Annotated in this window: 52 protein-coding genes (1 of these 52 running past the window's edge); 29 read left to right on the top strand and 23 right to left on the bottom strand. The window is 51.3% G+C overall.

All coding sequences use genetic code 11. The features are described 5' to 3' along the window. The first annotated feature begins 302 nt into the window (after window positions 1–302). Together FEK47_RS17700 and mdtD are read left to right on the top strand one after the other, a co-directional pair. Entirely contained in the window at window positions 303–995 is a 693-nt protein-coding gene (locus FEK47_RS17700) for a FadR/GntR family transcriptional regulator (RefSeq protein ID WP_130222537.1), read from the top strand. Between the two features lie 25 nt (window positions 996–1,020). Then, window positions 1,021–2,448 (top strand): multidrug transporter subunit MdtD, encoded by a 1,428-nt coding sequence (mdtD, locus tag FEK47_RS17695; RefSeq protein WP_135486981.1) that lies wholly within the window; start codon window positions 1,021–1,023, stop codon window positions 2,446–2,448. Here mdtD and rbsR read toward each other — a convergent pair. The 7 genes from rbsR to kup form a co-directional block, all read right to left on the bottom strand. Further along, window positions 2,414–3,406 (bottom strand): ribose operon transcriptional repressor RbsR, encoded by a 993-nt coding sequence (rbsR, locus tag FEK47_RS17690; RefSeq protein ID WP_130215068.1) that lies wholly within the window; start codon window positions 3,404–3,406, stop codon window positions 2,414–2,416. The genes mdtD and rbsR overlap by 35 nt on opposite strands. Before the next feature lie 3 nt (window positions 3,407–3,409). After that, window positions 3,410–4,339 carry a ribokinase gene (gene rbsK, locus FEK47_RS17685; RefSeq protein WP_130222550.1) on the bottom strand — a complete coding sequence of 310 codons (930 nt, stop codon included), beginning with the start codon at window positions 4,337–4,339 and terminating at the stop codon, window positions 3,410–3,412. A 125-nt stretch (window positions 4,340–4,464) separates the two neighbouring features. Then, entirely contained in the window at window positions 4,465–5,355 is an 891-nt protein-coding gene (gene rbsB, locus FEK47_RS17680; RefSeq protein WP_001056273.1) for a ribose ABC transporter substrate-binding protein RbsB, read from the bottom strand. Between the two features lie 24 nt (window positions 5,356–5,379). After that, window positions 5,380–6,345 carry a ribose ABC transporter permease gene (gene rbsC, locus FEK47_RS17675; protein WP_000211858.1) on the bottom strand — a complete coding sequence of 322 codons (966 nt, stop codon included), beginning with the start codon at window positions 6,343–6,345 and terminating at the stop codon, window positions 5,380–5,382. A gap of 4 nt (window positions 6,346–6,349) precedes the next feature. Continuing rightward, window positions 6,350–7,855, bottom strand: a complete 1,506-nt coding sequence (gene rbsA, locus FEK47_RS17670; protein WP_138183302.1) for a ribose ABC transporter ATP-binding protein RbsA — start codon at window positions 7,853–7,855, stop codon at window positions 6,350–6,352. A 7-nt stretch (window positions 7,856–7,862) separates the two neighbouring features. After that, window positions 7,863–8,282, bottom strand: a complete 420-nt coding sequence (gene rbsD, locus FEK47_RS17665) for a D-ribose pyranase (RefSeq protein ID WP_135486982.1) — start codon at window positions 8,280–8,282, stop codon at window positions 7,863–7,865. 168 nt (window positions 8,283–8,450) lie between these two features. Continuing rightward, entirely contained in the window at window positions 8,451–10,319 is a 1,869-nt protein-coding gene (gene kup, locus FEK47_RS17660; RefSeq protein WP_086218933.1) for a low affinity potassium transporter Kup, read from the bottom strand. Window positions 10,320–10,541: 222 nt separating this feature from the next. Here kup and ravA point away from each other — a divergent pair, with 222 nt between their 5' ends. Next, a complete protein-coding gene (gene ravA, locus FEK47_RS17655) occupies window positions 10,542–12,038 on the top strand; it encodes an ATPase RavA (RefSeq protein WP_135486983.1) in 1,497 nt (498 codons plus the stop codon). Beyond that, entirely contained in the window at window positions 12,032–13,483 is a 1,452-nt protein-coding gene (gene viaA, locus FEK47_RS17650) for an ATPase RavA stimulator ViaA (protein WP_130215076.1), read from the top strand. Before ravA ends, viaA begins: the two co-directional genes overlap by 7 nt. Window positions 13,484–13,487: 4 nt before the next feature. On the opposite strand, the gene asnA is transcribed toward viaA, so the two are convergent. Then, window positions 13,488–14,480 carry an aspartate--ammonia ligase gene (asnA, locus tag FEK47_RS17645; protein ID WP_046081397.1) on the bottom strand — a complete coding sequence of 331 codons (993 nt, stop codon included), beginning with the start codon at window positions 14,478–14,480 and terminating at the stop codon, window positions 13,488–13,490. A gap of 151 nt (window positions 14,481–14,631) precedes the next feature. Here asnA and asnC point away from each other — a divergent pair, with 151 nt between their 5' ends. The 20 genes from asnC to phoU all read left to right on the top strand — a co-directional run bounded on the left by asnC (window position 14,632) and on the right by phoU (window position 34,855). Continuing rightward, window positions 14,632–15,090 carry a transcriptional regulator AsnC gene (gene asnC, locus FEK47_RS17640; RefSeq protein ID WP_000432970.1) on the top strand — a complete coding sequence of 153 codons (459 nt, stop codon included), beginning with the start codon at window positions 14,632–14,634 and terminating at the stop codon, window positions 15,088–15,090. An 89-nt stretch (window positions 15,091–15,179) separates the two neighbouring features. Further along, a complete protein-coding gene (mioC, locus tag FEK47_RS17635; protein WP_130206832.1) occupies window positions 15,180–15,623 on the top strand; it encodes an FMN-binding protein MioC in 444 nt (147 codons plus the stop codon). A 378-nt stretch (window positions 15,624–16,001) separates the two neighbouring features. Continuing rightward, window positions 16,002–17,891: a tRNA uridine-5-carboxymethylaminomethyl(34) synthesis enzyme MnmG gene (mnmG, locus tag FEK47_RS17630; RefSeq protein ID WP_130206830.1), complete on the top strand. Its 1,890-nt coding sequence runs from the start codon at window positions 16,002–16,004 to the stop codon at window positions 17,889–17,891. A 63-nt stretch (window positions 17,892–17,954) separates the two neighbouring features. Continuing rightward, window positions 17,955–18,578, top strand: a complete 624-nt coding sequence (gene rsmG, locus FEK47_RS17625; protein WP_135486984.1) for a 16S rRNA (guanine(527)-N(7))-methyltransferase RsmG — start codon at window positions 17,955–17,957, stop codon at window positions 18,576–18,578. A 616-nt stretch (window positions 18,579–19,194) separates the two neighbouring features. Then, entirely contained in the window at window positions 19,195–19,575 is a 381-nt protein-coding gene (gene atpI / locus FEK47_RS17620) for a F0F1 ATP synthase subunit I (protein ID WP_130206826.1), read from the top strand. An 8-nt stretch (window positions 19,576–19,583) separates the two neighbouring features. Continuing rightward, window positions 19,584–20,399, top strand: a complete 816-nt coding sequence (gene atpB, locus FEK47_RS17615; protein WP_000135618.1) for a F0F1 ATP synthase subunit A — start codon at window positions 19,584–19,586, stop codon at window positions 20,397–20,399. 46 nt (window positions 20,400–20,445) lie between these two features. Beyond that, the gene (gene atpE, locus FEK47_RS17610; protein WP_000429386.1) at window positions 20,446–20,685 is read left to right on the top strand and encodes a F0F1 ATP synthase subunit C; all 240 of its coding nucleotides are present in this window, start codon (window positions 20,446–20,448) and stop codon (window positions 20,683–20,685) included. A gap of 61 nt (window positions 20,686–20,746) precedes the next feature. After that, window positions 20,747–21,217, top strand: a complete 471-nt coding sequence (atpF, locus tag FEK47_RS17605) for a F0F1 ATP synthase subunit B (RefSeq protein WP_001052219.1) — start codon at window positions 20,747–20,749, stop codon at window positions 21,215–21,217. 14 nt (window positions 21,218–21,231) lie between these two features. Then, window positions 21,232–21,765: a F0F1 ATP synthase subunit delta gene (gene atpH / locus FEK47_RS17600; protein WP_001288587.1), complete on the top strand. Its 534-nt coding sequence runs from the start codon at window positions 21,232–21,234 to the stop codon at window positions 21,763–21,765. Between the two features lie 12 nt (window positions 21,766–21,777). Beyond that, window positions 21,778–23,319 (top strand): F0F1 ATP synthase subunit alpha, encoded by a 1,542-nt coding sequence (atpA, locus tag FEK47_RS17595; RefSeq protein ID WP_001176745.1) that lies wholly within the window; start codon window positions 21,778–21,780, stop codon window positions 23,317–23,319. A 50-nt stretch (window positions 23,320–23,369) separates the two neighbouring features. Further along, a complete protein-coding gene (gene atpG, locus FEK47_RS17590; RefSeq protein ID WP_130215078.1) occupies window positions 23,370–24,233 on the top strand; it encodes a F0F1 ATP synthase subunit gamma in 864 nt (287 codons plus the stop codon). 26 nt (window positions 24,234–24,259) lie between these two features. After that, a complete protein-coding gene (gene atpD, locus FEK47_RS17585; protein WP_000190506.1) occupies window positions 24,260–25,642 on the top strand; it encodes a F0F1 ATP synthase subunit beta in 1,383 nt (460 codons plus the stop codon). Between the two features lie 20 nt (window positions 25,643–25,662). Then, window positions 25,663–26,082: a F0F1 ATP synthase subunit epsilon gene (locus tag FEK47_RS17580; protein ID WP_001251965.1), complete on the top strand. Its 420-nt coding sequence runs from the start codon at window positions 25,663–25,665 to the stop codon at window positions 26,080–26,082. Window positions 26,083–26,468: 386 nt separating this feature from the next. Continuing rightward, window positions 26,469–27,839: a bifunctional UDP-N-acetylglucosamine diphosphorylase/glucosamine-1-phosphate N-acetyltransferase GlmU gene (glmU, locus tag FEK47_RS17575; protein ID WP_130215080.1), complete on the top strand. Its 1,371-nt coding sequence runs from the start codon at window positions 26,469–26,471 to the stop codon at window positions 27,837–27,839. Window positions 27,840–28,001: 162 nt separating this feature from the next. Then, on the top strand, window positions 28,002–29,831 hold the full coding sequence (gene glmS, locus FEK47_RS17570) for a glutamine--fructose-6-phosphate transaminase (isomerizing) (RefSeq protein WP_130215082.1): 1,830 nt from the start codon (window positions 28,002–28,004) through the stop codon (window positions 29,829–29,831). A gap of 444 nt (window positions 29,832–30,275) precedes the next feature. After that, entirely contained in the window at window positions 30,276–31,316 is a 1,041-nt protein-coding gene (pstS, locus tag FEK47_RS17565; RefSeq protein ID WP_000867162.1) for a phosphate ABC transporter substrate-binding protein PstS, read from the top strand. Window positions 31,317–31,401: 85 nt separating this feature from the next. Continuing rightward, the gene (gene pstC, locus FEK47_RS17560; RefSeq protein WP_000741620.1) at window positions 31,402–32,361 is read left to right on the top strand and encodes a phosphate ABC transporter permease PstC; all 960 of its coding nucleotides are present in this window, start codon (window positions 31,402–31,404) and stop codon (window positions 32,359–32,361) included. After that, complete coding sequence (gene pstA / locus FEK47_RS17555) at window positions 32,361–33,251, top strand: phosphate ABC transporter permease PstA (RefSeq protein ID WP_001251991.1); 891 nt, start codon at window positions 32,361–32,363, stop codon at window positions 33,249–33,251. Before pstC ends, pstA begins: the two co-directional genes overlap by 1 nt. A 90-nt stretch (window positions 33,252–33,341) precedes the next feature. Continuing rightward, window positions 33,342–34,115: a phosphate ABC transporter ATP-binding protein PstB gene (gene pstB / locus FEK47_RS17550; RefSeq protein WP_000063126.1), complete on the top strand. Its 774-nt coding sequence runs from the start codon at window positions 33,342–33,344 to the stop codon at window positions 34,113–34,115. Between the two features lie 14 nt (window positions 34,116–34,129). Next, on the top strand, window positions 34,130–34,855 hold the full coding sequence (phoU, locus tag FEK47_RS17545) for a phosphate signaling complex protein PhoU (RefSeq protein ID WP_130206818.1): 726 nt from the start codon (window positions 34,130–34,132) through the stop codon (window positions 34,853–34,855). A gap of 59 nt (window positions 34,856–34,914) precedes the next feature. Here the strand turns inward: phoU and cbrC are convergent, their stop codons facing one another. Both cbrC and yieH read right to left on the bottom strand, forming a co-directional pair. After that, window positions 34,915–35,502 carry a PF03691 family colicin E2 tolerance protein CbrC gene (gene cbrC / locus FEK47_RS17540; RefSeq protein WP_135486985.1) on the bottom strand — a complete coding sequence of 196 codons (588 nt, stop codon included), beginning with the start codon at window positions 35,500–35,502 and terminating at the stop codon, window positions 34,915–34,917. Window positions 35,503–35,698: 196 nt separating this feature from the next. Further along, window positions 35,699–36,364: a 6-phosphogluconate phosphatase gene (gene yieH, locus FEK47_RS17535; protein WP_135403725.1), complete on the bottom strand. Its 666-nt coding sequence runs from the start codon at window positions 36,362–36,364 to the stop codon at window positions 35,699–35,701. Window positions 36,365–36,530: 166 nt separating this feature from the next. Between yieH and adeP the strand changes: the two genes are divergently transcribed. Continuing rightward, window positions 36,531–37,868, top strand: coding sequence for an adenine permease AdeP (gene adeP, locus FEK47_RS17530; protein ID WP_064525932.1), 1,338 nt, complete (start codon window positions 36,531–36,533; stop codon window positions 37,866–37,868). Between the two features lie 53 nt (window positions 37,869–37,921). Here the strand turns inward: adeP and yieF are convergent, their stop codons facing one another. The 13 genes from yieF to FEK47_RS17465 form a co-directional block, all read right to left on the bottom strand. Beyond that, a complete protein-coding gene (gene yieF / locus FEK47_RS17525; RefSeq protein ID WP_130235770.1) occupies window positions 37,922–38,488 on the bottom strand; it encodes a class I chromate reductase YieF in 567 nt (188 codons plus the stop codon). Window positions 38,489–38,509: 21 nt separating this feature from the next. Continuing rightward, window positions 38,510–39,259: a 4'-phosphopantetheinyl transferase superfamily protein gene (locus FEK47_RS17520; RefSeq protein ID WP_130258394.1), complete on the bottom strand. Its 750-nt coding sequence runs from the start codon at window positions 39,257–39,259 to the stop codon at window positions 38,510–38,512. A 155-nt stretch (window positions 39,260–39,414) separates the two neighbouring features. After that, window positions 39,415–40,374, bottom strand: a complete 960-nt coding sequence (gene yidZ / locus FEK47_RS17515; protein WP_130258393.1) for an HTH-type transcriptional regulator YidZ — start codon at window positions 40,372–40,374, stop codon at window positions 39,415–39,417. Continuing rightward, window positions 40,349–41,524: a multidrug efflux MFS transporter MdtL gene (mdtL, locus tag FEK47_RS17510; protein ID WP_135486986.1), complete on the bottom strand. Its 1,176-nt coding sequence runs from the start codon at window positions 41,522–41,524 to the stop codon at window positions 40,349–40,351. The genes yidZ and mdtL overlap by 26 nt, the downstream gene beginning before the upstream one ends. A gap of 134 nt (window positions 41,525–41,658) precedes the next feature. Further along, the gene (gene tnaB, locus FEK47_RS17505; RefSeq protein WP_130215102.1) at window positions 41,659–42,906 is read right to left on the bottom strand and encodes a low affinity tryptophan permease TnaB; all 1,248 of its coding nucleotides are present in this window, start codon (window positions 42,904–42,906) and stop codon (window positions 41,659–41,661) included. A gap of 90 nt (window positions 42,907–42,996) precedes the next feature. Beyond that, complete coding sequence (gene tnaA, locus FEK47_RS17500; RefSeq protein WP_130206804.1) at window positions 42,997–44,412, bottom strand: tryptophanase; 1,416 nt, start codon at window positions 44,410–44,412, stop codon at window positions 42,997–42,999. Between the two features lie 222 nt (window positions 44,413–44,634). Then, a complete protein-coding gene (gene tnaC / locus FEK47_RS17495; RefSeq protein WP_001364348.1) occupies window positions 44,635–44,709 on the bottom strand; it encodes a tryptophanase leader peptide in 75 nt (24 codons plus the stop codon). A gap of 242 nt (window positions 44,710–44,951) precedes the next feature. Beyond that, the gene (gene mnmE, locus FEK47_RS17490) at window positions 44,952–46,316 is read right to left on the bottom strand and encodes a tRNA uridine-5-carboxymethylaminomethyl(34) synthesis GTPase MnmE (RefSeq protein ID WP_001282361.1); all 1,365 of its coding nucleotides are present in this window, start codon (window positions 46,314–46,316) and stop codon (window positions 44,952–44,954) included. A gap of 105 nt (window positions 46,317–46,421) precedes the next feature. Beyond that, window positions 46,422–48,068: a membrane protein insertase YidC gene (gene yidC, locus FEK47_RS17485; protein WP_064525945.1), complete on the bottom strand. Its 1,647-nt coding sequence runs from the start codon at window positions 48,066–48,068 to the stop codon at window positions 46,422–46,424. Window positions 48,069–48,070: 2 nt separating this feature from the next. Continuing rightward, on the bottom strand, window positions 48,071–48,328 hold the full coding sequence (gene yidD, locus FEK47_RS17480; protein WP_001307474.1) for a membrane protein insertion efficiency factor YidD: 258 nt from the start codon (window positions 48,326–48,328) through the stop codon (window positions 48,071–48,073). Further along, complete coding sequence (rnpA, locus tag FEK47_RS17475; protein ID WP_000239730.1) at window positions 48,292–48,651, bottom strand: ribonuclease P protein component; 360 nt, start codon at window positions 48,649–48,651, stop codon at window positions 48,292–48,294. Before rnpA ends, yidD begins: the two co-directional genes overlap by 37 nt. Before the next feature lie 16 nt (window positions 48,652–48,667). Then, the gene (gene rpmH / locus FEK47_RS17470) at window positions 48,668–48,808 is read right to left on the bottom strand and encodes a 50S ribosomal protein L34 (protein ID WP_000831330.1); all 141 of its coding nucleotides are present in this window, start codon (window positions 48,806–48,808) and stop codon (window positions 48,668–48,670) included. Between the two features lie 238 nt (window positions 48,809–49,046). Further along, a complete protein-coding gene (locus FEK47_RS17465) occupies window positions 49,047–49,118 on the bottom strand; it encodes a hypothetical protein (protein ID WP_123057980.1) in 72 nt (23 codons plus the stop codon). A gap of 296 nt (window positions 49,119–49,414) precedes the next feature. Between FEK47_RS17465 and dnaA the strand changes: the two genes are divergently transcribed. The 4 genes in view from dnaA to gyrB are tightly spaced (at most 28 nt apart) and all read left to right on the top strand, a layout consistent with a single transcriptional unit that may run on beyond the window. Further along, on the top strand, window positions 49,415–50,815 hold the full coding sequence (dnaA, locus tag FEK47_RS17460) for a chromosomal replication initiator protein DnaA (RefSeq protein WP_000059100.1): 1,401 nt from the start codon (window positions 49,415–49,417) through the stop codon (window positions 50,813–50,815). Between the two features lie 4 nt (window positions 50,816–50,819). Then, window positions 50,820–51,920 carry a DNA polymerase III subunit beta gene (dnaN, locus tag FEK47_RS17455; RefSeq protein WP_000673464.1) on the top strand — a complete coding sequence of 367 codons (1,101 nt, stop codon included), beginning with the start codon at window positions 50,820–50,822 and terminating at the stop codon, window positions 51,918–51,920. Beyond that, window positions 51,920–52,993, top strand: coding sequence for a DNA replication/repair protein RecF (recF, locus tag FEK47_RS17450; protein ID WP_000060112.1), 1,074 nt, complete (start codon window positions 51,920–51,922; stop codon window positions 52,991–52,993). Before dnaN ends, recF begins: the two co-directional genes overlap by 1 nt. 28 nt (window positions 52,994–53,021) lie before the next feature. Further along, window positions 53,022–54,435, top strand: the 5' portion of a protein-coding gene (gyrB, locus tag FEK47_RS17445) for a DNA topoisomerase (ATP-hydrolyzing) subunit B (protein WP_130206798.1). Its footprint extends 1,001 nt past the window's final position; the window shows 1,414 of its 2,415 coding nt (coding positions 1–1,414); it begins with the start codon at window positions 53,022–53,024; its stop codon lies beyond the right edge, outside the window.

Below are 54,435 nucleotides of genomic sequence, written 5' to 3'. Positions count from 1 at the left end.
GTGCATAATACGCTTTCCCGCCACAGAGTCAAGCATTTTTTTGCTTTTCTCTGCCGGAATTCTCAGGAGAATCCCGCTGACCCGGCGGCGTGTTTGCCGTTGTTCCGTGTCAGTGGTGGCGCATTATAGGGAGTTATTCTGAGCTGACAAGAGGAAATTTAAAATAATTTTCCGAATGCGCGTTTTTTCAGCAAAACACCTGTAAGCGTGCCATAAAACAAGCAATTTGCCGTTTTTGCAACCGCAATCACACTTCCAGGTGGCATACTAAAGAGGAATAAAAAGAAAAAGGAAGATAAGTAATGCCTTTAAGCGCACAACAGTTAGCTGCACAGAAAAACCTTTCATATGTTCTGGCTGAGAAGCTGGCACAACGAATCTTAAAAGGTGAATACGCACCTGGCACCATTTTGCCGGGTGAAATTGAACTGGGTGAGCAATTTGGTGTGAGTCGTACTGCGGTACGCGAAGCGGTCAAGACGTTAACGGCAAAGGGGATGGTTTTACCGCGTCCACGAATTGGTACTCGGGTCATGCCACAATCCAACTGGAACTTTCTTGATCAGGAATTACTCACCTGGTGGATGACAGAAGAGAACTTTCATCAGGTCATTGATCACTTTTTGGTTATGCGTATCTGTCTGGAGCCGCAAGCCTGTTTACTGGCTGCAACGGTAGGAACAGCAGAACAGAAGGCGCATCTCAACACGCTAATGGCCGAAATGGTCGCATTAAAAGATAACTTTCGCCGAGAACGTTGGGTTGAGGTCGATATGGCCTGGCATGAGCACATCTATGAAATGAGCGCCAATCCGTTTTTGACCTCTTTCGCCTCGCTATTCCATTCGGTTTATCACACTTACTTCACGTCAATAACCAGTGACACCGTGATAAAGCTGGATCTGCACCAGGCGATCGTCGATGCGATTATCCAAAGCGATGGCAACGCGGCATTTAAAGCTTGTCAGGCGCTACTACACACTCCGGATAAGTGATAATAACCAGACAAAGGGACATTGAATGAGCGAGAAAAAGAAGCGCAGTATGGCGGGTTTGCCATGGATTGCGGCGATGGCTTTCTTCATGCAGGCACTTGATGCCACCATCCTGAATACAGCCCTACCCGATATCGCTCATAGTCTTAATCGCTCCCCCCTCGCTATGCAATCGGCCATCATCAGTTACACGCTGACGGTGGCGATGCTTATTCCGGTCAGCGGATGGCTGGCCGATCGCTTCGGCACACGCCGCGTTTTTACCATTGCCGTTAGCTTGTTCACGTTGGGTTCTCTGGCCTGCGCACTCTCAAACTCGCTGCCACAACTGGTTATCTTCCGTGTTATTCAGGGGATAGGCGGCGCAATGATGATGCCGGTCGCTCGCCTGGCGTTACTGCGCGCATACCCACGCAATGAACTCCTACCGGTACTGAATTTTGTCGCCATGCCGGGTCTGGTAGGGCCGATTTTAGGGCCCGTTCTTGGGGGCATGTTAGTCACGTGGGCGACATGGCACTGGATCTTTTTAATCAATATTCCCATTGGTATTGCGGGCCTTCTTTACGCTCGCAAACATATGCCCAACTTCACCACAGCACGTCGAAAATTTGATATCACTGGTTTCTTACTGTTTGGTCTTAGCCTTGTGCTCTTCTCAAGTGGAATAGAGCTGTTTGGTGAGAAAATTGTTGAAACCTGGATTGCCTTGACGGTCATTGTGGCCAGCATAGTGTTACTGCTTCTCTATATTCTCCATGCGCGACGAACGCCAAACCCATTAATTTCATTAAATTTATTTAAAACCCGCACTTTCTCGATCGGTATCGTAGGCAATATTGCAACCCGTCTGGGGACCGGCTGTGTACCGTTCCTTATGCCATTGATGTTACAGGTAGGATTTGGTTATCAGGCGTTTATTGCCGGCTGCATGATGGCACCGATAGCGTTAGGCTCCATTATTGCGAAATCGATGGTTACGCAGGTTTTACGGCGTCTGGGCTATCGCCATACGTTAGTGGGAATTACGGTGATTATTGGTTTGATGATCGCCCAGTTCTCATTGCAATCACCGGCAATGGCGATCTGGATGCTAATTTTGCCGTTGTTTATTTTAGGGATGGCGATGTCAACGCAATTTACCGCGATGAATACCATAACACTTGCCGATCTGACCGATGACAACGCCAGCAGTGGTAACAGCGTCCTGGCGGTCACGCAACAGTTGTCGATCAGTTTAGGTGTAGCCGTAAGCGCAGCCGTTCTTCGCGTTTACGAAGGGATGGAAGGTACGACGATTGTTGAACAATTCCACTATACGTTTATTACGATGGGGATTATTACGGTTGCTTCAGCAGCGATGTTCATGCTCCTGAAGGCAACTGATGGTAATAATTTGATTAAACGCCAGCAAAAATCTAAGCCGAGCCACGCGCCATCAGAATCGGAGTAAGTTGTAATCGTTGTTGCTGTAAGGTTGGCTGCGCCATTCGATGGATGAGTACATCAATCGCCAGCTCTCCCAATTCATCTTTCGGTTGATGGATAGTGGTGAGCGGTGGCGTCATATAACGTGCCAGTTCAATATCGTCATAACCAATCACCGCGATATCCTGCGGGACATGCAATCCAGCCTGGTACAACGCCTGGTAAACACCCACTGCCATTGCGTCATTTCCGGTAAAGACCGCCTGAGGACGCAGCGAATGTGATAACAGCTGTCGCATAGCGTCAAACCCGCCGTTAAATTCAAAATCGCCAGTCACTTCATAGCCATCAGGAATGTCGAGGCCAGCACGTTTCATCGCTGCCCGATAACCTTCCAGTCGCAAACGTGCAGGCGTTTTATCCAGAGGTCCGGTAATACAGGCGATACGAGTATGACCTTTGTCAATCAGATATTGCGTCGCTAAATCTCCGCCCAGCAACGAGTTATCCTGAATGAGATCGCTGTCGCCATCGAACGGCGCCCAGTCCATCATCACGGTTGGCACTGTCGGATAACGTTGCATGATTTCACGCGAAGGCTGATGCGTTTCGGTGCACAGTAACAGCAAGCCATCAACGCGTTTTTGCATCAGCGTTTCCAGATTACGATTCATTCGCTGCTCATCGCCTTCGGTATTACAAAGGACAAGACTATAGCCACGTTCGAAGCAACTGCGTTCAACACCACGCACCAGTTCAGAATAGAAAGGATTAGTACTGGCGGTGATCAACATGCCAATGGTATGTGTTTGATTAAGCTTGAGACTACGCGCCAGAGCTGATGGCGCGTAATTGAGTTCTTTAATCGCCGCTTCAACTTTGGCGGTAATCGCTTCACTGACGAAGCGATCTTTATTGATGACGTGAGAAACTGTTGAGGTAGAAACGCCCGCCAGGCGGGCAACATCTTTCATTGTAGCCAAGCGTCACCTCTGCCTGTCTAAAAATGCGTCGATCTCTTCACGCCACGGTACGGAAGGTTGTGCGCCTTTACGTGTTACGGCAATCGCAGCTGCGGCATGGGCAAAACGAATCGCCTCTGGCAATGGTTTTTCTTCCAGCAACGCCGTGATTAACGCGCCGTTAAAGGTATCTCCGGCAGCAATGGTATCGACAGCCTGCACCCGGAATCCAGGAACGCGCTGACCTTCACCATTCACGCTTGCCCATACACCACGACTTCCTAAAGTAATCAGTACAGTTCGGATACCTTTTTCATGCAGTACCTGCGCCGCCTTCGCTGCATCTTCATCACTTTCAACACGAATACCGGTGAGCTTTTCTGCTTCCGTTTCGTTTGGCGTAATAATGTCCACCAGCGCCAACAGTTCGTCAGGAAGTTCGCGAGCCGGAGCCGGGTTAAGCGCAACGATAGTCTTATTTTGATGGGCGATTTTCGCCGCTGCCATCACACTTTCGAGTGGTGATTCCAGCTGCATTAATAATGCTGAGGCATTCGCAATACGCTCGCGTTGTGCTTCTACCAGCACAGGGGAAAGGGCGGCGTTAGCGCCGGAATGAATACCGATGACGTTCTCGCCTTCACTATTAACAAAAATCAGCGCCACACCTGTTGATTCGCCTTTGATCACGCTGACCGGAGAAATATCAATGTTATCAGTAGCGAGCTGCTGACGTACGCTCTCGCCAATACTGTCATCGCCCGTGCAGGCTATAAACGAGATATTCGCACCGCTACGCCCTGCTGCCACCGCCTGATTCGCACCTTTGCCGCCAAATGCGACTTGATAGTGGTTACCGGTTACGGTTTCGCCTGGAGTAGGAAAAGATTGAAGATTAAGGATATGGTCAGCATTAATGCTGCCAAGAACAACGAGGCTGCCTGCGTTTTGCATATTCGGGATGTCCATAAAATGCGCCACCGGGTTAGGGTGGCGCGTGCCCTGCTTTTCTTTATATTACACGTTCATCTGTCGATGACGTATTGATGCCACTATCAGGTTATAAAACCTGACCAAGACTACTGCTTAACAACCAGTTTCAGATCAACCGGATATTTCGCCTGAACTTTTTCGCCTTTCAGAACTTTATCCGCGGTTTCGACACCTTTCGCGCCAATCTGATCGGGTAACTGAGCGATAGTCGCTGCCAGTTTGCCATCATTTACTGCTTTTTCGCCATCAGGTGTACCGTCAAATCCGACGACCATCACATCCGATTTACCAGCAGTTTGCAGCGCACGCAGTGCGCCCAGCGCCATTTCATCGTTCTGCGCAAACACTGCCTGCACATCCGGATGAGCGGTCAACAGGTTCTGCATTACGTTCAAACCTTTGGTACGGTCGAAGTCTGCCGGCTGGCTGGCAAGGACGTTAAATTTGTGAGCAGCAACAGCCTGCTGGAAGCCTTCGCCACGTTCACGGGCTGCGGATGTACCGGCAATGCCTTGCAGCTCGATAACTTTGGCACCTTCGCCCGCTTTCTTCGCGATGTAATCACCGGCGATTTTGCCGCCCAGTACGTTATCAGAAGCAATGTGGCTCACCACTTCGCCTTTCGTGGCCTGACGGTCAAGGGTGATAACCGGAATGTTCGCCTGGTTTGCCATCTTCACGGCGTTACCCACCGCGTCGGAGTCAGTCGGGTTAATCAGCAGAATTTTGGTGCCGCGAACGGTTAAGTCCTGCACGTTCGCCAGCTCTTTCGCCGGGTTGTTCTGGGAGTCCAGCACCACCAGGTTATAGCCGAGTTTATCCGCCTCTTTCTGCGCGCCATCTTTCAGCGATACAAAGAACGGGTTATTGAGTGTGGAAACCACCAGCGCAATGGTGTCTTTTGCCATTGCATTCGCACTAACGGTGGCGCTTAGCGCAACAGCAGAAACCAGGGTAGCCAGTTTTTTCATGTTCATATTCAAGATGTCCTGTAGTCGTTATTACTGCTTTTTGTTGTCTACCAGCACCGCCAGCAAAATCACCACAGCTTTGACGATCATCTGGTAATAGGAGGAAACACCTAACAAATTCAATCCATTATTAAGGAAGCCAAGAATTAATGCGCCGATCAACGTCCCAACAATGCGACCTTTTCCGCCCGCCAGGCTCGTACCGCCCAGAACCACTGCCGCAATAGCATCCAGCTCATAGCCAGTCCCCGCCGTGGGTTGTGCGGAGGAGAGACGCGCCACTTCAATGATCCCGGCCAGTGATGCCAGCAGACCACAAAGAGAATAGACGATGATTTTGATTTTATTGACGTTGATACCAGAAAGACGCGTTGCCGCTTCGTTGCCGCCCAGCGCGTAGATGTAACGCCCCAGACGCGTGTGATGTAGCATGTACCAGGCCGCGAGGAAGACAATTCCCATGATCCAGACTGGCGTCGGTACGCCCAGCGGACGACCAATACCAAACCAGCCAAACAGATCGGCGTTCTCAGTAAAGCCGGTATTCACTGGGCTACCGTTGGTATAAACCATGGTCACACCGCGCAGTAAAAGCATCATAACCAGCGTAGCGATAAACGCCTGGACGCGGCCTTTCGCCACAATCACCCCGGTTACCGCACCAATTGCGGCACCTAATGCCAGTGCGGCAGCGACAGCCACCAGCGCATTGACTTCAATGCCGACGATAGACGCAGCAACTGCGCCAGTCAGCGCCAACAGAGAACCGACGGACAGGTCGATGCCCGACGTCAGGATCACCAGCGTCATCCCGACCGCCATAATGGCGTTCACCGAGGTTTGCTGGAGAATATTGAATAAGTTATTGATGGTGAAAAAGTTCGGGCTTAACGTCGAGACAATCGCGATCAGCACCAGCAGAGCGATAAGCGATTTCTGCTCCATCAGCCACGCTTTCGTGAAATAACGGCGACCAGAGACAGTCTGGGTTGTCATTTTTTTACTCCTGATTCACGCGATTAAGCTTGCCCACAGCGGCAGCCATTAACACTTCCTGGGTGGCTTGCTCACGAGTAAATTCCCCGCTGAGATGCCCTTCATGCATGACGATGATGCGATCGCTCATGCCTAATACTTCTGGCATCTCTGATGACACCAGAATGATGCTCAAGCCATCGGCTTTGAACTGGTTAATCAGTTGATAGATCTCTTTTTTCGCGCCGACATCTACGCCACGGGTAGGCTCATCGAGGATCAACACTTTGGGGCGCGTCATCAGACCGCGAGCAATCGCCACTTTTTGCTGATTGCCACCGGAAAGCAGACCAATTGCCTGTTCCATCGACGGCGTTTTCACATTAAACAGACGAATGAAATCACTTACTGCCTGCTGTTCATCGGCATGCTTCAAACTGCCGCCAGCGCGGCTGAAGTAGCGCAGCGCAGTCAGTGACATATTTTCTTTTACTGACATGCCCAGTACTAAACCGTCGCGTTTACGGTCTTCAGAGATATACACAATGCCGTTTGCCAGGCCATCCTGCGGTGAACGAGTAATAACTTCATGCCCATCCAGCGTGACATAACCGCTGGTGCGCGGCAGTGCGCCATAGAGCACTTTCATCAATTCGGTACGCCCCGCGCCCATCAAACCAGAGACGCCAAGGATTTCGCCATTGCGTAGGGTAAAAGAGACGTTGTTAACACCAGGTCCGCAGAGATTATCGACTTTCAGGCGGATATCTCCCGGCGCTTTGTCCAGGTGCGGATACTGCTCTTCCAGCTTGCGGCCCACCATCATCTCAATCAGCGAATCTTCGGTCAGTGATGCCACTTCACGCTCGGCAATAAATTGCCCGTCACGAAAAATGGTAACGTCATCGCAAATCTCGAAGATTTCTTTCATGCGGTGGGAAATATAGACAATGCCGCGCCCTTGCGATTTCAGCTCGCGGATGACGCGGAACAGGGATTCGGTTTCGGTATCAGTCAGCGCATCAGTCGGTTCATCCATAATGATGACTTTCGACTCAAAGCTCAGCACTTTGGCGATTTCAACCATTTGCTGGTCACCGATGGAAAGATCGCCCACCAGCTTGTCGCTTTTAAAGCGCAGGTTAAGTTTAGCCAGCAATTTATCCGCTTCGGCATACATGGTTTTCCAGTCAATTTTGCCAAAGCGATTAACAAACTCACGACCGAGGAAAATGTTTTCGGCAATGGTCAACTGCGGGATCAGGTTCAGCTCCTGGTGGATAATCCCAATCCCGGCTTCCTGGGAAGATTTCGGCCCGGTAAATGTCGTTTCTTTCCCCAGCCATAAAAGCGTACCGGCATCGCGAGTATAGATACCGGTAAGCACTTTCATCATGGTGGATTTACCCGCGCCGTTTTCGCCTACCAGCGCCATCACGCGGCCCGGGTAGACATTTAACGCGGCGCCCGAGAGGGCTTTTACGCCCGGAAAGGCTTTATCAATGCCTTTAAGCTGTAGTAATGCTTCCATGACGACCTCAGAACGTCACGCCAGCACAGAGAATGATATTCGCATACGGAGAACATTCTCCGCTGCGAATTACCGCCTGACTTTCTGCGGTTAGTTGTTTGAATTGTTCATGCGTGGTGTAACGAATTTCAATGGTGTTTCCCTGGTGTTGTTGCAGCTGCTCAAGGTGAGTGAGCAACGTTTCGTGGAGTTGCGGATTATGTTGTTTGATCTCTTCCGCGATAATGGCTGCCTCAACCTGCATTTCACTCGTAACAACTCCCAGTACCTGCATAAAAGAAGGTACGCCCTGGGTTAATGCCACATCGATACGCGTTGTACTTTTTGGGATGGGTAAACCAGCATCACACACCACCAGCGTATCGGTATGCCCCAGACGGGAGATCACCGACGAAATATCAGAATTAAGAACGGCGCCTTTTTTCATTTTTTTCTCCATCAGCGAAACGTTTCGCTGACCAGCAGTTTAATCCTGACTGAACAGAGAAAACCATCGCAACGTTACTGAAATGTGATCAACATCGAAACGTTTTACATCGTGATTAAGCATGAAAAACAAAAACGCCCCCTTTATGGAGAAAGGAGGCGTCTGGCGTTAGATTTCGACCTGAGTACCTAGTTCAATAACCCTGTTTGGTGGGATTTCAAACTGATCTGGTGCACGCAGTGCATTACGCTGCAACAGCAAGTACAGTTTGCCACGCAAACGTAAGTACCACGGGCGTTTGCCGAGGATCAACGACTCATGGGACATAAAGAAGGAGGTTTCCATCATCCGGCAACTTAACCCTTCCAGGCCACAGCGGTGGAACACTTCTTCCACGTTTGGCGTTTCCCGCCAGCCGTAACTTGCCACCACGCGCCAGAAAGTGGGCGACAGTTGTTCAATCTGTACCCGACGGACGTTATGGACATATGGCGCGTCTTCGGTACGCAGAGTTAACAGAATCACCCGCTCATGCAATACCTTGTTATGTTTCAGGTTATGCATCAGCGCAAAGGGAATGACGTTGATTGCACGCGACATGTACACCGCGGTTCCGGGAACGCGAACGGGCGGTGATTTCTCCAGCGAAGCAATCATCGCTTCCAGAGAATTACCATGTTCATGCATCCGTCGCAGCAGGCGGAAACGCTCGCTCTTCCAGGTGGTCATCACGATAAACATCACCGTACCGAGGCTCAATGGCAACCAGCCGCCGGAGAGCAGTTTATCGAGGTTAGCGGTGAACAATGGAATATCGACACAAAGGAAGGCTATCAGGATCAGCGCAACAAAATACTTATTCCAGTGCCAGTTCTGACGCGCCACGGTAGTCGAGAGAATAGACGTCAGCACCATGGTTCCGGTTACCGCAATCCCATACGCCGCCGCCAGATTACTGGAGTGCTCAAAGCTGACAATCACAATCACGACCGCGACATAGAGCATCCAGTTCACAAACGGAATATAGATTTGCCCTGACTCCATTTCGGAGGTGTGAATGATACGCATCGGCGACAAATATCCCAGACGTACCGCCTGACGCGTCAATGAGAAAACGCCAGAGATAACTGCCTGCGAGGCAATCACCGTTGCCAGTGCAGCGATGATCAGCAGCGGGATCAGCGCCCAATCCGGTGCTAACAGGAAGAACGGGTTCTTAATCGCTTCCGGATTCTTTAACAACAGCGCTCCCTGGCCGAAGTAATTAAGAGTTAAGGAAGGCAAGACGACAGTGAACCACGCCAGGCGAATCGGGAACTTACCAAAATGCCCCATATCGGCATACAGCGCCTCGACTCCGGTAATCGACAGCACCACCGCCCCTAATGCAATAAAAGAAACCGTTTTGTATTCAAGGAAGAAATGCACCGCCCACACCGGATTTAGCGCATGCAGCACTTCCGGGTTAGCAATAATGCTACGTAACCCCAGCCCTGCCAGAATCAAAAACCAGGTCAGCATGATCGGCGCAAACAGCTTACCGACCATAGCAGTGCCATGTTTTTGAATCATAAACAGTAAAGTAAGAACGATGATTGAGAGGGGAACTATCCAGGTATCCAGTTGCGGGGCGACGATTTCCAGACCTTCAATGGCAGACATCACCGAAATAGCGGGAGTAATGACGACTTCACCATAGAAAAAGCTGCCACCGATTAGCCCCATAATCACTAACATTGAGGTCGTTCGAGCCGACGTATTACGCCCGGCAAGCGACATCAACGTCAGAATTCCCCCTTCTCCGGCGTTATCCGCGCGCATCACGAAGGTAAGATATTTGATGGAAACCACAAAGATTAGCAGCCAGAAGATCAGCGATAAAAAGCCAAACACGGCATCGCGTTCAACGCCAAAACCAAACTGGCCAGACAAACATTCACGAAGTGTATATAGCGGGCTGGTACCAATATCGCCGTAAACAACTCCAATCGCCGCGAGGGTTATCGCGGGCAACGATTGCTTATTATCAGTGCTCATAGACTAGTCTTTCGTTGAAATATGAAATGTGTGCGTAGTCCCTTGGCCCACAAAAAAGCGCTCAGTATGCACGATTAACGGCAAAATCGTACTCCTAAATGCGGCCACATTAACCTGGCTCAAAGAAAAATATCCCTTCTTTGAGACTATTTTTGCCACCAGCAAGAAACGTCTATACTCGCAATTTACGCAGAACTTTTGACGAAAGGACGCCACTTCATTATGGCTCACCCTCATTTATTAGCGGAAAGAATTTCCCGCCTGAGCAGCGCGCTGGAAAAGGGGCTTTATGAACGTAGCCACGCCATCCGCCTGTGTTTGTTAGCGGCATTAAGTGGTGAAAGCGTGTTCCTGCTTGGCCCCCCAGGTATTGCTAAAAGTCTGATCGCCCGTCGCTTAAAATTCGCCTTCCAGAATGCGCGCGATTTTGAATATCTGATGACCCGCTTCTCCACCCCGGAAGAAGTTTTTGGCCCCCTTTCCATTCAGGCGTTAAAAGATGAGGGACGCTATGAACGCTTAACCAGCGGTTACCTGCCGGAAGCAGAAATCGTCTTTCTGGATGAAATCTGGAAAGCTGGCCCGGCGATTCTTAATACCCTGCTCACCGCCATTAACGAACGTCAATTCCGTAACGGTGCTCATGTCGAAAAAATCCCGATGCGCTTGCTCGTGGCGGCCTCCAACGAGCTGCCGGAAGCAGACAGCAGTCTGGAAGCGTTATATGACCGCATGCTGATTCGTCTGTGGTTAGATAAAGTGCAGGATAAAGCGAATTTCCGCTCCATGCTGACCAGCCAACAAGATGAAAATAACAATCCGGTTCCTGCCGCCTTGCAGGTCACTAATGAAGAATATGAACGCTGGCAGAAAGAGATTAGTGAAATTACGCTGCCCGATCATGTATTTGAGCTGATTTTTATGCTGCGCCAGCAACTGGATAAATTACCGGATGCGCCTTACGTCTCCGATCGCCGCTGGAAAAAAGCGATCCGCTTATTGCAGGCCAGCGCTTTTTTTAGTGGTCGCAGTGCTGTTGCCCCGGTTGATCTTATCTTGCTGAAAGATTGCCTGTGGTATGACGCGCAAAGCCTGAATTTGATTCAACAACAAATTGATTTATTGATGACCGGTCACGCCTGGCAACAGCAAGGGATGTTGACCCGCCTGGGCGCGATTGTGCAACGTCGTCTGCAACTCCAGCAGCAACAAAGCGATAAAACAGCCTTAACGGTAATTCGTCTGGGCGGCATTTTCAGCCGTCGTCAGCAGTATCAGCTTCCTGTCAACGTTACTGATTCCAATCTGACTCTGCTGCTGCAAAAACCGTTAAAACTGCATGATATGGAAGTAGTTCATATCTCCTTTGAGCGTAGCGCGCTGGAACAGTGGCTGAGCAAAGGTGGTGAAATTCGTGGCAAACTGAACGGTATCGGCTTTGCCCAGAAACTGAATCTGGAAGTTGATAGCGCCCAACATCTGGTTGTACGCGATGTAAGTTTACAAGGCAGTATGCTGGCGCTCCCCGGTTCATCGGCTGAAGGTCTGCCAGGTGAAATAAAACAACAACTGGAAGAGCTTGAAAGCGACTGGCGTAAGCAACATGTTTTATTCAGCGAACAGCAAAAATGTCTGTTTATCCCTGGCGACTGGTTAGGTCGCATTGAAGCCAGCCTACAGGATGTCGGCGCCCAGATTCTCCAGGCGCAACAATGCTAACACTGGATACGCTCAATGTGATGCTGGCCGTCAGCGAAGAGGGATTGATCGAAGAGATGATCATCGCGCTGCTGGCCTCACCGCAGCTGGCGGTATTCTTTGAAAAATTCCCGCGCCTCAAGGCGGCAATCACCGATGATATTCCCCGCTGGCGTGAGGTGCTGCATAGCCGTCTGAAAGATGCGCGTGTCCCGCCGGAACTCACTGAAGAGGTCATGTGCTATCAGCAAAGCCAGCTTCTCTCCACGCCGCAGTTTATTGTGCAGCTACCCCAGATTCTGGACTTACTGCATCGTCTGAATTCCCCGTGGGCCGAACAAGCCCGACAGCTGGTTGATGCTAACAGCACTATCACTCCGTCATTGCATACGCTTTTTCTCCAGCGTTGGCGCTTAAGCCTGATTGTGCAAGCGACGACCCTGAATCAGCAGTTATTAGAAGAAGAACGCGAACAACTGTTGAGCGAAGTTCAGGAACGCATGACATTAAGCGGGCAGCTCGAACCTGTTCTGGCAGATAACAACACCGCAGCCGGTCGTCTGTGGGATATGAGCGCCGGTCAGCTTAAACGCGGCGACTATCAGTTGATTGTGAAATACGGGGAATTTCTTAACGAACAGCCGGAACTGAAACGTCTGGCGGAACAGCTGGGACGTTCGCGGGAGGCTAAATCAATACCCCGCAACGATGCGCAGATGGAAACCTTCCGCACCATGGTGCGCGAACCAGCAACCGTTCCTGAGCAGGTTGATGGCCTGCAACAAAGCGATGATATTTTACGCCTTCTGCCGCCGGAACTGGCGACACTGGGCATCACTGAACTGGAATATGAATTTTATCGTCGGCTGGTGGAAAAACAGTTGCTCACCTATCGTCTGCACGGTGAATCATGGCGTGAAAAAGTAATCGAACGCCCGGTGGTACATAAAGATTACGACGAACAACCGCGTGGACCGTTTATTGTCTGCGTAGATACTTCCGGCTCAATGGGCGGTTTTAATGAGCAGTGTGCGAAAGCGTTCTGCCTGGCCTTGATGCGCATAGCCCTCGCTGAAAATCGACGCTGCTATATTATGTTATTTTCCACCGAGATCGTCCGTTACGAGCTTTCAGGCCCACAAGGTCTTGAACAAGCGATCCGCTTTTTAAGTCAGCAGTTTCGTGGCGGCACCGATCTGGCCAGTTGCTTTCGCGCCATTATGGAACGCTTACAAAGTCGGGAATGGTTTGACGCTGATGCGGTGGTGATTTCTGATTTTATCGCCCAGCGGTTGCCTGACGATGTGACGAGTAAAGTGAAAGAGTTGCAGCGGGTACATCAGCATCGCTTTCATGCCGTGGCGATGTCGGCACACGGCAAACCCGGCATCATGCGCATTTTCGATCATATCTGGCGCTTTGATACCGGGATGCGAAGCCGCCTGCTCAGACGCTGGCGGCGATAAACGATTACAGCAGAGAAGGGACGCTCTCGCGAACAGCTGCCGGCCATACACCACACTGAACCTGGCCGATATGCGGCAGTTGCAGCAGCAGCATAGTCAAACGAGACTGGCCGATACCGCCGCCGATGGTCTGCGGCATTTCACCACGCAGCAGCGCCTGATGCCATTCCAGCTGCAGACGATCTTCATCACCGGTCAGCGCCAGTTGATGCTTCAGCGTGTCGGCATCCACGCGGATCCCCATGGAAGAAAGCTCAAACGCATCTTCCAGTACCGGGTTCCATACCAGAATATCGCCGTTCAGACCCGCATGGCCCAGCTCTGATGGGGTGCTCCAGTCATCATAATCCGGTGCGCGCACGTCGTGGCGATGACCATCACTCAGCTTGCCACCAATCCCGACAAGGAATACCGCGCCAAGATCTTTCGCAATCGCCCGCTCACGCCCTTTGGCATCGAGATCCGGATAACGAGCCAGTAACTCCTGGCTGTGTACGAAGTGGATCTGATCCGGCAGGAACGGTGCCAGACCAAACTCTTCGCTAACAGCAGCTTCGGTTGCTTTAATTCCCGCCCAGATCGCCTCTACTGTGCTTTTCAGAGTGGAGAATTGACGCTCACCGTCGCCCATTACTCGTTCCCAGTCCCACTGGTCAACATAGACCGAGTGCAGCGGGGAAAGACGGTCTTCATCGGGGCGAAGGGCTTTCATGTGCGTGTACAGCCCTTCGCCCACGCTGAAGTCGTGTTGCCCTAATGTCTGACGTTTCCACTTCGCCAGTGAATGAACCACTTCGAACTGGGCATCAGGCAGAGCTTTCACTTTTACCTGTACCGCTTTTTCACAGCCCGACAAGTTATCCTGCGTGCCATCCCCCACACGGCTAAGAATCGGCGCCTGGACTTCAATCAGCCCTAAGCGTTCTTCCAGTTGACGAGAAAAGTGAGATTTCACGAAGCTAATTTGACGTTGTTTGGCAATGTAAGCGGTTTTCATTTTTTATACTCCTGCGTCCTGTTGCTTATGATTAAGCAACAAAAACCGACACACATGCAATAATCATTCAATAAAAAGCCTAACTCACTTTTGATTCGTTAAAAAAGAAGGCTAAAATAGAATAAATCATCAATACACATAAGAAAATCCTATGGAAAATTATCTGATCGACAATCTGGACCGCGGCATCCTGGAAGCATTAATGGGCAATGCACGCACCGCTTACGCCGAACTGGCGAAACAATTTGGCGTAAGCCCGGGGACGATTCACGTTCGTGTAGAGAAAATGAAGCAGGCGGGGATCATTACCGGCGCCCGTATCGACGTCAGCCCAAAACAGCTCGGTTATGACGTAGGCTGTTTTATCGGCATTATCCTGAAGAGCGCAAAAGACTATCCTTCCGCGCTGGCAAAGCTGGAAAGTCTCGACGAAGTCACCGAAGCCTATTACACCACCGGCCACTACAGCATCTTTATAAAAGTAATGTGCCGCTCGATCGACGCCCTCCAGCATGTACTTATCAACAAGATCCAAACAATTGATGAAATTCAGTCCACCGAGACATTGATCGTCCTGCAGAACCCGATCATGCGTACCATTAAGCCCTGATCAGCTTTTTTAATCCCATACTTTTCCACAGGTAGATCCCAGCGCGTTCACAGCGTACAATACGCCACTCTTAATAAAGGTGGCGGTTTATGGCAGATATCACTCTTATCAGCGGCAGCACCCTGGGCGGTGCCGAATATGTAGCAGAACACCTGGCTGAAAAGCTGGAAGAGGCGGGTTTTACCACCGAAACGCTGCACGGTCCGCTGTTAGAAGATTTATCTGCCTCTGGGATCTGGCTGGTTATCAGCTCAACCCACGGTGCCGGAGACATTCCGGACAACCTTTCTCCTTTCTATGAAGCATTGCAGGAACAAAAGCCCGATCTTTCTGCGGTGCGCTTTGGCGCAATCGGTATTGGCAGTCGTGAATACGACACTTTTTGTGGGGCCATCGATAAACTCGAGGCAGAACTCAAAAATTCCGGTGCAAAACAGATTGGTGAAACACTGAAGATCAACATCCTTGATCACGACATTCCGGAAGATCCGGCAGAAGAATGGCTGGGATCGTGGATTAATTTACTCAAATAAGTATACAGATCGTGCGATCTACTGTGGATAACTCTGTCAGGAAGCTTGGATCAACCGGTAGTTATCCAAAGAACAACTGTTGTTCAGTTTTTGAGTTGTGTATAACCCCTCATTCTGATCCCAGCTTATACGGTCCAGGATCACCGATCATTCACAGTTAATGATCCTTTCCAGGTTGTTGATCTTAAAAGCCGGATCCTTGTTATCCACAGGGCAGTGCGATCCTAATAAGAGATCACAATAGAACAGATCTCTAAATAAATAGATCTTCTTTTTAATACCCAGGATCCCGGGTCTTTCTCAAGCCGACAAAGTTGAGTAGAATCCACGGCCCGGGCTTCAATCCATTTTCATACCGCGTTATGCGAGGCAATCACCATGTTTTATCCGGATCCTTTTGACGTCATCATCATTGGCGGGGGTCATGCAGGCACCGAGGCTGCGATGGCCGCGGCGCGTATGGGTCAACAGACTCTGCTTTTGACACACAATATCGACACTCTGGGGCAGATGAGCTGCAACCCGGCGATCGGCGGTATTGGGAAGGGACATCTGGTAAAAGAAGTGGATGCACTCGGCGGTCTGATGGCGAAAGCGATCGATCAGGCAGGTATCCAGTTTAGGATACTAAACGCCAGCAAAGGGCCGGCGGTTCGCGCTACTCGCGCTCAGGCGGATCGTGTGCTCTATCGTCAGGCGGTACGCACGGCGCTGGAGAACCAACCCAATCTGATGATCTTCCAGCAGGCAGTTGAGGATCTTATTGTCGAAAACGATCGCGTGGTTGGTGCTGTCACCCAAATGGGACTGAAGTTCCGTGCCAAAGCCGTCGTGCTCACCGTTGGGACGTTCCTCGACGGTAAAATTCATATCGGTCTGGATAATTACAGCGGTGGCCGTGCTGGTGATCCGCCATCCATTCCGCTTTCTCGCCGTTTGCGTGAATTGCCGCTGCGCGTTGGTCGTCTGAAAACCGGGACGCCGCCGCGTATCGATGCGCGCACTATCGACTTCAGCGTGCTGGCGCAACAGCATGGCGATAACCCAATGCCGGTATTCTCGTTCATGGGCAATGCGGCCCAGCATCCCCAGCAGGTGCCGTGTTATATCACCCATACCAACGAGAAAACCCATGATGTGATCCGCAGTAACCTCGATCGTAGCCCAATGTACGCAGGGGTGATCGAAGGTGTCGGTCCACGCTACTGCCCGTCGATCGAAGACAAAGTCATGCGCTTTGCCGACAGAAATCAGCATCAGATCTTCCTTGAACCGGAAGGGCTGACGTCTAACGAAATTTATCCGAACGGTATCTCCACCAGCCTGCCGTTCGATGTGCAGATGCAAATCGTCCGCTCCATGCAGGGGATGGAAAATGCGAAGATCGTGCGTCCTGGTTATGCCATCGAATATGACTTCTTCGATCCGCGTGACCTGAAACCAACGCTGGAGAGTAAGTTTATCCAGGGGCTGTTCTTTGCTGGTCAGATTAACGGCACTACCGGTTATGAAGAAGCCGCTGCGCAAGGTTTGCTGGCCGGTCTTAACGCTGCCCGTCTGTCCGCAGACAAAGAAGGTTGGGCGCCTGCGCGTTCTCAGGCTTATCTTGGTGTGCTGGTGGACGACCTCTGCACGCTGGGTACCAAAGAACCGTACCGTATGTTTACCTCCCGCGCAGAATATCGTCTGATGCTGCGCGAAGATAACGCGGATCTGCGTTTGACTGAAATCGGTCGTGAACTGGGTCTGGTAGATGACGAACGCTGGGCGCGCTTTAACGAGAAGCTTGAGAACATCGAGCGTGAGCGTCAGCGTCTGAAATCGACCTGGGTAACCCCGTCGGCGGAAGCGGCAGCCGAAGTGAATGCTCACCTGACTGCGCCGCTTTCCCGTGAAGCCAGCGGTGAAGATCTGCTGCGTCGTCCGGAAATGACTTATGAAAAATTAACCACGCTGACGCCGTTTTCCCCTGCGTTGACAGACGAACAGGCGGCGGAACAGGTTGAGATTCAGGTTAAATACGAAGGTTATATTGCGCGCCAGCAAGATGAGATCGAAAAGCAACAGCGTAACGAGAACACGCTGCTGCCTGCGACGCTGGATTACCGCCAGGTATCCGGTCTGTCTAACGAAGTGATCGCCAAACTTAACGATCACAAACCGGCCTCTATCGGTCAGGCTTCGCGTATTTCTGGCGTCACGCCTGCGGCCATCTCCATTCTGCTGGTGTGGCTGAAAAAACAGGGTATGCTGCGTCGTAGCGCATAACGCATTAAAAATGCCAGGTAAGCACCCGCTTACCTGGCAACGCATCAAGAACAGGTAATCACCGTGCTCAACAAACTCTCTTCACTGCTGAAAGACGCAGGAATTTCGCTTACCGATCACCAGAAAAATCAGCTTATTGCCTACGTAAATATGCTGCATAAATGGAATAAGGCGTACAACCTGACCTCGGTCCGCGATCCTAACGAGATGCTGGTACGCCATATTCTCGACAGCATTGTCGTTGCTCCATATTTGCAAGGTGAGCGTTTTATCGATGTGGGAACCGGACCGGGGTTGCCTGGCATACCGCTTTCCATCGTGCGTCCTGAAGCCAATTTCACACTGCTGGATAGCCTTGGTAAACGCGTGCGTTTCCTCCGTCAGGTGCAACATGAACTGAAACTGGAAAACATTGAACCAGTACAGAGCAGGGTAGAAGAGTTTCCGTCAGAGCCGCCGTTTGATGGCGTAATTAGCCGCGCTTTTGCGTCTTTGAACGATATGGTGAGCTGGTGCCATCATCTTCCTGGTGAGCAAGGCCGTTTTTATGCGTTGAAAGGTCAAATGCCGGAAGATGAAATCGCTTTGTTGCCTGAAGAATATCAGGTCGAATCAGTGGTTAAACTTCAGGTTCCAGCCCTGGATGGCGAACGTCATTTGGTGGTGATTAAAGCAAATAAAATTTAATTTTTATCAAAAAAATAATAAAAAATTGACCGGTTAGACTGTTAACAACAACCAGGTTTTCTACTGATATAACTGGTTACATTTAACACCACGTTCACTATTTTGCATCATCAAAGTAACGTGGCTTTTTTTGGTAAGCAGAAAATAAGTCATTAGTGAAAATATCAGGCTGCTAAAAATTGGCGCTAAGAACCATAATTGTCTGTTAAAGTTTTATTAAGAATGTCAATGGGTGGTTTTTGTTGTGTAAATGCTATTTGTGAAAAGAGTATCTGTTTTTAGACTGAAATATCAGAAGCTTGCAAAGGCATCATTTGCCAAGTAAATAAATATGCTACGGGTGAACATGCTCGATATGTGATCTTAAGCACGCTTTACCACTAGTGTTTACGCGTTATTTACAGTTTTTCATGATCCACCACGGTTAGCAGAAAAGTCGCAATTGTATGCACTGGAAAAATATTTAAACATTTATTCACCTTTTGGCTACTTATTGTTTGAAATCACGGGGGCGCACCGTATAATTTGACCGCTTTTTGATGCTTGACTCTAAGCCTTAAAGAAAGTTTTATACGACACGCGGCATACCTCGAAGGGAGCAGGAGTGAAAAACGTGATGTCTGTGTCGCTCTTGAGTCGAAACGTTGCTCGGAAGCTTCTGCTCGTTCAGTTACTGGTGGTGATAGCAAGTGGATTGCTGTTCAGCCTCAAAGACCCCTTCTGGGGCGTCTCTGCGTTAAGTGGAGGCCTGGCAGTCTTTCTGCCTAACGTTTTTTTTATGATATTTGCCTGGCGTCACCAGGCGCATACACCAGCGAAAGGCCGGGTGGCCTGGACGTTCGCATTTGGCGAAGCTTTCAAAGTTCTGGCGATGTTGGTGTTACTGGTGGTGGCGTTGGCTGTTTTAAAGGCGGTATTCTTGCCGCTGATCGTTACGTGGGTTTTGGTGCTGGTGGTTCAGATACTGGCACCGGCTGTAATTAACAACAAAGGGTAAAAGGCATCATGGCTTCAGAAAATATGACGCCGCAGGATTACATAGGACACCACCTGAATAACCTTCAGCTGGACCTGCGTACATTCTCGCTGGTGGATCCGCATAACCCCCCAGCCACCTTCTGGACAATTAATATTGACTCCATGTTCTTCTCGGTGGTGCTGGGTCTGTTGTTCCTGGTTTTATTCCGTAGCGTAGCCAAAAAGGCGACCAGCGGTGTGCCAGGTAAGTTTCAGACCGCGATTGAGCTGGTGATCGGCTTTGTTAATGGTAGCGTGAAAGACATGTACCATGGCAAAAGCAAGCTGATTGCTCCGCTGGCCCTGACGATCTTCGTCTGGGTATTCCTGATGAACCTGATGGATTTACTGCCTATCGACCTGCTGCCGTACATTGCTGAACATGTACTGGGTCTGCCTGCACTGCGTGTGGTTCCGTCTGCGGACGTGAACGTAACGCTGTCTATGGCACTGGGCGTATTTATCCTGATTCTGTTCTACAGCATCAAAATGAAAGGCATCGGCGGCTTCACGAAAGAGTTGACGCTGCAGCCGTTCAATCACTGGGCGTTCATTCCTGTCAACTTAATCCTTGAAGGGGTAAGCCTGCTGTCCAAACCAGTTTCACTCGGTTTGCGACTGTTCGGTAACATGTATGCCGGTGAGCTGATTTTCATTCTGATTGCTGGTCTGTTGCCGTGGTGGTCACAGTGGATCCTGAATGTGCCGTGGGCCATTTTCCACATCCTGATCATTACGCTGCAAGCCTTCATCTTCATGGTTCTGACGATCGTCTATCTGTCGATGGCGTCTGAAGAACATTAATTTACCAACACTACTACGTTTTAACTGAAACAAACTGGAGACTGTCATGGAAAACCTGAATATGGATCTGCTGTACATGGCTGCCGCTGTGATGATGGGTCTGGCGGCAATCGGTGCTGCGATCGGTATCGGCATCCTCGGGGGTAAATTCCTGGAAGGCGCAGCGCGTCAACCTGATCTGATTCCTCTGCTGCGTACTCAGTTCTTTATCGTTATGGGTCTGGTGGATGCTATCCCGATGATCGCTGTAGGTCTGGGTCTGTACGTGATGTTCGCTGTCGCGTAGTAAGCGTTGCTTTTATTTAAAGAGCAATATCAGAACGTTAACTAAATAGAGGCATTGTGCTGTGAATCTTAACGCAACAATCCTCGGCCAGGCCATCGCGTTTGTCCTGTTCGTTCTGTTCTGCATGAAGTACGTATGGCCGCCATTAATGGCAGCCATCGAAAAACGTCAAAAAGAAATTGCTGACGGCCTTGCTTCTGCAGAACGAGCACATAAGGACCTTGACCTTGCAAAGGCCAGCGCGACCGACCAGCTGAAAAAAGCGAAAGCGGAAGCCCAGGTAATCATCGAGCAGGCGAACAAACGCCGCTCGCAGATTCTGGACGAAGCGAAAGCTGAGGCAGAACAGGAACGTACTAAAATCGTGGCCCAGGCGCAGGCGGAAATTGAAGCCGAGCGTAAACGTGCCCGTGAAGAGCTGCGTAAGCAAGTTGCTATCCTGGCTGTTGCTGGCGCCGAGAAGATCATCGAACGTTCCGTGGATGAAGCTGCTAACAGCGACATCGTGGATAAACTTGTCGCTGAACTGTAAGGAGGGAGGGGCTGATGTCTGAATTTATTACGGTAGCTCGCCCCTACGCCAAAGCAGCTTTTGACTTTGCCGTCGAACACCAAAGTGTAGAACGCTGGCAGGACATGCTGGCGTTTGCCGCCGAGGTAACCAAAAACGAACAGATGGCAGAGCTTCTCTCTGGTGCACTGGCGCCAGAAACGCTCGCCGAGTCGTTTATCGCAGTTTGTGGTGAGCAACTGGACGAAAACGGTCAGAACCTGATTCGGGTTATGGCTGAAAATGGTCGTCTTAACGCGCTCCCGGATGTTCTGGAGCAGTTTATTCACCTGCGTGCCGTGAGTGAGGCTACCGCTGAGGTAGACGTCATTTCCGCTGCTGCATTGAGTGAACAACAGCTCGCGAAAATTTCTGCTGCGATGGAAAAACGTCTGTCACGCAAAGTTAAGCTGAATTGCAAAATCGATAAGTCTGTAATGGCAGGCGTTATCATCCGAGCGGGTGATATGGTCATTGATGGCAGCGTACGCGGTCGTCTTGAGCGCCTTGCAGACGTCTTGCAGTCTTAAGGGGACTGGAGCATGCAACTGAATTCCACCGAAATCAGCGAACTGATCAAGCAGCGCATTGCTCAGTTCAATGTTGTGAGTGAAGCTCACAACGAAGGTACTATTGTTTCTGTAAGTGACGGTGTTATCCGCATTCACGGCCTGGCCGATTGTATGCAGGGTGAAATGATCTCCCTGCCGGGTAACCGTTACGCTATCGCACTGAACCTCGAGCGCGACTCTGTAGGTGCGGTTGTTATGGGTCCGTACGCTGACCTTGCCGAAGGCATGAAAGTTAAGTGTACTGGCCGTATCCTGGAAGTTCCGGTTGGCCGTGGCCTGCTGGGCCGTGTGGTTAACACTCTGGGTGCACCAATCGACGGTAAAGGTCCGCTGGATCACGACGGCTTCTCTGCTGTAGAAGCAATCGCTCCAGGCGTTATCGAACGTCAGTCCGTAGATCAGCCGGTACAGACCGGTTATAAAGCCGTTGACTCCATGATCCCAATCGGTCGTGGTCAGCGTGAATTGATCATCGGTGACCGTCAGACCGGTAAAACCGCACTGGCTATCGATGCCATCATCAACCAGCGCGATTCCGGTATCAAATGTATCTATGTCGCTATCGGCCAGAAAGCGTCCACCATTTCTAACGTGGTACGTAAACTGGAAGAGCACGGCGCACTGGCTAACACCATCGTTGTGGTAGCAACCGCGTCTGAATCCGCTGCACTGCAATACCTGGCGCCATATGCCGGTTGCGCAATGGGCGAATACTTCCGTGACCGCGGTGAAGATGCGCTGATCATTTACGATGACCTGTCTAAACAGGCTGTTGCTTACCGTCAGATCTCCCTGCTGCTCCGTCGTCCGCCAGGACGTGAAGCATTCCCGGGCGACGTATTCTACCTCCACTCTCGTCTGCTGGAGCGTGCTGCGCGTGTTAACGCCGAATACGTTGAAGCCTTCACCAAAGGTGAAGTGAAAGGGAAAACCGGTTCTCTGACCGCACTGCCGATTATCGAAACTCAGGCGGGTGACGTTTCTGCGTTCGTTCCGACCAACGTAATCTCCATTACCGATGGTCAGATCTTCCTGGAAACCAACCTGTTCAACGCCGGTATTCGTCCTGCGGTTAACCCGGGTATCTCCGTATCCCGTGTTGGTGGTGCAGCACAGACCAAGATCATGAAAAAACTGTCCGGTGGTATCCGTACCGCTCTGGCACAGTATCGTGAACTGGCAGCGTTCTCTCAGTTTGCATCCGACCTTGACGATGCAACTCGTAAGCAGCTTGACCACGGTCAGAAAGTGACCGAACTGCTGAAACAGAAACAGTATGCGCCGATGTCTGTTGCGCAACAGTCTCTGGTTCTGTTTGCAGCAGAACGTGGTTACCTGGCGGATGTTGAACTGTCGAAAATCGGCAGCTTCGAAGCCGCTCTGCTGGCTTACGTCGACCGTGATCACGCTCCGTTGATGCAAGAGATCAACCAGACCGGTGGCTACAACGACGAAATCGAAGGCAAGCTGAAAGGCATCCTCGATTCCTTCAAAGCAACCCAATCCTGGTAACGTCTGGCGGCTTGCCTTAGGGCAGGCCGCAAGGCATTGAGGAGAAGCTCATGGCCGGCGCAAAAGAGATACGTAGTAAGATCGCAAGCGTCCAGAACACGCAAAAGATCACTAAAGCGATGGAGATGGTCGCCGCTTCCAAAATGCGTAAATCGCAGGATCGCATGGCGGCCAGCCGTCCTTATGCAGAAACCATGCGCAAAGTGATTGGTCACCTTGCGCACGGTAATCTGGAATATAAGCACCCATACCTGGAAGAACGCGACGTTAAACGTGTGGGCTACCTGGTGGTGTCGACCGACCGTGGTTTGTGCGGTGGTTTGAACATTAACCTGTTCAAAAAACTGCTGGCGGAAATGAAGACCTGGACCGACAAAGGCGTTCAATGCGACCTCGCAATGATCGGCTCGAAAGGTGTGTCGTTCTTCAGCTCCGTGGGCGGCAATGTTGTTGCCCAGGTTACAGGCATGGGGGATAACCCTTCCCTGTCCGAACTGATCGGTCCGGTAAAAGTGATGTTGCAGGCCTACGACGAAGGCCGTCTGGACAAGCTTTACATTGTCAGCAACAAATTTATTAACACCATGTCTCAGGTTCCGACCATCAGCCAGCTGCTGCCGTTACCGGCATCAGATGATGATGATCTGAAACATAAATCCTGGGATTACCTGTACGAACCCGATCCGAAGGCGTTGCTGGATACCCTGCTGCGTCGTTATGTCGAATCTCAGGTTTATCAGGGCGTGGTAGAAAACCTGGCCAGCGAGCAGGCCGCCCGTATGGTGGCGATGAAAGCCGCGACCGACAATGGCGGCAGCCTGATTAAAGAGCTGCAGTTGGTATACAACAAAGCTCGTCAGGCCAGCATTACTCAGGAACTCACCGAGATCGTCTCGGGGGCCGCCGCGGTTTAAACAGGTTATTTCGTAGAGGATTTAAGATGGCTACTGGAAAGATTGTCCAGGTAATCGGCGCCGTAGTTGACGTCGAATTCCCTCAGGATGCCGTACCGCGCGTGTACGATGCTCTTGAGGTGCAAAATGGTAATGAGCGTCTGGTGCTGGAAGTTCAGCAGCAGCTCGGCGGCGGTATCGTGCGTACCATCGCAATGGGTTCCTCCGACGGTCTGCGTCGCGGTCTGGATGTAAAAGACCTCGAACACCCGATCGAAGTCCCGGTAGGTAAAGCGACTCTGGGCCGTATCATGAACGTACTGGGCGAACCGGTCGACATGAAAGGCGAGATCGGTGAAGAAGAGCGTTGGGCGATTCACCGCGCAGCACCTTCCTACGAAGAGCTGTCAAACTCTCAGGAACTGCTGGAAACCGGTATCAAAGTTATCGACCTGATGTGTCCGTTCGCTAAGGGCGGTAAAGTTGGTCTGTTCGGTGGTGCGGGTGTAGGTAAAACCGTAAACATGATGGAGCTTATTCGTAACATCGCGATCGAGCACTCCGGTTACTCTGTGTTTGCGGGCGTAGGTGAACGTACTCGTGAGGGTAACGACTTCTACCACGAAATGACCGACTCCAACGTTATCGACAAAGTATCCCTGGTGTATGGCCAGATGAACGAGCCGCCGGGAAACCGTCTGCGCGTTGCTCTGACCGGTCTGACCATGGCTGAGAAATTCCGTGACGAAGGTCGTGACGTTCTGCTGTTCGTTGACAACATCTATCGTTACACCCTGGCTGGTACGGAAGTATCCGCACTGCTGGGCCGTATGCCTTCAGCGGTAGGTTATCAGCCGACCCTGGCGGAAGAGATGGGCGTTCTGCAGGAACGTATCACCTCCACCAAAACCGGTTCTATCACCTCCGTACAGGCAGTATACGTACCTGCGGATGACTTGACTGACCCGTCTCCGGCAACCACCTTTGCGCACCTTGACGCAACCGTGGTACTGAGCCGTCAGATCGCGTCTCTGGGTATCTACCCGGCCGTTGACCCGCTGGACTCCACCAGCCGTCAGCTGGATCCGCTGGTGGTTGGTCAGGAACACTACGACACCGCGCGTGGCGTTCAGTCCATCCTGCAACGTTATCAGGAACTGAAAGACATTATCGCCATCCTGGGTATGGATGAACTGTCTGAAGAAGACAAACTGGTGGTAGCGCGTGCTCGTAAGATCCAGCGCTTCCTGTCCCAGCCGTTCTTCGTGGCAGAAGTATTCACCGGTTCTCCGGGTAAATACGTCTCCCTGAAAGACACCATCCGTGGCTTTAAAGGCATCATGGAAGGCGAATACGATCACCTGCCGGAGCAGGCGTTCTACATGGTCGGTTCCATCGAAGAAGCTGTGGAAAAAGCCAAAAAACTTTAACGCCTTAATCGGAGGGTGATATGGCAATGACTTACCACCTGGACGTCGTCAGCGCAGAGCAACAAATGTTCTCTGGTCTGGTCGAGAAAATCCAGGTAACGGGTAGCGAAGGTGAACTGGGAATTTACCCGGGCCACGCACCGCTGCTCACCGCCATTAAGCCTGGTATGATTCGCATCGTGAAACAGCACGGTCACGAAGAGTTTATCTATCTGTCTGGCGGCATTCTTGAAGTGCAGCCTGGCAACGTGACCGTTCTGGCCGACACCGCAATTCGCGGACAGGATCTCGACGAAGCGCGAGCCATGGAAGCGAAACGTAAGGCTGAAGAGCACATTAGCAGCTCTCACGGCGACGTAGATTACGCTCAGGCGTCTGCGGAACTGGCCAAAGCGATCGCGCAGCTGCGCGTTATCGAGTTGACCAAAAAAGCGATGTAACACCGGCTTGAAAAGCACAAAGCCAGTCTGGAAACAGGCTGGCTTTTTTTTCGCGCGCTGCAGCGAGATTGGTTCTGCTATATCCTGCGCATTTTTATATCCCGCAATTAAACTCATTTTTATAATTACGCGAAATCCTTCGCTGATTTTCCTGTTTATTCATTGATCGAAATAAGAGCAAAAACATCAGCCTGACGCTTAAATGAAGGTGGTGTCTTACTTTTATGAAGACAAAAGGCGTGACGATGGTCGAAAATAGCTCTTTCGCCAGTGGGGATAATCCGTTATTGAGCAATTTATCCCCTGTCCATTTCACGATGAAAAAAATGTAGTTTTTTCAATGTGAAGCGGTTTAAATTCGTTCTCAAATTACAGTCAGGACGCGTATGTTGAATAATGCTATGAGCGTAGTGATCCTTGCAGCAGGCAAAGGCACTCGCATGTATTCCGATCTTCCGAAAGTGCTGCATACCCTTGCCGGGAAAGCGATGGTTCAGCATGTCATTGATGCTGCGAATGAATTAGGCGCAGCGCACGTTCACCTGGTTTACGGCCACGGCGGCGATCTGCTTAAACAGGCACTGAAAGACGACAACCTGAACTGGGTGCTTCAGGCAGAGCAACTGGGTACTGGTCATGCCATGCAGCAGGCTGCACCTTTCTTTGCCGATGACGAAGACATTTTAATGCTCTACGGCGACGTGCCGTTGATCTCTGTTGAAACACTCCAGCGCCTGCGTGATGCTAAACCGCAGGGCGGCATTGGCCTGCTGACAGTGAAACTGGATGATCCGACCGGTTATGGTCGTATTACCCGCGAAAACGGCAAAGTTACTGGTATTGTTGAGCATAAAGATGCCACTGACGAGCAGCGTCAGATTCAGGAAATCAACACCGGCATTCTGATCGCCAACGGCGCAGATATGAAACGCTGGCTGGCGAAGCTGACCAACAATAACGCTCAGGGTGAATACTACATCACCGATATTATTGCGCTGGCGTATCAGGAAGGACGTGAAATCGTTGCCGTTCACCCGCAACGTTTAAGCGAAGTTGAAGGCGTGAATAACCGTCTGCAACTCTCTCGTCTGGAGCGCGTTTACCAGTCCGAACAGGCTGAAAAACTGCTGTTAGCAGGCGTTATGTTGCGCGATCCGGCCCGTTTTGATCTGCGCGGTACGCTTACTCACGGGCGCGATGTTGAAATTGATACTAACGTTATCATCGAGGGTAACGTTACTCTCGGTAATCGCGTGAAAATCGGCACTGGTTGCGTGATTAAAAACAGCGTGATTGGTGATGATTGCGAAATTAGCCCGTATACCGTAGTGGAAGATGCTAATCTGGCAGCGGCCTGTACCATTGGCCCGTTTGCCCGTCTGCGCCCCGGTGCTGAGTTGCTGGAAGGTGCACACGTCGGTAACTTCGTTGAGATGAAAAAAGCGCGTCTGGGTAAAGGCTCGAAAGCTGGTCATCTGACTTACCTGGGCGATGCGGAGATCGGCGATAACGTTAACATCGGTGCGGGAACCATTACCTGCAACTATGATGGAGCGAATAAATTCAAAACCATTATCGGCGATGATGTATTTGTCGGTTCCGACACCCAGCTGGTGGCTCCTGTAACGGTGGGTAAAGGCGCGACGATTGCTGCCGGTACAACTGTGACGCGTAATGTTGGCGAAAACGCATTAGCTATCAGCCGCGTGCCGCAGTCGCAAAAAGAAGGCTGGCGTCGTCCGGCAAAGAAAAAGTAATTCTGGCTGGGTAAATCCGGCCTCCTGGGATGAGGAGATAACATAATCTCCCTCCTACAAGCAGTAACTATAAAAATAACCCCACTCTCTACAAGGCTCGGGGCGCCCGAAAAAACGGGCATACAGGTTGACCGACAACGATATAAACCGGAATCAAAAACTATGTGTGGAATTGTTGGCGCGATCGCGCAACGTGATGTAGCAGAAATCCTTCTTGAAGGTTTACGTCGTCTGGAATACCGCGGTTATGACTCTGCTGGTCTGGCCGTTGTTGACGCAGAAGGTCATATGACCCGTCTACGTCGTCTCGGTAAAGTCCAGATGCTGGCTCAGGCAGCGGAAGAACATCCTCTGCATGGCGGTACGGGTATTGCTCATACTCGCTGGGCGACGCACGGCGAACCTTCAGAAGTGAATGCGCATCCGCATGTTTCTGAACACATTGTGGTGGTGCATAACGGCATCATCGAAAACCATGAACCGCTGCGTGAAGAGTTAAAAGCGCGTGGCTATACCTTCGTTTCTGAAACCGACACCGAAGTGATTGCTCACCTGGTGAACTGGGAACTGAAACAGGGTGGCACTCTGCGTGAAGCTGTTCTGCGTGCTATTCCACAGCTGCGTGGCGCTTATGGCACGGTAATTATGGATACCCGTCACCCGGATACCCTGCTGGCGGCACGTTCTGGTAGTCCGTTGGTGATTGGCCTCGGTATGGGCGAAAACTTTATCGCTTCTGACCAGTTGGCTCTGCTGCCAGTGACTCGTCGCTTTATCTTCCTTGAAGAGGGCGATATTGCCGAAGTGACTCGCCGCTCGGTAACTATCTTCGATAAATCAGGCGCGGAAGTGAAACGTCAGGATATTGAATCCAATCTGCAATATGACGCGGGCGATAAAGGTATTTACCGTCACTACATGCAGAAAGAGATCTACGAACAGCCGAACGCGATCAAAAACACCCTTACCGGGCGTATCAGCCACGGCCAGGTGGATTTAAGCGAGCTGGGGCCGAACGCCGACGAACTGCTGTCGAAGGTTGAGCATATTCAGATCCTCGCCTGCGGTACTTCTTATAACTCCGGTATGGTTTCCCGCTACTGGTTTGAATCGCTGGCAGGTATTCCGTGCGACGTTGAAATCGCCTCTGAATTCCGCTATCGCAAATCTGCAGTACGCCGCAATAGCCTGATGATCACCCTGTCGCAGTCTGGCGAAACCGCAGATACCCTGGCTGGCCTGCGTCTGTCGAAAGAGCTGGGATATTTGGGCTCGCTGGCAATCTGTAACGTTCCGGGTTCTTCTCTGGTACGTGAATCCGATCTGGCGCTGATGACTAATGCGGGTACTGAAATTGGCGTGGCGTCCACCAAAGCATTCACCACTCAGTTAACCGTGCTGTTGATGCTGGTGGCGAAACTGTCTCGCCTGAAAGGTCTGGATGCCTCCATTGAGCATGATATCGTGCATGGTCTGCAGGCGCTGCCGAACCGTATTGAGCAGATGCTGTCTCAGGACAAACGAATTGAAGCCCTGGCGGAAGATTTCTCTGACAAACACCACGCGCTGTTCCTGGGCCGTGGCGATCAGTACCCGATCGCGCTGGAAGGCGCATTGAAGCTGAAAGAGATCTCTTACATTCACGCTGAAGCCTATGCTGCAGGCGAACTGAAACACGGTCCGCTGGCGCTGATTGACGCGGATATGCCGGTTATCGTCGTTGCACCGAACAACGAACTGTTGGAAAAACTGAAATCCAACATTGAAGAAGTTCGTGCGCGTGGCGGTCAGTTGTACGTCTTCGCCGATCAGGATGCAGGTTTTGTCGGTAGCGATAACATGCACATCATCGAGATGCCGCATGTGGAAGAGGTGATTGCACCGATCTTCTACACCGTTCCGCTGCAGCTACTGGCTTACCATGTCGCGCTGATCAAAGGCACCGACGTTGACCAGCCGCGTAACCTGGCAAAATCGGTTACGGTTGAGTAATGAATGGATGCCCTGCGTAAGCAGGGCATGTGACTGCTGACAAACGCAAAACTGCCTGATGCGCTACGCTTATCAGGCCTACGTGGTTACTGCAATATTTTGAATTTGCACGATTTTGTAGGCCGAATAAGGCGTTCACGCCGCATCCGTCATGAACAACGCGCACTTTGTCAATAATCTGATGCCCTGCTTTCGCAGGGCATTTTTCGATCCCCTCTCTCATCGTCTCATCTTCAGCTATTTTTAAACTGTCACAGAAAGAAAATTATTCTGCCAGGCTAATGTCACTTTCACTTCTAACTTATTGATTTTTCACCAGGCGAAAAGAGTTTTCTTTCGTGTCATAAAACTGTCATAAACCTTACATATAACTGTCACCTGTTTGTCCTATTTTGCTTCTCGTAGCCAACAAACAATGCTTTATGAATCCTCCCAGGAGACATTATGAAAGTTATGCGTACCACCGTCGCAACTGTTGTCGCCGCGACCTTATCGATGAGCGCTTTCTCTGTGTTTGCAGAAGCAAGCCTGACAGGTGCAGGTGCAACCTTTCCTGCGCCGGTGTATGCCAAATGGGCTGACACTTACCAAAAAGAAACCGGTAATAAAGTTAACTACCAGGGTATCGGTTCTTCCGGCGGCGTAAAACAGATTATCGCTAACACCGTTGATTTCGGTGCTTCTGACGCGCCGCTGTCTGACGAAAAACTGGCTCAGGAAGGTCTGTTCCAGTTCCCGACCGTGATTGGCGGCGTGGTGCTGGCGGTTAACTTACCGGGCCTGAAATCTGGCGAACTGGTGCTGGATGGTAAAACCCTCGGCGATATCTACCTGGGCAAAATTAAAAAGTGGGATGATGAAGCCATCGCCAAATTGAATCCGGGTCTGAAACTGCCTTCACAGAATATCGCTGTAGTGCGCCGTGCAGATGGCTCCGGGACTTCCTTCGTCTTCACCAGCTACCTGGCGAAAGTGAACGAAGAGTGGAAAAACAACGTTGGTACTGGCTCTACCGTAAAATGGCCGATTGGTCTGGGTGGTAAAGGTAACGACGGTATCGCCGCGTTCGTTCAGCGTCTGCCGGGTGCAATTGGTTACGTTGAATATGCTTACGCGAAGCAGAACAACCTGGCGTACACCAAACTGATCTCCGCTGATGGCAAACCGGTTAGTCCGACCGAAGAAAACTTCGCTAATGCAGCAAAAGGCGCAGACTGGAGCAAAACCTTCGCTCAGGATCTGACCAACCAGAAAGGCGAAGATGCGTGGCCTATTACCTCTACCACGTTCATTCTGATCCACAAAGATCAGAAGAAACCAGAACAAGGCACAGAAGTGCTGAAGTTCTTCGACTGGGCGTACAAAACCGGGGCTAAACAGGCGAACGACCTGGATTATGCCAGCCTGCCGGATAGCGTAGTTGAACAGGTTCGCGCAGCGTGGAAGACCAATATTAAAGACAGTAGCGGTAAGCCGCTGTACTAATAAAACTCCAGGCCGGATGCGGCGTTAACGCCGCATCCGGCATTACAAAATGACTTTGTAAACGCGTTTAACTGAAGAGTAACTTATGGCTGCAACCAAGCCTGCTTTTAACCCACCGGGTAAAAAGGGCGACATAATTTTCAGCGTGCTGGTAAAACTGGCGGCGCTGATTGTGCTATTGATGTTGGGTGGCATTATTGTCTCTCTGATCATCTCCTCCTGGCCGAGCATTCAGAAATTTGGTCTGGCTTTCCTGTGGACCAAAGAGTGGGATGCACCGAACGATATCTACGGGGCGCTGGTACCGATCTACGGTACGTTGGTGACTTCGTTTATCGCGCTGCTGATCGCCGTCCCGGTGAGTTTCGGTATCGCCCTGTTCCTGACCGAGCTTGCGCCTGGCTGGCTGAAGCGCCCGCTGGGTATCGCCATTGAGTTGCTGGCAGCCATTCCAAGTATCGTTTACGGCATGTGGGGCCTGTTTATCTTCGCGCCGCTGTTCGCCGTTTACTTTCAGGAGCCGGTCGGCAATATCATGTCGAATATCCCGATTGTCGGCGCGCTGTTCTCCGGTCCGGCATTTGGTATCGGTATCCTCGCGGCAGGCGTGATCCTCGCCATCATGATTATTCCGTACATTGCGGCGGTAATGCGCGATGTGTTCGAACAAACCCCGGTGATGATGAAAGAGTCGGCCTACGGTATTGGCTGCACCACCTGGGAAGTTATCTGGCGTATTGTTCTTCCGTTCACCAAAAATGGGGTAATCGGTGGCATTATGCTGGGTCTGGGGCGCGCGCTCGGTGAAACCATGGCGGTGACCTTTATCATCGGTAACACCTACCAGCTCGACAGCGCCTCGCTGTACATGCCGGGCAACAGTATCACCTCTGCTCTGGCCAACGAATTTGCCGAAGCGGAATCCGGTCTGCACGTTGCCGCACTGATGGAACTGGGCCTGATCCTGTTTGTGATTACCTTCATCGTCCTCGCCGCATCGAAGTTTATGATTATGCGCCTGGCTAAGAATGAGGGGGCACGCTAATGGCTATGGTTGAAATGCAAACCACTGCGGCGCTGGCGGAATCCCGCCGCAAAATGCAGGCGCGTCGCCGCCTCAAAAACCGTATTGCACTGACGCTCTCGATGGCGACGATGGCCTTCGGTCTGTTCTGGCTGATCTGGATTTTAATGTCCACCATCACTCGCGGTATCGATGGTATGTCGCTGGCGCTGTTCACTGAAATGACGCCGCCGCCCAATACGGAAGGTGGTGGTCTGGCGAACGCCCTGGCGGGTAGCGGGCTGTTAATTTTGTGGGCCACGGTATTCGGTACGCCGCTGGGCATTATGGCGGGGATTTATCTGGCGGAATATGGTCGTAAATCCTGGCTGGCAGAGGTGATTCGCTTCATTAACGACATTCTGCTCTCTGCGCCGTCGATTGTGGTTGGTCTGTTTGTTTACACCATTGTGGTGGCGCAGATGGAGCACTTCTCTGGCTGGGCGGGCGTAATTGCGCTGGCGCTGTTGCAGGTGCCGATTGTTATCCGCACCACCGAGAACATGCTGAAACTGGTGCCGGACAGCCTGCGTGAAGCGGCTTATGCGCTGGGTACACCGAAGTGGAAGATGATCTCCGCGATTACGCTGAAAGCGTCGGTGTCCGGGATCATGACCGGTATCCTGCTGGCGATTGCCCGTATTGCCGGTGAAACCGCGCCGCTGCTGTTTACCGCGCTCTCCAACCAGTTCTGGAGCACGGACATGATGCAGCCGATCGCCAACCTGCCGGTGACGATCTTTAAGTTTGCGATGAGCCCGTTTGCGGAATGGCAGCAACTGGCCTGGGCCGGGGTATTGATCATTACCCTGTGCGTACTGCTGCTGAACATTCTGGCGCGCGTTGTATTTGCGAAGAATAAACACGGTTAACACTTTGCCGGATGCGGCGTGAACGCTTTATCCGGCCTACGGTAAGCCTGATTCGCGAAATGCATCAGGCACGATGAGGAAAAGATTGCAATGAGTATGGTTGAAACTGCCCCGAGTAAAATTCAGGTTCGTAATTTGAACTTCTACTACGGCAAATTCCATGCCCTGAAAAACATCAACCTGGATATCGCTAAAAACCAGGTTACGGCGTTTATCGGGCCGTCCGGCTGCGGTAAATCGACGCTGCTGCGTACCTTCAACAAAATGTTTGAACTGTATCCAGAGCAGCGCGCGGAAGGTGAAATTCTGCTCGATGGCGACAACATTCTGACCAACACTCAGGATATCGCTCTGCTGCGTGCGAAAGTGGGCATGGTGTTTCAGAAACCGACGCCGTTCCCGATGTCCATTTACGACAACATCGCTTTTGGCGTGCGTCTGTTTGAGAAGCTCTCCCGTGCTGACATGGACGAGCGAGTGCAGTGGGCATTGACCAAAGCCGCATTGTGGAACGAAACCAAAGATAAATTGCACCAGAGCGGTTACTCTCTCTCTGGCGGTCAGCAACAGCGTCTGTGTATTGCGCGTGGTATCGCCATTCGCCCGGAAGTGCTGCTGCTCGACGAACCGTGTTCGGCGCTCGACCCCATCTCTACCGGGCGTATTGAAGAGCTGATCACCGAACTGAAGCAGGATTACACCGTGGTGATCGTCACCCACAACATGCAGCAGGCTGCGCGTTGTTCCGACCACACGGCGTTTATGTATCTGGGCGAATTGATTGAGTTCAGCAACACGGACGATCTGTTCACCAAGCCAGCGAAGAAACAAACAGAAGACTACATCACCGGTCGTTACGGTTGATTCAGGAGTGCGTTATGGACAGTCTCAATCTTAATAAACATATTTCCGGCCAGTTCAACGCCGAACTGGAAAGCATCCGCACGCAGGTGATGACCATGGGCGGCATGGTGGAGCAGCAGCTTTCTGATGCGATCACCGCGATGCACAACCAGGACAGCGATCTGGCAAAACGCGTGATCGAAGGCGACAAGAACGTCAACATGATGGAAGTGGCAATCGATGAAGCCTGCGTGCGCATTATTGCCAAACGTCAGCCGACGGCGAGCGACCTGCGTCTGGTGATGGTGATCAGTAAAACCATTTCCGAGCTGGAGCGTATTGGCGACGTGGCGGACAAAATCTGTCGCACTGCACTGGAGAAATTCTCCCAGCAGCATCAGCCGTTGCTGGTAAGTCTGGAGTCGCTGGGCCGTCATACCATCCAGATGCTGCACGACGTGCTGGACGCGTTCGCGCGGATGGACATTGACGAAGCGGTACGTATTTATCGTGAAGATAAAAAAGTCGATCAGGAGTACGAAGGGATTGTTCGTCAACTGATGACCTACATGATGGAAGATTCGCGTACCATTCCGAGCGTACTTACCGCGCTGTTCTGTGCGCGTTCAATCGAACGTATCGGTGACCGCTGCCAGAATATCTGCGAATACATCTTCTACTACGTGAAAGGTCAGGATTTCCGTCACGTCGGCGGCGATGAGCTGGATAAATTGCTGGCAGAGAAAGATTCGAAAGCGTAACGCTAAGCGTGCGCTGCACCAGGCACTCTGCCCGGTAAAATTTACCGGGCAGAGTAGCATTACGAAAAATCGCCCCACAGTCTCAGCTTGCCGCAGTGGAGACAGCGGAACAGATAACCCTGACAATCACCGCCGTTTTGCAAACATTTAGCTAGATCAGAATTTTTAATACCGAAATTTTCACAATCTTCTTCAAGATTGGCAAATTCATCTAGGCGATCTTTTATCTCATTCCAGCCCACATAGCCGATAAAAGCACAGAAATCGCCACAATGTGCGAGCCAGAATTCCTGCTGCCATCCATGATAACCTGGCGTGCGTTCAACCAACTCTTTCAGCATATCGTCAGGATATGTGTTCTTAACACCAGCAAATTCGTCCTCTTCATCATACTCAAATTCAACGCCTTCGATGTTTGTATCATCCTGAAAACTACCTGCAAACTTTTCTGCCGCAGAACCGTCCGCAATGCACCACGGACAGAGATATTCAACTTCATCAACGCAATAAAAAGGACCAGAGTAATAAACCGACGTCGGTTGTTCACAGCAATCGCACTCTACGGTTTTATCCTGCTTAAATGCACTTGTTTCCAGTGGTTGCGGATGATATTTGAATAGGGGTAACGGCCTGATATTTTGAGTCATAGAAACATCCTGTCTGCTTTTGAGTAGCCCAAAGATAAAGCATCCCGCTTAGCTTAAAGAGTTTGTTTTCGGACATTAAATACCGAATCCTGGTAGACGCGTGATGTATTACCCGACGTTGAACAGACATATCAAACTCCCGTTACTTATCCATTTTTGCCAGATTAAGCGGGGTAAGTGAAGGGAGTTTGAATCGTTATGCCGTAATATTCCAGCCTCGTGCCTTCCAGAGTGCAGGTAACTGCGCCAACTCGGTAAAGGTGGTGACTTTCGGATGAACGATCGGCTTATTGTGCGGGTCAGCGCAGAAGTAAAACACTTCCATACCAGCATCGATTCCTGACTGCGCACCGGCGCTGGAGTCATCGACCAGAATGCAGTTTTCAACGTTCACATTCATCGCTTTTGCCGCATGGAACATTAACGCCGGGTCGGGCTTCCAACGCTGAATGTCGTAACCGCTGAACAGTTTTTCCGGGAAATAGTGCAGCATGTTGAGCTTACCAAGCGAATGCTGCATCTTGCTGACCGGGCCGTTAGAGACGACGCACATCGGCACTTTCACACTAGCCAGCAATTCGTTCGCTCCTGCAATCACCTCAAGCTCGCTATCAAACAGGCGCGCCACTTCCGCACGGTAAACGTGTTCGGCATCGGCACGGACCATTTCTACGCCCTGTTCTTTGCTAATGATGTCGATGATTTCGTAGAGTTTTACGCCTTTAAAGCGGGTAAAAATTTCTTCAAGGTCAACGTTAATGCCAAATTCCCTGAACATCGTGACATAGGCACGGGAGCAAATGACCTCGCTGTCGACCAGCGTACCGTCGCAGTCGAAAAATACCGCTTCTATCTGGGACATGTCTTTCCTTTATCGTTAGTTTAACGTTTTCGTCAGGCATATTCGCATGACGCAATCGTTGCCGTATAAGCAAATACAATGAAAAAAAGTTATCTTCAGCCGTCCATATTGTCTCATTTTGGTATACGATAGCGACGTATTTTCCCTCCTTGTTCGGAAATAGATAATGAGTCAACAACACACAACCCAGGCTTCTGGCCAGGGGATGCTGGAACGCGTGTTTAAACTGCGCGAACATGGCACGACGGCACGGACCGAAGTGATCGCCGGTTTTACCACCTTCCTGACGATGGTTTACATCGTTTTTGTTAACCCGCAAATTCTCGGCGTTGCTGGCATGGACACCAGCGCCGTCTTCGTCACCACCTGTCTGATTGCTGCGTTCGGCAGTATTCTGATGGGGCTGTTTGCTAACCTGCCAGTCGCGCTGGCACCCGCCATGGGGCTGAACGCATTCTTCGCCTTTGTCGTTGTGCAGGCGATGGGCTTACCGTGGCAGGTCGGGATGGGCGCAATCTTCTGGGGCGCTATTGGTCTGCTGTTACTGACAATCTTCCGCGTTCGCTACTGGATGATTGCCAACATTCCGGTGAGTCTGCGTGTGGGGATCACCAGCGGTATCGGCCTGTTCATCGGCATGATGGGGCTGAAAAACGCAGGTGTGATTGTCGCTAATCCGGAAACGCTGGTGAGTATCGGTAATCTGACTTCTCACAGCGTGCTGCTGGGTATCCTCGGCTTCTTCATCATCGCCATTCTGGCTTCACGTAACATTCACGCAGCGGTGCTGGTTTCTATCGTGGTGACAACGCTACTAGGCTGGATGCTGGGTGATGTGCACTACAACGGCATTGTCTCCGCGCCGCCGAGCGTGATGACCGTGGTGGGGCATGTGGATTTAGCTGGTTCATTCAACCTCGGACTGGCTGGCGTGATTTTCTCTTTCATGCTGGTTAACCTGTTTGACTCCTCCGGTACGCTGATTGGCGTGACTGATAAAGCAGGTCTGGCGGATGAGAAAGGTAAATTCCCGCGCATGAAGCAGGCGCTGTATGTCGACAGTATCTCTTCCGTGACCGGTTCGTTTATCGGTACTTCTTCTGTTACGGCGTATATTGAGTCCTCCTCCGGTGTTTCCGTTGGTGGGCGTACTGGTCTGACGGCAGTGGTTGTTGGTTTGCTGTTCCTGCTGGTTATCTTCCTGTCGCCGCTGGCGGGGATGGTGCCTGGCTACGCCGCGGCTGGCGCGCTCATTTACGTTGGCGTACTGATGACCTCAAGTCTTGCGCGTGTGAAATGGCAGGATCTCACCGAATCCGTTCCGGCGTTTATTACTGCCGTGATGATGCCGTTTAGCTTCTCGATTACCGAAGGTATTGCGCTGGGCTTTATCTCCTACTGCGTGATGAAAATCGGTACAGGCCGTCTGCGCGACCTTAGCCCGTGCGTGATTATCGTGGCGCTGCTGTTTGTGCTGAAAATTGTCTTTATCGACGCCCACTAAAATCGATAGCGCCTTAAAAACCCGCCATGCATGATTGCTGGCGGGTTTTTTATTTAGATCTTAACCCGTTGAATAAACTCGCCAAATGCGGTCAACTGCCCGGTCAGGTGGTCCAGCGTTCCCTGATCAATCACTTCTCCAGTCTGTGGATCGACTTTGTTCTGAATCACGCCGCCCATAAACTCTGGTTTGTTCATTACCATTGCATCCAGGAAGACCAGAATCTGGCGCAGATGATACTGACAGCGTGCGCCGCCAATTACGCCCATTGAACTGGTCTGAATCAACACCGGTTTACCGGCCAATGGCTGATCGGGCAGGCGGGAAAGCCAGTCGATGGCATTTTTCAGTCCACCCGGCACCGAGTAGTTATATTCCGGCGTCACGATCACCACACCATCCGCCTGACGAATCTGTTCCGCCAGAGCTTCAACCGTTGCTGGAAAACCGTCTTCCTGCTGTACGTCTGCGTCATATAAGGGAATGTCAGCAATAGATGGCAACGCGTTAACCTCCATACCCGCTGGGGCAATTTTTGGCAGCGTACGTGCAACCATGCCATTAAATGAACCTTTGCGCAGGCTTCCCAATAACGTAACCACCTTCAATTTTTCAGACATGATGACTCCTGTGGTTGTCTATCAATTTGGCAAAAATGACTTCACGGTAGAGAGCTGGGCAAAACGCATCATCCGGCTGGTAGGATTATTGGCGCGGCTGTGAATATCCGGCAGGCTTTTCCAGCCTTGCTTGCCATCAAACTCCCAGACATTGAGCTTTTCAATCGCTGGGCTGACCGCCACGGACCATACCAGCACTTCCTCTGCGTCGCATATCGCTTCTACATGATTTACATGGGCACATTTCAGGCGTCCCGCAATGGGCATCAACTGCAGATTTCGCGGGTCGTCATTCAAAACATCACCGGTAAGTTTTAGCACGCTTCGGCGCAGCGTGATGAGCTGCGCTCGCGCTTCGTTAGGATCGTTTTGCTTACTGATCCATAGTGATTCATTGCTGGAAAAAGCATGGTTATCGGGCGCGTGAGGGCTATGAAACCCACGAGTCGCGCGCTGTAGTTCCATATCGAGGCCACATTCACCTTCAGTTGTTAACGCCACTCCGACCATGTTTCCGGCATAGGCTATTGAAAATGAGGGTAAATTTCTATCGTGGAAAACCGGCTTTCCTTTTGCCTGGGTGACGATTTCCGGCAATTCACTAATGCCGTACAGCAAGAACATCAGTTCTGCGAGTAAACCTCTGGACGCCAGGAAACGACTTTGACGATGAGGGGGAAGATTTAGGGCTTCTTGATGACACTGGGAGGGTAGACGAACAGATATCAGGTGTCCTTCCGTTAAAATCCCTCGGGCAAAGTGAGTCGCCATTTTTCGCTCCATGCTTAATGGTCCATTATGAATACAGAGTAATCATTTACTGAAATTATGGACAGACTAAAGCGGCGAAAAGTTCGATTCAGACAAATTTATTACATGTTTTTTACATTTTATCGCGAAATATGGTCGCGTTTTATACGATTTAATTATGTCATCGAGGCGTAAAGATTTTTAATTGTTTCCCGTAACCAGACGATCTTCGGGTTATGGCTGTTCCGTTTGTGCCACAGCAGAGTAAACGGCACTTCCAGCTTTTTTTGCTGGATTTCGTCAAACGGGAGAGGGAGTGCAACCAGTGGAAGCTGGTGGAGTTGGTTGTAGTACTGACAGTAGCGCGGTGCGGTCGCCAGTAGCAGATTGTCGGGCTGCGCCGCCATAAACAGTGACTGCTCGAATTCCGGCAGACTCATGGCAATCGTGCGTTCGCGTCCTGATTCCTGCAACACATTGTCCAGCGCCCAGGTATCGCTCTGTTCCCAGCAAATGCTGATATGTGGATAACGTAAAAAAGTATCCAGATCCCATTCTTCACGCAGCGCCGGATGATCTTTGCGCAACCAGACGCACGGTAAGTCCGTAAATAATACGTCATAATCAATAGACAACGGCAGAAGGCTAAGCTGTTCTCGCGAGCGAGGGTGGCTTTCTCGTCCGGTAAAACCGATATCCACTTCGCCACGAATAATTGCATCCAACGAGTCATAATCCCAGTTGCGCAGTTTAATCGTCGCCTGTGGGTAACGCTGGTAAATATGTTTCGACAGCGCATTAAACATAATCATCATCAGCGGCGATTCTGCTGCCAGCTCAAACTTCAGACCACGTGGCGTTTGGTGGTGCGGTTTATCCAGCAGCAGATTGCTCATTTGCATCCACTCCGCCAGATTTTGTTCCATGCTGACCATCAGCGGCGTTGGCGTCAGGCCCAGCGGTGAGTTCACAAAGAGCAGGTCATCAAACCATATCCGAAGCTTTGCCAGAGATTTGCTCACCGCCGAAGGCGTCACGTTCATCCGCTTCGCCGCTTTGGTCACGCTGCGCTCCTGCATCAGCAGTTGCAGGCAGAGCAGCAAATTCAGATCAAGTGTGGTGATGGATTTCTTCATGAGCGGTAACGGGGCGTCCAGGCGCGACGAGCATAATCAGCAACAGGCTCACTATGCTACAGGCAATCAGAATCCCGATCAGCATATTCCATGCGCCTACGCCGACTACCGCCGCTAGCCAAATCCACAGTGATGAACCGCAAACCTGTGCAATGCCTAATGTCGAACTGGCTACGCCCGCGCGTAATGAAAACGGCCCTAACGCCTGACTCATTGCCACGCCGAATCCCACCGAAAAACCAGCGCAAATCAACGTGATGCCAAACAGCGAAACTGCATGGGAAGGCGAAACCGCTAGGATGATTCCCGCCGCCAGAAATAACACCTGTGAGGTGATCATCAACGTACGTGGCTTAAAAATCCCCAACGCAAATGGCGTGGAGAATGATACGGTCATGCTAACACCTGCGGTCAACGCCATAATGGTGGCGTATTCTCCGCGCGCAAAGCCCATGATTTCCATCATCAATACTGGCGACGTATTCACGAAGGTAAGTATGACTGAGACGCTGAGGGTGGTGATAAGCACTCGGCTGAGGAAAAAGCGGTTAAGCAAAGACTCGTTATTTTCTCGTGTTTTGCCCGAAACGGCAGGTGCCGCAGGGCGGGTTTCTTTTAAAATAAACAATGACAACACGAGTACCGCGACACCCATCAGCGCCATTACCCAGAACAGGCTCTGCCACGGGAACTTAAGCATAATCAGGTGGCCAAGCACTGGCGCTAACACCGGAATGATGCAGGTAATGCCGTTGAGTAATGACAGCACTTTTGCCCGACGTCGATCGTCCAGCGTGTCGCGTAAAATCGCGAATGCCACCACGTAGCAACAGCCCGCGCCGAGTCCCTGCAGAAAGCGTCCTGCAAGAAATAACGCGCTGGTTTCAGCCAGTGAACAGAGCACAGAGGCGATAATAAATAACGCCGCGCCGGGGATGGCGACAGGTTTTCTCCCTGAACGGTCGGCCACTTTCCCGGCAAATAACATTGCTGCTGCCATCCCCGCAAGGTAAACGGAGAACGCAATATGCAACTGCGCTTCGCTGGCATTGAGATCGGCGGCGATGCGCGGTAAGCCGACCAGGTACATATCAATACCTGCGGGATAGAGTAAAACCAGAGCAAAACTACAAATTAAAAAGCGGGACATGGGATAAAGCGTCCTGACGGGAAGGTGACGCAAAGCATACGTGGTGAAGGAGAATCAGGCGAGTTGCCATTTGGACAAACGAGATTTCCTTTCAGGCAAGAAGCCAGCGAATGACCGCTGGCTTCTTTAAGGGCTTAGCCAAATTTAGGTAACACGTTAAATACGTTGCCGAACCAGCACAAAATCACGGTGATACCAAAGAGAATGACAATCGCCGGAATAAGATTGCCGCCCCAGACCGTGAATATCTGATTGGGAAACTTCTTGCGTGCTTTGATTGCCAGCACCGCGGGGATAATGACCGCCCAGATGGTGGCGCACAGTCCTGCACCGCCAATCCCGTAAATAAAGCCATTCGGGAAGACGAGATACAACAAAGCGGGTGGCAGGAAGGTTAACAGCACGGTTTTGAAACGTCCGCCGTGGGAGTTATCAATCTTAAACAGATCCGCCAGGTAATCGAACAGCCCAAGCGTGACGCCAAAGAACGAACTGGCGACAGCTAAGTTGGAGAACACCAGCAGGCAAAATTCGATAATGCCATGCTGTTTGGTGCCGAGGAACGTTTTTACCAGTGAATCAACGTTGCCGCCCGAGGAGATAATCGCTTTAAAACTTTCTCGCGAGATATTCCCCATCGTGCAATAAAGCCAGAAGAGATAAATCACCAGTGCCAGCAGCGAGCCGAAAACTACGCTTTTGATTAGTTTATCTTTCTTTTTGCCATAGCAAATAATGAGACTGGGAATATTGCCGTGGAAACCAAATGACGCCAGACACACCGGCAAAGCCATAAAGATATACGGGAAGTAAGACGTCCCCGCAGTCGTGCTGGTGGAATCGCGCAGAATGGAATAATCGACCTGGAAGAAGAAAGAACCAAACACGATCACAAAGGAGATAATCTTCAGCCCGAGGAACAACGAGGTAATACGACTGGCGGCTAAAGAGCTTATCCACAATACGCTGGCAACGAAAATGGCCGTACAGATCCCGACAATGCGTGGATTAGCGTGATAGCCCAAATTCATCGATATCGTTTCGCTAATGATTGCGCCGTTAGCAGAGATATAAGCATAAGTGAGAATATAGAGAACGAAGGCAACGGTAATACCGCTAATAATGTTCCAGGTGTTGCCAATTAAATCTTTGGTGATGGTGTTAAAACTGGAGCCGACGGGGTAATTTAAGTTTGCTTCTAATAATAATAGGCCTGAATGTAACATTGAAAACCAGGCGATAATAAGAATAAAAGCGCCCCAAAAAAACCAGGCACCGGCAAGGTCAACAGGTAAAGCAAACATCCCACCGCCAATTACTGTACCGGCTATAACCATAACACCCCAAAATGCAGAGTGCTTTTTTTCTGATTGATCAGTCATGATGCCACCTTTAGAGGAAGGCTATTTTTGTTATGAGGATGTAGGGGAAATAGAGTGGCTAACATCCTTATAGCCACTCTGTAGTGTTAATTAAACTTCTTTCAGTTTTGCGGTGAAGTGACGCAATACTTTTGGTTCGTAGGTAAAGGTTAATCCTTTAATATTTGTCGCGTTCTCTTTCACATGTTTGAAGGCTTCAATAATGAAGTCCATATGTGTTTGGGTATATGTTGCGCGTGGAATGGTTAAACGCAGCAGTTCTGCCGGGCAAGGCAGTTGTTTACCGGTTTTCGGATCGCGACCTAACAGGAAGGAACCAATTTCTACCGCACGGATACCGGCGACTTTATACAATTCGCACGCCAGTGCCTGTGCCGGGAATTGATCTGCCGGGATATGTGGCAACAGTTTACCGGCATCAACGAACGCCGCATGACCGCCCGCCTGCTGGCATACTACGCCAATCTCTTCCAGACCATCGACCAGATACTGCACCTGCGCAATACGATAAGCCAGCCAGTCATGGTTCATGCCGTCATACAGACCCACCGCCAGACGCTCCATCGCACCGCCTTCCAGACCACCATAAGTCGGGAAGCCTTCCTGCACTACGCACAGCGTTCTGCATTCGGTGTAGACATCGAAGAAGCTGTCGTCTTTCACGCACAGCAGGCCGCCCATCGGCACCATCGCATCTTTCTTGGCGGACATCGCCAGCATATCTGCATATTTATAGGTTTCGCGAGTGATCTGCTCGATAGTCCAGTCTTTATATTCCGCTTCACGCTGTTTGATGAAATAGGCGTTTTCGGCAAAGCGGGCGGAGTCCATCACTACCGGAATATCGTATTTCTTCGCAATGCTGTACATCGCTTTCATATTTGCCAGTGAAACCGGCTGGCCGCCTGCGGAGTTGCTGGTAATGGTCGCAACGATATACGGCACGTTATTCGGGCCAACTTCTTCAATACCGCGTTCTAATCCTTCGAGGTCAAAGTTGCCTTTAAAGTCGTAACGTACGCCAGTATCGAAGGCTTCTTTGATATAGACGTTACGCACGGTACAGCCGTTAATCTGGCTATGGCCCTGAGTGGTATCGAAGAAATAGTTAGAGAACGCCACCATTTTGCTGCGATCCAGACCTTTTTCCTGCTCGCGTTTTTTAATCAGTACTGGAATATAGATTTGCTCTGCGCCACGGCCCTGGTGAGTCGGAATAGTGTATTGATAACCAAAGATATTTTTTACTGACTCGGCTAACGCATAGTAGCTGCGGCTGCCACTGTAGGCTTCGTCGCCGCGCATCATCGCTGCCTGCATACTTTGGGTTACCGCCCCGGTGCCGCTGTCGGTCAGTAAATCGATAAACACATCTTCGCTATCCAGCAGGAACGGGTTCATACCAGATTTAATAATCGCTTCTTCACGGTAAGCGCGAGTCGTACGTTTTACTGGCTCAATAACACGAATGCGGAACGGTTCAGGGAGATGTTTAAAGTTTTCCATTGCATAATCCTTCATTTATTTTAATTACAGTGATCCCTGTGAATATTGCGTCTGCAATAACCATTAATTCACCATATTTATGTATGTGAGTACATTTATTTAGACGAGCAAATAGATAAAGCAATAATGGCTTGTCTAAAAGGTAAAATTAAGGCATGGCAAACTAATAGATCACATTGAATCTAATTGGTTTGACTCTGGTGATAGCTACAGAAGGGCAAATTAAGGGCGGTGATCGACAATCTTGTTGTCAATATTGAACCACTTTGAGGTCACACATATATGTAAGATATTCATAATGCACTTATCCTCGAAAGACATGTTGCTACACTATTACATTAAGATTTTTATATCTATTCCTAAGTTTATTAAATGTGAATCGAATCACAATCGTTCGAGATGCATTATTAAATGTTTTTTTCAGAAAAATACGCTGCATTAAAATTTTAATCTTTATAAGATGAATTGATTAATAAAAAGAATGCAAACAGGAAAACAAAGCCGCATCCTGACTACCAGATGCGGCTTCGTAAGTGCGGTTACTTACCGATACAGAAGCTGGAGAAAATCCGCCCCAGTAGGTCGTCAGAGGTAAACTCCCCGGTAATCTCGCTCAAGTTCTGCTGCGCCAGGCGCAGCTCTTCCGCCAGCAATTCGCCAGCCCATGCGCCCAACAGCTGTGCTTTACCTTGCTGCAAATGCTCCGCCGCCTGTTCCAGCGCCTGTAGGTGACGACGGCGCGCCAGGAAGCCGCCTTCCATGTTGGTGTCAAAGCCCATGCTCTGTTTGAGATGGTTACGCAGCACGTCCACACCTTCACCAGTTCTTGCCGAGAGACGAATCAACGCGTGACCGTTCACTTCGCTCATTCCCAGCGTTTCGCCGGTGATATCGGCTTTATTGCGCACCACGGTGATCGGTAGTTTCGCAGGCAGACGGGCGATAAATTCCGGCCAGATCTCTGCCGGATCAACAGCGTCTGTCGTGGTGCCATCGACCATAAACAGTACGCGGTCGGCCTGTTCAATTTCCTGCCACGCACGCTCGATACCAATACGTTCCACTTCGTCACTGGCTTCACGTAACCCGGCGGTATCGATGATATGCAGCGGCATTCCGTCAATGTGGATATGCTCACGCAGCACGTCACGCGTGGTTCCGGCGATATCAGTTACGATCGCCGCTTCACGGCCAGCCAGCGCGTTTAGCAGGCTGGATTTACCGGCGTTAGGACGTCCGGCAATCACCACCTTCATCCCTTCGCGCAACAGGCTGCCCTGACGAGCTTCGGCGCGTACCGCGTCGAGATCGGCAATTACGTCATTGAGCTGGGCTTCAATTTTGCCGTCGGAGAGGAAATCGATCTCTTCATCGGGGAAATCAATCGCCGCTTCGACGTAAATGCGCAAGTGGGTGAGGGCTTCCACCAGATGGTTGACCCGTGCGGAGAATGCGCCTTGCAGCGAATTAAGCGCCGAACGGGCTGCCTGTTCCGAGCTGGCATCGATCAGATCGGCAATCGCTTCTGCCTGGGCTAAGTCGAGTTTATCGTTAAGAAACGCGCGTTCGGAAAACTCACCCGGTCGGGCAATCCGCAGGCCGGGAATGGTCAGAATACGTTTTAACAGCAGGTCGAGGATCACCGGACCGCCATGACCCTGCAGTTCCAGCACATCTTCGCCGGTGAACGAGTTCGGGCCAGGGAACCATAGCGCAATCCCCTGATCGAGCACGCTGCCGTCGGCGTCTTTAAACGGAAGATAATCGGCGTAGCGCGGCTTAGGCAGTTTACCCAGCACGGTTTCGGCAACTTCACGGGCTTTGAGGCCGGAGATGCGCAGGATGCCAACGCCGCCACGTCCCGGAGGCGTGGCCTGGGCTACGATAGTGTCATTATCGCTCATGATGTTCCTGTTGCTTTGTGTGGCGGATGCGCGGTGCTTATCCGCCCTACGAAAAGAAAAAAGGCGGTCAACTGACCGCCCTTATTTTAGCGAAAACTCACCGAATCAGGATTTTTTCTTCTCGCGGCTATGCAGGCCACGTTTTTCCAGACCACGGTAAATCAGCTGCTGCTGAATAATGGTAACCAGGTTGCTGACGATATAGTACAGCACCAGACCTGACGGGAACCACAGGAAGAACACGGTGAAGATGACCGGCATAAAGGTCATGATCTTCTGCTGCATCGGGTCGGTCACAGTGGTCGGCGACATCTTCTGAATGAAGAACATCGTTACGCCCATCAGGATCGGCAGGATGTAGTACGGGTCCTGTGCAGACAGGTCGTGGATCCACAGTGCAAACGGCGCCTGACGCAGTTCAACGGAACCCATCAGCATGTAGTACAACGCCAGGAAGATTGGCATCTGGATAATCAGCGGGAAGCAGCCGCCCAGCGGGTTAACCTTCTCAGCTTTGTACAGCGCCATCATTTCCTGGCTGATACGCTGTTTGTCATCGCCCAGACGCTCACGCATAGCCTGAATCTTCGGCTGCAGCATACGCATCTTCGCCATGGAGGTGTACTGCGCTTTGGTCAGCGGGTACATGATGCCACGAACGATAAAGGTGATGATGATAATGGAGAAGCCCCAGTTACCCACAAAGCTATGGATCCATTTCAGCAGTTTGAACAGCGGCTGAGAGATGAACCACAACCAACCGTAATCAACGGTCAGATCCAGGTGCGGAGCAACAGCTGCCATTTTGTCCTGGATTTCCGGGCCAACCCACAGGGTGCTGTTCATCGCGCCAGTCTGACCTGGCTGAACCAGTACCGGCTGAGATTTATAGCCGATAGCGGCGATGCCGTTACCCAGATTAGCGGTGTAGAAGTTGTTGGTGCCGTCGTTATGCGGGATCCACGCAGTCGCGAAATACTGTTGCAGCATCGCCACCCAACCACCTTTCGAAGAGATGTTCAGGTTTTCGTTATCGGCAATGGTATCGAACTTGTATTTCTCGTACTTCTCGTCAGGCGTGGAGTACGCTGCGCCACGGAAGGTATGCAGTGCGAAGTTGCTGCTTCCAGTGTCGAGATGCGGTGGCAGATTGATGGATTGCTTCAACTGGCCAAAGGTGGAGATCTCCAGCGGTTTTTCGCCAGCGTTCTGCACGTTGTAGTTGACGTTGACAGCGTAATCACCACGTTTCAGGACAAACGTTTTGGTAAACGTGTTGCCTGCCGCGTCGGTATACGTCATCGGCACCTGCAGTTCGTTTTGACCTTCAGCCAACACATAAGCGTCTTTTTCAACGTTATACAGCGGACGCGGGCCGTTAGCCGGGTTATCCGGGCCATCACGACCGGTCAGACCGCTCTGTGCCTGATAAATAAACTGCGGTGAAGTTTCCAGCAGCTGGAACGGCTGGGTAGAGTTCAGCTCTTTCGGGTAAGCCGGGAGCAGAGCCTGTTCAACATCACCACCACGGGTGTTGATGGTCAGATCAAGCACGTCGGTCTTAACCGAAATCAGTTTCCCCTGGCCACTGGCCGGTACGCCCTGGTCGGCGGCGCTACCCGCTGCGGTGGTCGTTGTCTGCGTGGTCTGTTGGGCCTGAGGTTGCGGGTTTTTATCCTGCTCCCAGGCTTGCCAGATCATGAAAGACACGAACAGCAAAGCGATGACTAAAAGATTGCGTTGCGAATCCATCGTTAGTGTTCTCTGGTATCAAATGGTCCGGGCGGGACGGGATCGTCACCACCAGGGTGTAAAGGGTGGCATTTTAATACGCGTTTCACCGTCAACCAACTGCCTTTTATCACTCCAAACCTGCGCAATGCCTCAATTCCGTAGCTTGAACAGGTTGGAGTGAAACGACAATGCGGCCCGAGTAGCGGACTAATCAGGCGTTGATAGACCCGAATGAGGGCTATCAGGACCCGCGAGCCAGGCGACAGTGGCGGCGCCATAATTTTTCCAACGCTTCCGAGAGAGCACGGTTATCGAGGTCGGCAACCCCTTTTTTCGCCACCACCACGAAATCCATAGCCGGGAGTTCATGTTGGCGCAGACGGAAGCTTTCACGCGTCAGACGTTTAATCCGATTGCGTTCATGCGCGCGTCGAACGTTTTTCTTGGCGACAGTAAGACCGATACGGGGATGCCCCAGCGAATTCAGGCGGCCGAGAATGGTAATTTGCGGCGTGCCAGCCCGTTGTGGCTGCTGGAAGACGAATGTGAATTGACTGGGAGTTAACAAACGTAACTCCCTGGGAAATGCGAGCTTAACCACGCAGGGGTTAGCTATATTACTTAGAAACGGTCAGACGAGCGCGGCCTTTAGCACGACGACGTGCCAGAACCTGACGACCATTTTTAGTAGCCATACGAGCACGGAAGCCGTGAGAACGGTTGCGCTTCAGTACAGACGGTTGAAAAGTGCGTTTCATGGCGATTTCTACCTAAACTTGAATAAATTCAATGGCTTTATTGGATATCCGCCGAAAAATGAAACGATGGACACCGAAGCCATGGGTGATTAAAGAGGCCGGATTGTAATAATTGTACACTCCGGAGTCAATTCTCTTTCCTTATTTACCGCGCTTTTCCGCACCTTTTCGCTGAGAAAATGTACGGTCTCACACCAGTGAAAACCAGCATGGCGCGCCGGGGCGAGGATTATACGGGCTACCGGGTAAAGCGCAAGGATCGTCCAGGATCTTTATTAGATCGATTAAGCCTAATTTTGTCTAAGGTCATTAAATTTTCCAATATGCGGCGTAAATCGTGCCCGCCTTGCGGCAGGATCGTTTACACTTAGCGAGTTCTGGAAAGCCCTGTGGATAAATCGGGAAAATCTGTGAGAAACAGAAGATCTCTTGCGCAGTTTAGGCTATGATCCGCGGTCCCGATCGTTTTGCAGGATCTTGATCGGGCATATAACCGCAGACAGCGGTTCGTGCGTCACCCTCATGCAGGGTCTTTTCGACGTGCGTCAACAATCATGAATGTTTCAGCCTTAGTCATAATCGACTTTTGTTCGAGTGGAGTCCGCCGTGTCACTTTCGCTTTGGCAGCAGTGTCTTGCCCGATTGCAGGATGAGTTACCAGCCACAGAATTCAGTATGTGGATACGCCCATTGCAGGCGGAACTGAGCGATAACACGCTGGCCTTGTACGCGCCAAACCGTTTTGTCCTCGATTGGGTAAGGGACAAGTACCTCAATAATATCAATGGACTGCTAACCAGTTTCTGTGGAGCGGATGCCCCACAGCTGCGTTTTGAAGTGGGCACAAAGCCCGTGACACAAACGCTGAAAGTCCCTGCCAGCAATACAGTTGCACCCGCTCAGGCAGCGCAGGTGCAGCCGCAACGTGCTGCGCCTTCTACGCGCTCAGGCTGGGATAACGTTCCGGCTCCGGCAGAACCGACCTATCGTTCCAACGTCAACGTTAAACATACGTTTGATAACTTCGTCGAAGGTAAATCTAACCAACTGGCGCGCGCGGCGGCTCGCCAGGTGGCAGACAACCCGGGCGGCGCCTATAACCCGCTGTTCCTTTATGGCGGCACGGGGCTGGGTAAAACTCACCTGCTGCATGCGGTGGGTAATGGCATTATGGCGCGCAAGCCGAATGCCAAAGTGGTTTATATGCACTCCGAACGCTTTGTTCAGGACATGGTAAAAGCCCTGCAAAACAATGCGATCGAAGAGTTTAAACGCTACTACCGTTCCGTTGATGCGCTGCTGATCGACGATATTCAGTTTTTCGCCAATAAAGAACGATCCCAGGAAGAGTTTTTCCATACCTTTAACGCCCTGCTGGAAGGTAATCAGCAGATCATCCTCACGTCGGATCGCTATCCGAAAGAGATCAACGGTGTTGAGGATCGTTTGAAATCTCGCTTCGGCTGGGGGCTGACTGTGGCGATCGAACCGCCAGAGCTGGAAACCCGCGTGGCGATCCTGATGAAAAAGGCCGACGAAAACGACATTCGTTTGCCGGGCGAAGTGGCGTTCTTTATCGCCAAGCGTCTACGATCTAACGTACGTGAGTTGGAAGGGGCGCTGAACCGCGTCATTGCTAACGCCAACTTTACCGGACGGGCGATCACGATTGACTTCGTACGTGAGGCGCTGCGCGACTTACTGGCTTTGCAGGAAAAACTGGTCACTATCGACAATATTCAGAAGACGGTGGCAGAGTACTACAAGATCAAAGTTGCGGATCTCCTTTCCAAACGTCGATCCCGCTCGGTAGCGCGTCCACGTCAGATGGCGATGGCGCTGGCGAAAGAACTGACTAACCACAGTCTGCCGGAGATTGGCGATGCGTTTGGTGGTCGTGACCACACGACGGTGCTTCATGCCTGCCGTAAGATCGAGCAATTGCGTGAAGAGAGCCACGATATCAAAGAAGATTTCTCTAATTTAATCAGAACATTGTCATCGTAAACCTATGAAATTTACCGTAGAACGTGAGCATTTATTAAAACCGCTACAACAGGTGAGCGGTCCGTTAGGTGGTCGTCCTACGCTACCGATTCTCGGTAATCTGCTGTTACAGGTTGCTGACGGTACGTTGTCGCTGACCGGTACTGATCTCGAGATGGAAATGGTGGCACGCGTTGCGCTGGTTCAGCCGCACGAACCAGGGGCGACGACCGTTCCGGCGCGCAAATTCTTTGATATCTGCCGTGGTCTGCCTGAAGGCGCGGAAATTGCCGTGCAGCTGGAAGGTGAGCGGATGCTGGTGCGCTCCGGGCGTAGCCGTTTTTCGCTGTCTACCCTGCCAGCGGCGGATTTCCCGAACCTCGATGACTGGCAGAGCGAAGTCGAATTTACCCTGCCACAGGCGACGATGAAGCGTCTGATTGAAGCGACCCAGTTTTCGATGGCGCATCAGGACGTTCGTTATTACTTAAACGGTATGCTGTTTGAAACCGAAGGTGAAGAACTGCGCACTGTGGCGACCGACGGCCACCGTCTGGCAGTCTGTTCAATGCCAATTGGTCAATCTTTGCCAAGCCATTCGGTGATCGTGCCGCGTAAAGGCGTGATTGAACTGATGCGTATGCTCGACGGCGGCGACAATCCGCTGCGCGTGCAGATTGGCAGCAACAACATTCGCGCTCACGTTGGCGACTTTATCTTCACCTCGAAACTGGTGGATGGTCGCTTCCCGGATTACCGCCGCGTTCTGCCGAAGAACCCGGACAAACATCTGGAAGCTGGCTGCGATCTGCTCAAGCAGGCGTTTGCTCGTGCGGCAATTCTCTCTAACGAGAAATTCCGCGGTGTGCGTCTGTATGTCAGCGAAAACCAGCTGAAAATCACCGCCAACAACCCAGAACAGGAAGAAGCGGAAGAGATCCTCGACGTTACCTATAGCGGTGCGGAGATGGAAATCGGCTTCAACGTGAGCTATGTGCTGGATGTCCTGAACGCGCTGAAATGCGAAAACGTGCGCATGATGCTGACCGATTCGGTTTCCAGCGTGCAGATTGAAGATGCCGCATCACAGTCGGCTGCCTATGTTGTCATGCCAATGAGACTGTAATGTCCCTCACCCGCTTGTTGATCCGCGATTTCCGCAATATCGAAACCGCGGATCTCGCTTTATCTCCCGGCTTTAACTTTCTGGTAGGTGCCAACGGCAGTGGCAAAACCAGCGTGCTGGAAGCCATCTATACGCTCGGCCATGGTCGGGCGTTTCGCAGTTTGCAGATTGGTCGCGTTATTCGCCATGAGCAGGAAGCGTTTGTGCTCCACGGGCGTTTGCAGGGCGAAGAGCGCGAGACAGCAATTGGCTTAACCAAAGACAAACAGGGCGACAGCAAAGTCCGCATCGACGGTACTGACGGGCATAAAGTCGCGGAGCTGGCGCATCTGATGCCGATGCAACTGATAACGCCAGAAGGGTTTACTTTACTCAACGGCGGCCCCAAATACAGAAGAGCATTCCTCGACTGGGGATGCTTTCACAACGAACCTGGATTTTTCACCGCCTGGAGCAATCTCAAGCGGTTGCTCAAGCAGCGTAATGCGGCGCTGCGCCAGGTGACTCGTTACGAACAGCTACGCCCGTGGGATAAAGAATTGATCCCGCTGGCGGAGCAAATCAGCACCTGGCGCGCGGAGTATAGCGCCGGTATCGCGGCCGATATGGCTGATACCTGTAAGCAATTTCTCCCTGAGTTTTCTCTGACTTTCTCTTTCCAGCGCGGCTGGGAGAAAGAGACAGAATATGCTGAGGTGCTGGAACGTAATTTTGAACGCGATCGCCAGCTAACCTACACCGCGCACGGCCCGCATAAAGCGGACTTACGCATTCGCGCTGACGGTGCGCCGGTGGAAGATACCTTATCGCGTGGGCAGCTTAAACTGCTGATGTGCGCCTTACGTCTGGCGCAAGGAGAGTTCCTCACCCGTGAAAGTGGGCGGCGGTGTCTCTACCTGATAGATGATTTTGCCTCTGAGCTTGATGATGAGCGTCGCGGGCTGCTTGCCAGCCGCTTAAAAGCGACGCAATCACAGGTCTTTGTCAGCGCGATCAGTGCTGAACACGTTATAGACATGTCGGACGAAAATTCGAAGATGTTTACCGTGGAAAAGGGTAAAATAACGGATTAACCCAAGTATAAATGAGCGAGAAACGTTGATGTCGAATTCTTATGACTCCTCCAGTATCAAAGTCCTGAAAGGGCTGGATGCGGTGCGTAAGCGCCCGGGTATGTATATCGGCGACACGGATGACGGCACCGGTCTGCACCACATGGTATTCGAGGTGGTAGATAACGCTATCGACGAAGCGCTCGCGGGTCACTGTAAAGAAATTATCGTCACCATTCACGCCGATAACTCTGTCTCTGTACAGGACGATGGGCGCGGTATTCCGACCGGTATTCACCCGGAAGAGGGCGTATCGGCGGCGGAAGTGATCATGACCGTGCTGCACGCAGGCGGTAAATTTGACGATAACTCCTATAAAGTGTCCGGCGGTCTGCACGGCGTTGGTGTTTCGGTAGTAAACGCCCTGTCGCAAAAACTGGAGCTGGTTATCCAGCGCGAGGGTAAAATTCACCGTCAGATCTACGAACACGGTGTACCGCAGGCTCCGCTGGCGGTTACCGGCGACACCGATAAAACCGGCACGATGGTGCGTTTCTGGCCCAGCCTCGAAACCTTCACCAATGTGACCGAGTTCGAATATGAAATTCTGGCGAAACGTCTGCGTGAGTTGTCGTTCCTCAACTCCGGCGTCTCCATTCGTCTGAAAGACAAGCGTGATGGTAAAGAAGACCACTTCCACTATGAAGGCGGTATCAAGGCGTTCGTTGAGTATCTGAACAAGAACAAAACGCCGATCCACCCGAATATCTTCTACTTCTCCACCGAAAAAGACGGTATCGGCGTTGAAGTGGCGCTGCAGTGGAACGATGGCTTCCAGGAAAACATCTACTGCTTTACCAACAACATTCCGCAGCGTGACGGCGGTACTCACCTGGCAGGCTTCCGTGCGGCGATGACCCGTACCCTGAACGCCTACATGGACAAAGAAGGCTACAGCAAAAAAGCGAAAGTCAGCGCCACTGGCGATGATGCGCGTGAAGGCCTGATTGCCGTTGTCTCCGTGAAAGTGCCGGACCCGAAATTCTCCTCCCAGACCAAAGACAAACTGGTTTCTTCTGAGGTGAAATCGGCGGTTGAACAGCAGATGAACGAACTGCTGGCAGAATACCTGCTGGAAAATCCGACCGACGCGAAAATCGTGGTTGGCAAAATTATCGATGCTGCCCGCGCCCGTGAAGCTGCGCGCCGCGCTCGTGAAATGACCCGTCGTAAAGGTGCGCTCGACTTAGCGGGCCTGCCGGGCAAACTGGCGGACTGTCAGGAACGCGATCCGGCGCTCTCTGAACTGTACCTTGTGGAAGGGGACTCTGCGGGCGGCTCTGCGAAGCAGGGGCGTAACCGCAAGAACCAGGCGATTCTGCCGTTGAAAGGTAAAATCCTCAACGTCGAGAAAGCCCGCTTCGATAAGATGCTGGCTTCCCAGGAAGTGGCGACGCTGATCA

Source organism: Escherichia sp. E3659 (genome assembly GCF_005781135.1).
Taxonomy (GTDB): domain Bacteria; phylum Pseudomonadota; class Gammaproteobacteria; order Enterobacterales; family Enterobacteriaceae; genus Escherichia.
Note: the sequence above shows the minus strand (reverse complement) of the source record. Positions and strands in the feature narration are given on the sequence as shown.

Coding starts and splice junctions, on each gene's coding strand:
- adeP (WP_064525932.1), top strand. CDS start 36,531: ATGAGTCAACAACACACAACCCAGGCTTCTGGCCAGGGGATGCTGGAA.
- pstB (WP_000063126.1), top strand. CDS start 33,342: ATGAGTATGGTTGAAACTGCCCCGAGTAAAATTCAGGTTCGTAATTTG.
- rpmH (WP_000831330.1), bottom strand. CDS start 48,808: ATGAAACGCACTTTTCAACCGTCTGTACTGAAGCGCAACCGTTCTCAC.
- rbsA (WP_138183302.1), bottom strand. CDS start 7,855: ATGGAAGCATTACTACAGCTTAAAGGCATTGATAAAGCCTTTCCGGGC.
- ravA (WP_135486983.1), top strand. CDS start 10,542: ATGGCTCACCCTCATTTATTAGCGGAAAGAATTTCCCGCCTGAGCAGC.
- atpD (WP_000190506.1), top strand. CDS start 24,260: ATGGCTACTGGAAAGATTGTCCAGGTAATCGGCGCCGTAGTTGACGTC.
- phoU (WP_130206818.1), top strand. CDS start 34,130: ATGGACAGTCTCAATCTTAATAAACATATTTCCGGCCAGTTCAACGCC.
- atpE (WP_000429386.1), top strand. CDS start 20,446: ATGGAAAACCTGAATATGGATCTGCTGTACATGGCTGCCGCTGTGATG.
- glmS (WP_130215082.1), top strand. CDS start 28,002: ATGTGTGGAATTGTTGGCGCGATCGCGCAACGTGATGTAGCAGAAATC.
- rbsB (WP_001056273.1), bottom strand. CDS start 5,355: ATGAACATGAAAAAACTGGCTACCCTGGTTTCTGCTGTTGCGCTAAGC.
- atpI (WP_130206826.1), top strand. CDS start 19,195: ATGTCTGTGTCGCTCTTGAGTCGAAACGTTGCTCGGAAGCTTCTGCTC.
- yidZ (WP_130258393.1), bottom strand. CDS start 40,374: ATGAAGAAATCCATCACCACACTTGATCTGAATTTGCTGCTCTGCCTG.
- viaA (WP_130215076.1), top strand. CDS start 12,032: ATGCTAACACTGGATACGCTCAATGTGATGCTGGCCGTCAGCGAAGAG.
- mnmG (WP_130206830.1), top strand. CDS start 16,002: ATGTTTTATCCGGATCCTTTTGACGTCATCATCATTGGCGGGGGTCAT.
- mioC (WP_130206832.1), top strand. CDS start 15,180: ATGGCAGATATCACTCTTATCAGCGGCAGCACCCTGGGCGGTGCCGAA.
- yidC (WP_064525945.1), bottom strand. CDS start 48,068: ATGGATTCGCAACGCAATCTTTTAGTCATCGCTTTGCTGTTCGTGTCT.
- kup (WP_086218933.1), bottom strand. CDS start 10,319: ATGAGCACTGATAATAAGCAATCGTTGCCCGCGATAACCCTCGCGGCG.
- cbrC (WP_135486985.1), bottom strand. CDS start 35,502: ATGACTCAAAATATCAGGCCGTTACCCCTATTCAAATATCATCCGCAA.
- yidD (WP_001307474.1), bottom strand. CDS start 48,328: ATGGCGCCGCCACTGTCGCCTGGCTCGCGGGTCCTGATAGCCCTCATT.
- FEK47_RS17700 (WP_130222537.1), top strand. CDS start 303: ATGCCTTTAAGCGCACAACAGTTAGCTGCACAGAAAAACCTTTCATAT.
- pstS (WP_000867162.1), top strand. CDS start 30,276: ATGAAAGTTATGCGTACCACCGTCGCAACTGTTGTCGCCGCGACCTTA.
- mdtL (WP_135486986.1), bottom strand. CDS start 41,524: ATGTCCCGCTTTTTAATTTGTAGTTTTGCTCTGGTTTTACTCTATCCC.
- atpG (WP_130215078.1), top strand. CDS start 23,370: ATGGCCGGCGCAAAAGAGATACGTAGTAAGATCGCAAGCGTCCAGAAC.
- tnaB (WP_130215102.1), bottom strand. CDS start 42,906: ATGACTGATCAATCAGAAAAAAAGCACTCTGCATTTTGGGGTGTTATG.
- asnC (WP_000432970.1), top strand. CDS start 14,632: ATGGAAAATTATCTGATCGACAATCTGGACCGCGGCATCCTGGAAGCA.
- pstC (WP_000741620.1), top strand. CDS start 31,402: ATGGCTGCAACCAAGCCTGCTTTTAACCCACCGGGTAAAAAGGGCGAC.
- atpA (WP_001176745.1), top strand. CDS start 21,778: ATGCAACTGAATTCCACCGAAATCAGCGAACTGATCAAGCAGCGCATT.
- rbsD (WP_135486982.1), bottom strand. CDS start 8,282: ATGAAAAAAGGCGCCGTTCTTAATTCTGATATTTCGTCGGTGATCTCC.
- FEK47_RS17520 (WP_130258394.1), bottom strand. CDS start 39,259: ATGGCGACTCACTTTGCCCGAGGGATTTTAACGGAAGGACACCTGATA.
- rbsC (WP_000211858.1), bottom strand. CDS start 6,345: ATGACAACCCAGACTGTCTCTGGTCGCCGTTATTTCACGAAAGCGTGG.
- yieH (WP_135403725.1), bottom strand. CDS start 36,364: ATGTCCCAGATAGAAGCGGTATTTTTCGACTGCGACGGTACGCTGGTC.
- glmU (WP_130215080.1), top strand. CDS start 26,469: ATGTTGAATAATGCTATGAGCGTAGTGATCCTTGCAGCAGGCAAAGGC.
- asnA (WP_046081397.1), bottom strand. CDS start 14,480: ATGAAAACCGCTTACATTGCCAAACAACGTCAAATTAGCTTCGTGAAA.
- mnmE (WP_001282361.1), bottom strand. CDS start 46,316: ATGAGCGATAATGACACTATCGTAGCCCAGGCCACGCCTCCGGGACGT.
- dnaN (WP_000673464.1), top strand. CDS start 50,820: ATGAAATTTACCGTAGAACGTGAGCATTTATTAAAACCGCTACAACAG.
- recF (WP_000060112.1), top strand. CDS start 51,920: ATGTCCCTCACCCGCTTGTTGATCCGCGATTTCCGCAATATCGAAACC.
- atpH (WP_001288587.1), top strand. CDS start 21,232: ATGTCTGAATTTATTACGGTAGCTCGCCCCTACGCCAAAGCAGCTTTT.
- tnaA (WP_130206804.1), bottom strand. CDS start 44,412: ATGGAAAACTTTAAACATCTCCCTGAACCGTTCCGCATTCGTGTTATT.
- yieF (WP_130235770.1), bottom strand. CDS start 38,488: ATGTCTGAAAAATTGAAGGTGGTTACGTTATTGGGAAGCCTGCGCAAA.
- atpB (WP_000135618.1), top strand. CDS start 19,584: ATGGCTTCAGAAAATATGACGCCGCAGGATTACATAGGACACCACCTG.
- pstA (WP_001251991.1), top strand. CDS start 32,361: ATGGCTATGGTTGAAATGCAAACCACTGCGGCGCTGGCGGAATCCCGC.
- mdtD (WP_135486981.1), top strand. CDS start 1,021: ATGAGCGAGAAAAAGAAGCGCAGTATGGCGGGTTTGCCATGGATTGCG.
- rbsK (WP_130222550.1), bottom strand. CDS start 4,339: ATGCAAAACGCAGGCAGCCTCGTTGTTCTTGGCAGCATTAATGCTGAC.
- FEK47_RS17580 (WP_001251965.1), top strand. CDS start 25,663: ATGGCAATGACTTACCACCTGGACGTCGTCAGCGCAGAGCAACAAATG.